The sequence below is a fragment of the Paenibacillus sp. J31R98 genome (assembly GCF_056269245.1).
Genome location: NZ_JBWDNO010000007.1, coordinates 115,343 through 172,855, shown reverse-complemented (window position 1 = coordinate 172,855; position 57,513 = coordinate 115,343). Strand labels below are relative to the sequence as shown.

The 57,513-nt window shown below is 52.1% G+C and carries 56 protein-coding genes (2 of these 56 only partly in view); 39 read left to right on the top strand and 17 right to left on the bottom strand.

The window, feature by feature from the left end; genetic code table 11:
• Positions 1 to 700 carry the 3' portion of an FAD-binding protein gene (locus tag AC0YNX_RS23365; protein WP_475818118.1) on the top strand. 554 nt of this gene lie to the left of the window's left edge, so 700 of the gene's 1,254 nt are visible here — the last part of the coding sequence; its start codon lies off the left edge, out of view; its stop codon occupies positions 698 to 700.
• An 86-nt stretch (positions 701 to 786) separates the two neighbouring features.
• Here AC0YNX_RS23365 and AC0YNX_RS23360 read toward each other — a convergent pair whose 3' ends face one another.
• Both AC0YNX_RS23360 and AC0YNX_RS23355 read right to left on the bottom strand, forming a co-directional pair.
• Positions 787 to 951: a hypothetical protein gene (locus tag AC0YNX_RS23360; protein ID WP_475818117.1), complete on the bottom strand. Its 165-nt coding sequence runs from the start codon at positions 949 to 951 to the stop codon at positions 787 to 789.
• Positions 952 to 1,195: 244 nt separating this feature from the next.
• Complete coding sequence (locus AC0YNX_RS23355) at positions 1,196 to 1,600, bottom strand: CBS domain-containing protein (protein WP_475818116.1); 405 nt, start codon at positions 1,598 to 1,600, stop codon at positions 1,196 to 1,198.
• 242 nt (positions 1,601 to 1,842) lie between these two features.
• Between AC0YNX_RS23355 and AC0YNX_RS23350 the strand changes: the two genes are divergently transcribed.
• Together AC0YNX_RS23350 and AC0YNX_RS23345 are read left to right on the top strand one after the other, a co-directional pair.
• Complete coding sequence (locus tag AC0YNX_RS23350) at positions 1,843 to 2,646, top strand: alpha/beta fold hydrolase (RefSeq protein ID WP_475818115.1); 804 nt, start codon at positions 1,843 to 1,845, stop codon at positions 2,644 to 2,646.
• A gap of 123 nt (positions 2,647 to 2,769) precedes the next feature.
• Positions 2,770 to 3,099: a YczF family membrane protein gene (locus AC0YNX_RS23345; protein ID WP_475818114.1), complete on the top strand. Its 330-nt coding sequence runs from the start codon at positions 2,770 to 2,772 to the stop codon at positions 3,097 to 3,099.
• Here the strand turns inward: AC0YNX_RS23345 and AC0YNX_RS23340 are convergent.
• The 3 genes from AC0YNX_RS23340 to AC0YNX_RS23330 are packed head-to-tail and all read right to left on the bottom strand — an operon-like array spanning position 3,037 to position 7,028.
• Positions 3,037 to 4,161 carry a GerAB/ArcD/ProY family transporter gene (locus tag AC0YNX_RS23340; RefSeq protein ID WP_475818113.1) on the bottom strand — a complete coding sequence of 375 codons (1,125 nt, stop codon included), beginning with the start codon at positions 4,159 to 4,161 and terminating at the stop codon, positions 3,037 to 3,039. The genes AC0YNX_RS23345 and AC0YNX_RS23340 overlap by 63 nt on opposite strands.
• Positions 4,162 to 4,182: 21 nt before the next feature.
• Complete coding sequence (locus tag AC0YNX_RS23335) at positions 4,183 to 5,400, bottom strand: Ger(x)C family spore germination protein (RefSeq protein WP_475818112.1); 1,218 nt, start codon at positions 5,398 to 5,400, stop codon at positions 4,183 to 4,185.
• A 35-nt stretch (positions 5,401 to 5,435) separates the two neighbouring features.
• Entirely contained in the window at positions 5,436 to 7,028 is a 1,593-nt protein-coding gene (locus tag AC0YNX_RS23330) for a spore germination protein (RefSeq protein ID WP_475818111.1), read from the bottom strand.
• Between the two features lie 1,007 nt (positions 7,029 to 8,035).
• On the opposite strand from AC0YNX_RS23330, the gene AC0YNX_RS23325 reads away from it, so the two are divergent.
• The 12 genes from AC0YNX_RS23325 to AC0YNX_RS23270 all read left to right on the top strand — a co-directional run bounded on the left by AC0YNX_RS23325 (position 8,036) and on the right by AC0YNX_RS23270 (position 20,334).
• Positions 8,036 to 9,025 carry an aldose epimerase family protein gene (locus tag AC0YNX_RS23325; RefSeq protein ID WP_475818110.1) on the top strand — a complete coding sequence of 330 codons (990 nt, stop codon included), beginning with the start codon at positions 8,036 to 8,038 and terminating at the stop codon, positions 9,023 to 9,025.
• Positions 9,026 to 9,052: 27 nt separating this feature from the next.
• Positions 9,053 to 10,192: a Gfo/Idh/MocA family protein gene (locus AC0YNX_RS23320; protein ID WP_475818109.1), complete on the top strand. Its 1,140-nt coding sequence runs from the start codon at positions 9,053 to 9,055 to the stop codon at positions 10,190 to 10,192.
• A gap of 115 nt (positions 10,193 to 10,307) precedes the next feature.
• Complete coding sequence (locus AC0YNX_RS23315; protein WP_475818108.1) at positions 10,308 to 11,210, top strand: sugar phosphate isomerase/epimerase family protein; 903 nt, start codon at positions 10,308 to 10,310, stop codon at positions 11,208 to 11,210.
• Between the two features lie 106 nt (positions 11,211 to 11,316).
• Positions 11,317 to 12,342 (top strand): LacI family DNA-binding transcriptional regulator, encoded by a 1,026-nt coding sequence (locus tag AC0YNX_RS23310; RefSeq protein ID WP_475818107.1) that lies wholly within the window; start codon positions 11,317 to 11,319, stop codon positions 12,340 to 12,342.
• Between the two features lie 73 nt (positions 12,343 to 12,415).
• Positions 12,416 to 13,513, top strand: coding sequence for a fatty acid desaturase family protein (locus AC0YNX_RS23305; RefSeq protein WP_475818106.1), 1,098 nt, complete (start codon positions 12,416 to 12,418; stop codon positions 13,511 to 13,513).
• Between the two features lies 1 nt (position 13,514).
• Positions 13,515 to 13,826 carry a MocE family 2Fe-2S type ferredoxin gene (locus AC0YNX_RS23300; protein ID WP_475818105.1) on the top strand — a complete coding sequence of 104 codons (312 nt, stop codon included), beginning with the start codon at positions 13,515 to 13,517 and terminating at the stop codon, positions 13,824 to 13,826.
• Between the two features lie 186 nt (positions 13,827 to 14,012).
• On the top strand, positions 14,013 to 14,204 hold the full coding sequence (locus tag AC0YNX_RS23295) for a Spo0E family sporulation regulatory protein-aspartic acid phosphatase (RefSeq protein ID WP_475818104.1): 192 nt from the start codon (positions 14,013 to 14,015) through the stop codon (positions 14,202 to 14,204).
• A 285-nt stretch (positions 14,205 to 14,489) separates the two neighbouring features.
• The gene (locus AC0YNX_RS23290) at positions 14,490 to 16,289 is read left to right on the top strand and encodes an ABC transporter substrate-binding protein (RefSeq protein WP_475818103.1); all 1,800 of its coding nucleotides are present in this window, start codon (positions 14,490 to 14,492) and stop codon (positions 16,287 to 16,289) included.
• An 88-nt stretch (positions 16,290 to 16,377) separates the two neighbouring features.
• Positions 16,378 to 17,349, top strand: a complete 972-nt coding sequence (locus AC0YNX_RS23285; protein WP_475818102.1) for an ABC transporter permease — start codon at positions 16,378 to 16,380, stop codon at positions 17,347 to 17,349.
• The gene (locus tag AC0YNX_RS23280; protein WP_475818101.1) at positions 17,346 to 18,320 is read left to right on the top strand and encodes an ABC transporter permease; all 975 of its coding nucleotides are present in this window, start codon (positions 17,346 to 17,348) and stop codon (positions 18,318 to 18,320) included. The genes AC0YNX_RS23285 and AC0YNX_RS23280 overlap by 4 nt, the downstream gene beginning before the upstream one ends.
• Complete coding sequence (locus AC0YNX_RS23275) at positions 18,287 to 19,354, top strand: ABC transporter ATP-binding protein (RefSeq protein ID WP_475818100.1); 1,068 nt, start codon at positions 18,287 to 18,289, stop codon at positions 19,352 to 19,354. Before AC0YNX_RS23280 ends, AC0YNX_RS23275 begins: the two co-directional genes overlap by 34 nt.
• On the top strand, positions 19,351 to 20,334 hold the full coding sequence (locus AC0YNX_RS23270) for an ABC transporter ATP-binding protein (RefSeq protein WP_475818099.1): 984 nt from the start codon (positions 19,351 to 19,353) through the stop codon (positions 20,332 to 20,334). Before AC0YNX_RS23275 ends, AC0YNX_RS23270 begins: the two co-directional genes overlap by 4 nt.
• A 747-nt stretch (positions 20,335 to 21,081) precedes the next feature.
• Here AC0YNX_RS23270 and AC0YNX_RS23265 read toward each other — a convergent pair.
• Positions 21,082 to 21,513 carry a hypothetical protein gene (locus tag AC0YNX_RS23265; protein WP_475818098.1) on the bottom strand — a complete coding sequence of 144 codons (432 nt, stop codon included), beginning with the start codon at positions 21,511 to 21,513 and terminating at the stop codon, positions 21,082 to 21,084.
• Positions 21,510 to 21,716 (bottom strand): helix-turn-helix transcriptional regulator, encoded by a 207-nt coding sequence (locus tag AC0YNX_RS23260; RefSeq protein WP_160396682.1) that lies wholly within the window; start codon positions 21,714 to 21,716, stop codon positions 21,510 to 21,512. Before AC0YNX_RS23260 ends, AC0YNX_RS23265 begins: the two co-directional genes overlap by 4 nt.
• A gap of 241 nt (positions 21,717 to 21,957) precedes the next feature.
• Between AC0YNX_RS23260 and AC0YNX_RS23255 the strand changes: the two genes are divergently transcribed.
• Both AC0YNX_RS23255 and AC0YNX_RS23250 read left to right on the top strand, forming a co-directional pair.
• Positions 21,958 to 23,010, top strand: coding sequence for a zinc-dependent alcohol dehydrogenase (locus tag AC0YNX_RS23255; RefSeq protein WP_475818097.1), 1,053 nt, complete (start codon positions 21,958 to 21,960; stop codon positions 23,008 to 23,010).
• Between the two features lie 38 nt (positions 23,011 to 23,048).
• A complete protein-coding gene (locus AC0YNX_RS23250; RefSeq protein ID WP_475818096.1) occupies positions 23,049 to 23,897 on the top strand; it encodes a helix-turn-helix domain-containing protein in 849 nt (282 codons plus the stop codon).
• A 203-nt stretch (positions 23,898 to 24,100) separates the two neighbouring features.
• On the opposite strand, the gene AC0YNX_RS23245 is transcribed toward AC0YNX_RS23250, so the two are convergent.
• The gene (locus AC0YNX_RS23245; RefSeq protein ID WP_475818250.1) at positions 24,101 to 25,114 is read right to left on the bottom strand and encodes a LacI family DNA-binding transcriptional regulator; all 1,014 of its coding nucleotides are present in this window, start codon (positions 25,112 to 25,114) and stop codon (positions 24,101 to 24,103) included.
• A 232-nt stretch (positions 25,115 to 25,346) separates the two neighbouring features.
• On the opposite strand from AC0YNX_RS23245, the gene rpiB reads away from it, so the two are divergent.
• Together rpiB and AC0YNX_RS23235 are read left to right on the top strand one after the other, a co-directional pair.
• Positions 25,347 to 25,811: a ribose 5-phosphate isomerase B gene (gene rpiB, locus AC0YNX_RS23240; RefSeq protein ID WP_475818095.1), complete on the top strand. Its 465-nt coding sequence runs from the start codon at positions 25,347 to 25,349 to the stop codon at positions 25,809 to 25,811.
• A 44-nt stretch (positions 25,812 to 25,855) separates the two neighbouring features.
• Complete coding sequence (locus AC0YNX_RS23235; protein WP_475818094.1) at positions 25,856 to 26,398, top strand: AraC family transcriptional regulator; 543 nt, start codon at positions 25,856 to 25,858, stop codon at positions 26,396 to 26,398.
• A gap of 30 nt (positions 26,399 to 26,428) precedes the next feature.
• Here the strand turns inward: AC0YNX_RS23235 and AC0YNX_RS23230 are convergent, their stop codons facing one another.
• Positions 26,429 to 27,367, bottom strand: a complete 939-nt coding sequence (locus tag AC0YNX_RS23230; RefSeq protein WP_475818093.1) for a nucleoside hydrolase — start codon at positions 27,365 to 27,367, stop codon at positions 26,429 to 26,431.
• Between the two features lie 167 nt (positions 27,368 to 27,534).
• On the opposite strand from AC0YNX_RS23230, the gene AC0YNX_RS23225 reads away from it, so the two are divergent.
• Together AC0YNX_RS23225 and AC0YNX_RS23220 are read left to right on the top strand one after the other, a co-directional pair.
• The gene (locus tag AC0YNX_RS23225) at positions 27,535 to 28,602 is read left to right on the top strand and encodes an ADP-ribosylglycohydrolase family protein (protein WP_475818092.1); all 1,068 of its coding nucleotides are present in this window, start codon (positions 27,535 to 27,537) and stop codon (positions 28,600 to 28,602) included.
• A 60-nt stretch (positions 28,603 to 28,662) separates the two neighbouring features.
• On the top strand, positions 28,663 to 29,766 hold the full coding sequence (locus AC0YNX_RS23220; RefSeq protein WP_475818091.1) for an ADP-ribosylglycohydrolase family protein: 1,104 nt from the start codon (positions 28,663 to 28,665) through the stop codon (positions 29,764 to 29,766).
• 59 nt (positions 29,767 to 29,825) lie between these two features.
• Here the strand turns inward: AC0YNX_RS23220 and AC0YNX_RS23215 are convergent, their stop codons facing one another.
• On the bottom strand, positions 29,826 to 30,317 hold the full coding sequence (locus AC0YNX_RS23215) for a GNAT family N-acetyltransferase (protein ID WP_475818090.1): 492 nt from the start codon (positions 30,315 to 30,317) through the stop codon (positions 29,826 to 29,828).
• 209 nt (positions 30,318 to 30,526) lie between these two features.
• Between AC0YNX_RS23215 and AC0YNX_RS23210 the strand changes: the two genes are divergently transcribed.
• Complete coding sequence (locus AC0YNX_RS23210) at positions 30,527 to 32,809, top strand: ATP-dependent helicase (RefSeq protein ID WP_475818089.1); 2,283 nt, start codon at positions 30,527 to 30,529, stop codon at positions 32,807 to 32,809.
• 76 nt (positions 32,810 to 32,885) lie between these two features.
• Positions 32,886 to 33,776, top strand: a complete 891-nt coding sequence (gene yunB, locus AC0YNX_RS23205) for a sporulation protein YunB (protein WP_475818088.1) — start codon at positions 32,886 to 32,888, stop codon at positions 33,774 to 33,776.
• A 71-nt stretch (positions 33,777 to 33,847) separates the two neighbouring features.
• Here the strand turns inward: yunB and AC0YNX_RS23200 are convergent, their stop codons facing one another.
• Positions 33,848 to 34,918 carry a M23 family metallopeptidase gene (locus AC0YNX_RS23200; RefSeq protein ID WP_475818087.1) on the bottom strand — a complete coding sequence of 357 codons (1,071 nt, stop codon included), beginning with the start codon at positions 34,916 to 34,918 and terminating at the stop codon, positions 33,848 to 33,850.
• A gap of 190 nt (positions 34,919 to 35,108) precedes the next feature.
• On the opposite strand from AC0YNX_RS23200, the gene lipA reads away from it, so the two are divergent.
• Both lipA and AC0YNX_RS23190 read left to right on the top strand, forming a co-directional pair.
• Positions 35,109 to 36,011: a lipoyl synthase gene (lipA, locus tag AC0YNX_RS23195; RefSeq protein WP_475818086.1), complete on the top strand. Its 903-nt coding sequence runs from the start codon at positions 35,109 to 35,111 to the stop codon at positions 36,009 to 36,011.
• A gap of 18 nt (positions 36,012 to 36,029) precedes the next feature.
• The gene (locus AC0YNX_RS23190) at positions 36,030 to 36,938 is read left to right on the top strand and encodes a YutD family protein (RefSeq protein ID WP_475818085.1); all 909 of its coding nucleotides are present in this window, start codon (positions 36,030 to 36,032) and stop codon (positions 36,936 to 36,938) included.
• A 749-nt stretch (positions 36,939 to 37,687) separates the two neighbouring features.
• Here AC0YNX_RS23190 and AC0YNX_RS23185 read toward each other — a convergent pair.
• From AC0YNX_RS23185 to ylbJ, 3 genes are all read right to left on the bottom strand, one after another.
• The gene (locus AC0YNX_RS23185) at positions 37,688 to 39,427 is read right to left on the bottom strand and encodes an ABC transporter ATP-binding protein (protein WP_475818084.1); all 1,740 of its coding nucleotides are present in this window, start codon (positions 39,425 to 39,427) and stop codon (positions 37,688 to 37,690) included.
• Positions 39,428 to 40,225 (bottom strand): NAD kinase, encoded by a 798-nt coding sequence (locus AC0YNX_RS23180; protein ID WP_475818083.1) that lies wholly within the window; start codon positions 40,223 to 40,225, stop codon positions 39,428 to 39,430. It lies immediately after the preceding gene.
• A gap of 122 nt (positions 40,226 to 40,347) precedes the next feature.
• Positions 40,348 to 41,421, bottom strand: coding sequence for a sporulation integral membrane protein YlbJ (gene ylbJ, locus AC0YNX_RS23175; RefSeq protein ID WP_475818249.1), 1,074 nt, complete (start codon positions 41,419 to 41,421; stop codon positions 40,348 to 40,350).
• Positions 41,422 to 42,011: 590 nt separating this feature from the next.
• On the opposite strand from ylbJ, the gene AC0YNX_RS23170 reads away from it, so the two are divergent.
• Both AC0YNX_RS23170 and AC0YNX_RS23165 read left to right on the top strand, forming a co-directional pair.
• The gene (locus tag AC0YNX_RS23170) at positions 42,012 to 42,389 is read left to right on the top strand and encodes a globin domain-containing protein (protein ID WP_475818082.1); all 378 of its coding nucleotides are present in this window, start codon (positions 42,012 to 42,014) and stop codon (positions 42,387 to 42,389) included.
• Between the two features lie 64 nt (positions 42,390 to 42,453).
• Entirely contained in the window at positions 42,454 to 43,152 is a 699-nt protein-coding gene (locus AC0YNX_RS23165) for a DUF2225 domain-containing protein (RefSeq protein WP_475818081.1), read from the top strand.
• Between the two features lie 59 nt (positions 43,153 to 43,211).
• Here AC0YNX_RS23165 and AC0YNX_RS23160 read toward each other — a convergent pair whose 3' ends face one another.
• Both AC0YNX_RS23160 and AC0YNX_RS23155 read right to left on the bottom strand, forming a co-directional pair.
• Entirely contained in the window at positions 43,212 to 43,448 is a 237-nt protein-coding gene (locus tag AC0YNX_RS23160) for a hypothetical protein (protein ID WP_475818080.1), read from the bottom strand.
• A complete protein-coding gene (locus AC0YNX_RS23155) occupies positions 43,445 to 43,618 on the bottom strand; it encodes a YycC family protein (protein WP_475818079.1) in 174 nt (57 codons plus the stop codon). Before AC0YNX_RS23155 ends, AC0YNX_RS23160 begins: the two co-directional genes overlap by 4 nt.
• Positions 43,619 to 43,789: 171 nt before the next feature.
• Between AC0YNX_RS23155 and AC0YNX_RS23150 the strand changes: the two genes are divergently transcribed.
• Positions 43,790 to 45,601: a M3 family oligoendopeptidase gene (locus AC0YNX_RS23150; protein WP_475818078.1), complete on the top strand. Its 1,812-nt coding sequence runs from the start codon at positions 43,790 to 43,792 to the stop codon at positions 45,599 to 45,601.
• A 127-nt stretch (positions 45,602 to 45,728) separates the two neighbouring features.
• Complete coding sequence (gene ndk / locus AC0YNX_RS23145) at positions 45,729 to 46,223, top strand: nucleoside-diphosphate kinase (RefSeq protein ID WP_475818077.1); 495 nt, start codon at positions 45,729 to 45,731, stop codon at positions 46,221 to 46,223.
• A gap of 94 nt (positions 46,224 to 46,317) precedes the next feature.
• Here ndk and AC0YNX_RS23140 read toward each other — a convergent pair whose 3' ends face one another.
• A complete protein-coding gene (locus AC0YNX_RS23140; protein WP_475818076.1) occupies positions 46,318 to 46,953 on the bottom strand; it encodes a nitroreductase family protein in 636 nt (211 codons plus the stop codon).
• 338 nt (positions 46,954 to 47,291) lie between these two features.
• On the opposite strand from AC0YNX_RS23140, the gene AC0YNX_RS23135 reads away from it, so the two are divergent.
• The 10 genes in view from AC0YNX_RS23135 to AC0YNX_RS23090 are tightly spaced (at most 53 nt apart) and all read left to right on the top strand, a layout consistent with a single transcriptional unit that may run on beyond the window.
• On the top strand, positions 47,292 to 48,440 hold the full coding sequence (locus tag AC0YNX_RS23135; protein ID WP_475818075.1) for a P-loop NTPase family protein: 1,149 nt from the start codon (positions 47,292 to 47,294) through the stop codon (positions 48,438 to 48,440).
• Positions 48,361 to 49,626 (top strand): CpaF family protein, encoded by a 1,266-nt coding sequence (locus AC0YNX_RS23130; protein ID WP_475818074.1) that lies wholly within the window; start codon positions 48,361 to 48,363, stop codon positions 49,624 to 49,626. The genes AC0YNX_RS23135 and AC0YNX_RS23130 overlap by 80 nt, the downstream gene beginning before the upstream one ends.
• Positions 49,623 to 50,480: a type II secretion system F family protein gene (locus tag AC0YNX_RS23125; protein WP_475818073.1), complete on the top strand. Its 858-nt coding sequence runs from the start codon at positions 49,623 to 49,625 to the stop codon at positions 50,478 to 50,480. Before AC0YNX_RS23130 ends, AC0YNX_RS23125 begins: the two co-directional genes overlap by 4 nt.
• Before the next feature lie 33 nt (positions 50,481 to 50,513).
• Positions 50,514 to 51,386 (top strand): type II secretion system F family protein, encoded by an 873-nt coding sequence (locus AC0YNX_RS23120; protein WP_475818072.1) that lies wholly within the window; start codon positions 50,514 to 50,516, stop codon positions 51,384 to 51,386.
• A gap of 28 nt (positions 51,387 to 51,414) precedes the next feature.
• Positions 51,415 to 51,600 carry a Flp1 family type IVb pilin gene (locus AC0YNX_RS23115; protein ID WP_475818071.1) on the top strand — a complete coding sequence of 62 codons (186 nt, stop codon included), beginning with the start codon at positions 51,415 to 51,417 and terminating at the stop codon, positions 51,598 to 51,600.
• A complete protein-coding gene (locus AC0YNX_RS23110; protein ID WP_475818070.1) occupies positions 51,584 to 52,294 on the top strand; it encodes a hypothetical protein in 711 nt (236 codons plus the stop codon). Before AC0YNX_RS23115 ends, AC0YNX_RS23110 begins: the two co-directional genes overlap by 17 nt.
• 53 nt (positions 52,295 to 52,347) lie before the next feature.
• A complete protein-coding gene (locus tag AC0YNX_RS23105; protein ID WP_475818069.1) occupies positions 52,348 to 54,549 on the top strand; it encodes a hypothetical protein in 2,202 nt (733 codons plus the stop codon).
• Positions 54,512 to 55,498, top strand: a complete 987-nt coding sequence (locus AC0YNX_RS23100; RefSeq protein WP_475818068.1) for a TadE/TadG family type IV pilus assembly protein — start codon at positions 54,512 to 54,514, stop codon at positions 55,496 to 55,498. The genes AC0YNX_RS23105 and AC0YNX_RS23100 overlap by 38 nt, the downstream gene beginning before the upstream one ends.
• 39 nt (positions 55,499 to 55,537) lie before the next feature.
• Positions 55,538 to 56,023 (top strand): A24 family peptidase, encoded by a 486-nt coding sequence (locus AC0YNX_RS23095; RefSeq protein ID WP_475818067.1) that lies wholly within the window; start codon positions 55,538 to 55,540, stop codon positions 56,021 to 56,023.
• Between the two features lie 21 nt (positions 56,024 to 56,044).
• Positions 56,045 to 57,513, top strand: partial view of a DUF6382 domain-containing protein gene (locus tag AC0YNX_RS23090; RefSeq protein WP_475818066.1) — the 5' portion only. The gene runs 169 nt beyond the window's last position; 1,469 of the gene's 1,638 nt are visible here — the first part of the coding sequence; its start codon is at positions 56,045 to 56,047; its stop codon lies beyond the right edge, outside the window.

The following is a 57,513-nucleotide window of genomic DNA, read 5'->3' as shown; positions in this document are numbered from 1 at the left end:
GAATCTGTCGTTATTCAAGCTGGAAAATAGCTTCGACGCCGTATACTCAAGCGCGTACAGCGTAAGCTTATTCACGGATTGGAGCAGCGATCGCTTCAATCAGGTGTGGTTGAAACATCTGGCTGGCGCGGAGGATATGCGCGGACCGGATGAATTCCACGGAGCGACGAGGGCGGAAGCCTCACTGCATCCCGTGTCGGGCATTTCCGCAGAGCCTTGCAGCGAGCAGCTAGGCAAGCGGGGACCTTGGCACGAGCGGCTGCCGCATTTCCGCATGGAGTTTACTCCAAGTGCGGGGGAGGAGCTGCAGAGCGAGTATTTTGTGCCGCGCAAGCATGCTTACGCTGCGTTAGAAGCGATTCATCGGCTGCGGGAGCATATCGCGCCGCTGCTGTATATATCCGAAGTGCGCTCAATCGCCGCCGATCAGCTATGGATGAGCCCGAGCTACGAACGGGATTCGATCGCGATCCATTTCACATGGAAGCCGCTCGGCGAGGCGGTTCAGCGCTTATTGCCGCTTATCGAAGCAGCGCTTGAGCCTTATGAAGCGCGCCCGCACTGGGGCAAGCTGTTCACGATGGTACCGGAGCGAGTGAAGTCGCTTTATGTGAAGCGGGAAGAGTTCCTAAACCTAGCAGCGAAGTGCGATCCGCAAGGGAAGTTCCGCAATACGTTCCTGAACCGTTACGTGTGGTAGTGAAGAAGAGGACATGCACCGTCATATAAGGCGCTGCATGTCCTTTGCATTGTATACGCTTACAATTTAACAGATAAGTCAGAGGCCTACGTCGCGATGTGTAGGACTTGACTATCCAGATACAGATCAATTTTGTTCAAGAGCTGACTAAGCTGGCTGTGGTTGAAGATCAAATTCGGCGCGACAGCATTGTATGAGTCCTCATGCTTGTAAATTTGAAAACCTCTGTAGTTTTCATAAATCATTCTCATGCATCTCTCTCCTTTGAACCGTAATAGCGAAGTGTATGTATAAAGGTAGCATGAAATCGCCGGCAGGAGTAGAGGTGTAAAAGGTAGTAAAATGTCTAGTTTTGATGAAGGGAAATTCATGCTGGTGGAGTGCTGGAGGACTATATGAAATGACAAGAGCAGCGGCCAATGGAGGCTGCTGCTCTTTGTTATGCGTGGGCTATGACACAACGCTTTACGATGAATACCGGGTAGCGTCGCTCTGTTAGTCCGTAATATTGCGTGTGTAATATTCGATAATATCTCTGCGACGGATGATGCCAAGGAATATACGGTTATCGTCGACGACAGGCACGAAATTCTGATCGGCTGCGAGCGTAAGCATATCCTCCATCTGGGCGTTAATGGCGACACATTCGTTGTAAATCCGTTTTTTGACGTCGGTGATCAACACCTCATGCATGTTATCGAAACTTAGGCCAGGCGTGCGCTTCAGCTTCCATAACAAATCCCCTTCGGACAACGTCCCGACATATTTGCCGTCCTCATCGATGACTGGAATCGCCGTGTATTGGCAAGCGTCGAGCTTGTCGACAGCCGCCTTCATTGATGCAGTTGTCATTAGGAATGACACTTCTTCTTTAGGTAGTAAGAACGATCTGATTTCCACTGTGAGCACTCCTTTTCGCTATATATTCGGGCACGCTATTTCAACTTTAAGATAAATTCGCGTTTTGGCACACAAATTACATTAAACGTCCTTGGCTGTTTTTGAATCGCCATCATTCGACAAGTTTTGCGATTGGGCTCAAATTGAAGCCGATGTTGAGGCCGAACCTTGCTGAACCTCGAAGACCTTCCTTTCATAGAATAGGCATATATCCGCGTCTAATTGGAGAGAGGAACGTTGTTATGTATAATGCAAATTTGTTTCATTCGGACTACTGGCCATCTTACTACCGTCATGGCAATATGGGAAAGTCGCTTACGTTCGTGCTCGTTCATGGATCATGGGCGGATTCGAGCTTCTGGAGAGGCGTTGGCGCAGAGCTCGCAGCAAGAGGGCATATTGTTTATGCGCCGGAGTATCCCGGTCACGGCGGTGATCCGAATACGAACGTGACGCATGGCATGCTATCGAAGGCAGTCGCTGATTTTATCATCGGCCACAACTTGAAGGATGTCATTCTGGTTGGCCACAGCTTTGGCGGTTCTGTCGTGCAGAAGGCCGCGGAACTCGTGCCGGACCGGCTGAAGCGCATGGTATTTATGGATGGATTCGTGGTAGGCGACGGTGAGTCGCTCGCCGATCAGTTCCCTCCTGCGGCGGTAAGTGGCTTCGAGCAGCTGCGCAAGGCATCCGGCGCTAACGACACCATTATGCTGCCATATCCGGTGTTTCGGGATACGTTCGTGAACTTGGCGGACGAAGCACTTGCACGCCAGCTTTACAGCGAGATCCTTCCCGAGCCGGCGAAGCCGTTGTTCGAGAAGCTGGATCTGAAGAAATTTTATGCCCTGCAGACGCCGCGAAGTTATTTATTTCTAACCGGGGACAACGTCTTACCGCAAGGTGAGGGCTACGGCTGGCACCCGCACATGTCGAGCAGACTCGGCCTATTCCGGCTTGTCATTGCGGACGGCGACCATATGACTTACTTCCGTACGCAGCCAGGCTATTATGCGACGAAGTTGATCGAAGCATCGCGGGATTAGTTCCGCCGTGGTATGGCCGCCAGCGAGAGCTGGCGGTCTTTGGCGTTTTTGCTTTATTGGCGGCATTTTGGGAATAATACGTGTTAGCCTGTTAGCCACAAAGAAACGGAGCGTGAGCCGGTTATGAAAAATGTGAAGCCCTACGCGGTATTCGCCCTGCTTCTGCCATGCCTCATTGCTGTCGATCTCAGTATGGACATGCTGCTCAAGCTGCCCCCGAGCCGAATGCTTCGCAATTTCACTTATCCATTCCTGATGCTGGACCCTATTGAGAAGCTTATTATGGTTGCGCTCGTCTTCATGTTCATCCGCAAGCCGCTATATGTGATTGTGCAGCGCTTGATGCCAGGCAAGCAGACGGACTCAAGCGGCGCCACGGACGGCGGCGAATCAGGAGGCGGCGGTGGAACGCCTGTCGCGAAAGGCGCGCCGGATCAGGCCGAGCAGCAATAAGCAGGCCGGAATCGCGAACTGCATAGGCAGATGCATATAGTACGGCACGATCTTGAGTCCTTCCTTCAGATGCTCCGTCAGATTGCCGGCAATCGTCAGCGACGTCAGCAGAACGATGACGCCGATCGGCATCACGAGCGTCTTGTAGTTGCTGATCTTGAACAGATCATGCGCGGCCAGGACGGAGGCGAACATGAACGTGCCGATCTTGAAGAAGCTCGTAATAATGAGCAGGAACAAGACAACGGAATCAAGCCTCTGTATTATTTCCGCAAGCCGCAGCCGGCTGAGCGATGTGAAGAGCGGGAACGTTGCCCTTGATGCGATCTCCACGCCAAGCACCGAGATGTTCACGAATGTAGCGACGCACAGCAGAATCGCGCTGAATGCCATGGCGCCGGCGGTGATTCGCAAGGCTTTGTATTTCCTGTTCAAGTAGGGCAGAAACATCGCCATGACGACCATCTCGCCGAAAGGGAACGTTAAACCTGTCGGAAGCAGCGCGCTCCAAACGGGCTTCCAGCCTTCGCCAAGAACAGGTTCGATGCGATGGAAGTCCGATAAATCCGACAAGAGGACCAGGACGATGATGAACATAAACACGAAGACACAGAGCATGAAGAAGATGAAGGCTGTCCGGCCATACACTTCAATCCCAAGGCTGATGATGTAGCCGACCGCGACGAGCATGAATGCGCCTAGGGCAAACATGGGCGTTGCATCATAAGCCGCTGCTGTAAGCAAGTCGATGAAATCGCGCATATTCCGGCTTGCAATGTACATGAAATAGAGCAAGTAGCCGAAGCCGATCAGCCAGCCCAGGAACGACCCTGCAATTCTGCGCGTATATCTCGTTAAAGTCATATCGGGATACAGCCTGTACAAACCGCCAAACACAATAGTGAAGAATGTAATGCCGATCAAACAGCCGGTGAGCGTGACAATCCAGGCATCCTGCTTCGCATCCATGCCGACGGGAATGACTACGGCCGTACCCAGCTCGAATAACGTTATCCATGCAAAAAGATGCAGAGGGCCAATATTCTCAATCGGTGTTTTCATGCTATCTGCCTCCTTGCGGGTTTAGGGTTTCTCAAGCAGCGATTTGCCTCTCATGCCTGTCCGCAAAATCTGCCCCTTGAACGTAATGCTAACTTCCGCATCGGTGAACTTATCCTCCCACTGATCTTGCACCTCCCGCCACTGCTTCGGATGCTTTCGCTGCAGCACTTCGCCAAAGCCGAATACATCGGCATGAAGCGACTGCGCACTCTTGATTGCTCCCATCATATCCGCGATCGCGGCATCTCCCCATTCCTTCTCCATCTTGCTCAGCACTTCAAGATCGCTCAGCGGAATGCCGCATTTGACCTCGGATACATTGCCTTCCGATAAGACATCGATCTTTACTTTGACATGGCCATTCTGCATGGAGACGTCCATCTTTGTCTTGCTCTTAATGACCTCGAGCGCAAGCCCATCCTTCACGTCCTGACAGCTGAGATTCATAATGGTGCTGCCCATTCGATTGATGATGAACATGTATCCCCGCGCTTTTTCATTCTCGAGCCAGCCGACGAGCTTCCCTTCGCGGAACATGGCGACTCCGGTTATTTCGAGATGATAGGGCGGACGCGTTTTTTCAAGATTGCTTTTGCTCGTCACATCCTGATCGTCTCCGAACAGCCTAAGGCCGCTGATCGATGGTTCGACCCCTGGATTAATGAGCTTGCGAATCGCATCATCAATGCCGATAGTTGGCGAATTCGACCAAATCTTGGTCGTGAATTCGGCTGATCCCATTAGTGCTTCAGCCTGAATAGGCGCGAGCGGAACAAGCGTGCTGACCAGCTTCTCCGGCGTAGCACCTCTTGCGACGAGCAGCATGGAGGTGAGACGAACCTCATGAGAGCGTTCGAAGAAATCGAAGATCTCTTCGATTCCGGACTTGGCGAGGCGCTCCCCCAGAATGAGGACCTGGATGTGGGAGAAGAACAGCTGCCTTGGGACTTGCTTCGACGCTTTGCGGATGCCCTCGAACAGCGTTTTCGACTTCACGGTGTAGACGGAGAAAGGAGCGCGACCGCTGCCGCCTTTAACCGAGCTGCTTAGCTCGCCGGGCATAACGACCTGGAACGCCAGCGTATATTCATCCTTATCGGTCTTATCGATGGCCATCGCTGACACGATAGCGAGCATATTCAGCTCCCGGCTGTTCCAGCAGCCGGTTGCGAGCAAGGTAGAAGCGGCAAGGACCGCTGCCGCCAGAATAAGCTTAATGCTACGTATTCCTGCTTTCATCCGTTCTTATCCCTCCTAGGGTTGCACGCTTTTTGTTACGTCTGAGGTTTCTGCCCCGGAGGCATTCGAGTTACATTGTCCGACGTGTCATCGGGTCGTTCCGTAAAGCTCCAGTGTGGCAGTCTGACGAAGAAGTCCTTCATCTGCTTGAATTTGAACGGAACGAGCGGCGACAGGAATGAGACGCCGAATGAGCGCAATGCATTCATATGGGCAACCAGCATAATGAAACCGAGAATAATGCCGTAGAAACCAAGCATCCCCGCCGCAATCATGAAGAGGAAACGCAGCAGCCGTGCAGTAATAGCTAAGTTATAAGCTGCGATGGAGAAGTTTGCGATCGCTGTAATTGCGACGACGATAACCATGATCGGCGAGACGATACCGGCTTGAACAGCGGCTTCGCCAAGTACGAGCGCACCGACGATAGATACTGCTTGTCCGACTGCCCGAGGCATGCGAACCCCGGCCTCCCGCAGAATCTCGAAGCTGAGCTCCATCGCGAACGCCTCAAGTAGCGCTGGGAATGGTACACCCTCCCTTGCACCGGAGAGGTTAATGAGCAGTGTCGTCGGCAGCATCTCCTGATGGAATGTCGTTAATGCAATGTAGACCGCTGGGCCGAACAACGAAATGACGAAGGCGGCATACCGCAGCAGACGGAGAAAAGTGCCGATATCGTACCGCTGGTAATAATCCTCGGCCGACGCGAAGAATTGAGGCAGAATCGTTGGCACAACCAAGGCGAACGGAGTGCCGTCGACGACAATCGCGATACGCCCCTCCAGCAGATTCGCCGCAATGACATCGGGCCGCTCTGTGTTATAGATCGTTGGAAAAGGAGAGCTCCAGTTGTCCTCGATGAACTCCTCGATATAGCCGGACTCCAGAATAGCGTCAGTGTCGATCTTCTCAAGCCGCTTGCGAACCTCTTGCTTGATCTCTTCCTTGACGATGCCTTCGATATAGAGCATGGCGACATTCGTCTGCGTCACTCGGCCAATCTTAATCGCTTCGAAGCCGAACTTCTCGCTCCGTATCCGCCTGCGGATCAGCGCGATGTTCGTCGGCACGGATTCCGTGAAGCTGTCCTTCGGACCGCGAATGACGACCTGGGTGCTCGCTTCCGATACCGCGCGCTTCTCGCCGCCAATGGTGCCGCAGCTGATGCACTGATCCCATCCGTCGACGAAGAGCAGCGTCTTGCCCGTTAACAGCTCAAGCAGCATCGTCGTCCAATTATCGAGCACTTCGATTTGCCCAACGGATAAGGCATTGTCACAGATATATTTGAATGCCTCTTCGGACGTCACGCCGCTCTCCTGCGGCGTTTCTGGCAGAAACGGTGACATCAAAGAACGCATGACGAATTCGTTGACCGATTCCTTGTCAGTAATCGTCTCCAAATAGACAGCCGCTACATGCTGGTGATGCCCGGTCCGCATCGTAAATCGGCGCACGATAAGGTCAGGACTTGCCGCCATGTCGGACTTGATTCGGTCGATGTTATCATTCAGATTCGTTTCGAGCTGGCCGCGAGGCACAGAGAGATTGCCGCTGTTCCGATCGCGTCCACTGTTTCCGTCGTCATTGCCGCCTTTGGAACGCGCTGATCGTCGTATCACCATCTAACTGAGCCTCCTTTGCTGCATGAGCCTGAATGGACTAGCTTCGCATCCGTTAGTATGCCTCGTTTTTCCTTTTTTACCGAAAAATAAAGAAATAACCGATGAATGGTCATCATCAGCATCCAAAAGGCGCCGGAAGTTGGCTGAGAGAACACGTATGTGCTCTCGGCGCCGAAGTTGAACAAACTAACACCTCCTCTCCGCCAACCAAAGCGGCGCTATTGGCTCAATAACGTCGATGGAGTTAGCGTTTGAAAGGGGTTACTCTTGAGCGAGTTGCTGGCAGCTGGCTGGCGGTAACGGCTTTGGTCTAGTCGAAGAGCCGATTCTAGCTGCAAACGAGTCGCGAGGGATCTTCAATCAAGACAGGGGCGGCAGCCTCCAAGCTTCTAACGGACTCAGGAAGCGTTATTCGGTCGAATTTGCCCCTTTTGAAATTCTAACGGACTCAGGAAGCGTTATTTGGCTCCAATACTGTACTTTACGCTTCATTTTGACCCGATAACGACGCTGGGTACCGTTAGAGCGAGAGTAGAGCTATTTTCGCGTGAATAAGGTTTATACGTTCCGTTAGCCGTGGATCGCAGAAGCGGCTGACGTTGCCGCCTATACTCAGGCAAGGGGCGCTCGCGCAATTCGTTCTGGTACACTCCTGCAAGCTCGAGCACCTCATGCTGGTACGCTCCCGCAAGGCGAATGTTACCGCCTGATTCACCAGATGCACCGGATCGCAGACGCGCAGGCGGAAGCGGAGATTCGCCCCTTACCGCGTTCTCTTCCGTTCACCTCAGCATCCCCTCCATGATCGCCAGTCGAGCACGAAGGAGAATTTTGCAGCCGAATGCAGAGCTTTGTACTCCAATTCTTAAATTTTTCTCGAGTGCATGAAATACTATTGAACGATTCAAAAGAGAGGTATATAATCAAATGTGCCCGGGCACAAAGCATGAGGTAACAGTGCGCCTACGCTCTGGCAATCATTTGTTTATAAGCCAGGAGGGGAAGAAATGGGCAGATATTCAGCTGAACTCCGTGTTCAAGACGGCTTTAATACGATCGTGCTCAAGGACTCAGACAGCGATAGCATCGCCAAGCTGATTCCCGATATCGGCAACAATCTATTCAGCTTTGAGCAAGGCGGACATGAAGTTATTAAGACGGCAGTATCCCTGCAGACGCTGCAGAATGAAACATTCGCGTGTTCCAAATACGGCACGCCGATTCTTTTTCCGCCGAATCGGGTTCGCGAAGGAACTTATACATTCAATGGACGCACATACCAACTGCCGATTAATGAACCACCGCATTTTCACCTACATGGAGAGCTGATTAGCAGAGGCTGGCATCTCGTCGAGTTTGGCGCCTTAGATGGCTTCGGCGCATGGGCGAAGAGCCGGTTCAGCTTTAGCGAGCATCCGGACATTATGGATTATTATCCGCATCCGTTATCTTTTACAATCACGTACCGGCTCGTTGACGGGAAGCTCCACATGGAGAGCTCCATCGTGAACGAAGGCACTGAAGATGCACCGTTCGCATATGGCTTGCATCCTTATTTCTCGGTACCGTATGAAAGCGGTAACAAGGCCGTGCTTCAAGTGCCTGCGAAGGACGAATGGCCGGTTACGAATCAGGCGTTTGTTACGGACTTGCCTTCTGTAACGGAATTTAGCCGCAACATTAGCGAAGAAGGCATTGACCTAGCGGACTATCCTGTTCTAGGCTGTTCCTTGCTGACGCTCGATCAAGCAGCAGACTCAATCTGCCGCATCGCGATTCCGCAGCGGGGCTACACCATTGCATACCAATTGGATGAAGCATTCCCTTATGTGCTGCTGTTCCGTCCGAATTGGGACGAAGCGTTCTCCATTGAGCCATATACCTATGTAACCGACGCGTTTAATTTACCCTATGCAAGCGAGCTGACGGGCGCTCAGGGGATTCGCCCTGGTGAAGAACGCCGACTGACGACGGCTCTGTGGACAGAGTCAAACTAATTCAAGAAGAAGAAGGAGCGCACAGTGATGGAGCTTAGCAATAGCATTAGCAACAACAGCAGTATCGCTGAGAAAATCGGCATCGATTTCGCAGCGGCTATCAAACCGGAGATGCCTCAGCGGAAAGATTACCGGATCGGCTGTATCGGCTCCGGATTTATTATGCGGGACTGCCATCTTGTCGCATATCGCGACGCAGGTTTTAACCCGGTGGCGATCGCATCGCGCACTTATGAGAACGCGAAGGCTGTCGCGGAAGTACGCGGCATTCCGAAGGTACACCGCACTTGGGAAGAGTTAGTACGCGATCCCGAAATCGAGATTCTTGATGTTGCATTCCCGCCGGACAAACAGCTTGAAGTTGTCCGCGAAGCGGTGAAGCAGCCGCATATTCGTGGCATTCTGTGCCAGAAGCCGCTAGCGATGAACTCGCGCGAAGCGCGTGAAATCGTCGAACTGTGCGAGGCTGCTGGCATTAAAGTTGCCGTTAACTCGAACATGCGTTATGACCAGTCGATTCGTGCGCTCAAGGCCATTCTTGACCGAGGCCTGCTCGGAGAACCGGTGCTGGCGACGATCGAGATGCGTGCGATTCCGCACTGGCAGGCGTTCCTGGAGCAGTACGATCAGATCGAGATTTTGAACATGGGCATCCATCATATTGATTCCTTCCGTTATCTGTTCGGAGATCCGGAGAAAATCACTGCGGTTACACGCAGAGATCCGCGCACGCAGTTCAAGCATATTGACGGTATCTCGCAGTACACGTTCCAATATGCGAACGAGATGATGGCAACGAGCCTCGACGATGTTTGGGCGTGGCCGGGTGAAGGCACGGAGAAAGACATTTATATCAAATGGCGCGTCGAAGGTCTGGATGGCATGGCGACCGGCACGATCGGCTGGCCGAAATATCCGGAGCATTCGCCGAGCACGATTGCTTTCACAACGCGGCAAGCACCGAATGAGTGGATTCGTCCGGAGTGGGATTCTGTCTGGTTCCCGGATGCATTCCAAGGAACAATGGCGCAGCTGCTTCGCGCAGTGGAATCGGACACGGAGCCGGAAATCGGCGGACGTGATAACTTGCGGACAATGGCAGCGGTTGATGCATGCTACAAGTCCATTGCCGAAGGCAGAACCGTACAATTCAACGAAGTATTGTAACTCATCGTATAAAGTGGGTTATCGTATTTTGCAACGTATCGCTCTCAGTAGGTTATCGTATCTGGTAACTTATCGCTTTCAGTAACTTATATAAATTATCGTAGGAGGCTACCACATGTTATCAGTCGGTATTTTTAACGCTTATTATCCTTACTCCCTGGAGGAGTCCATTGCTCGAATGAAGAGAGACGGCTTCTCCTGCGTCCAACTGGACCTTGCGTTCAAAGGCATGGATCTGTCGCCTGATGCCCTAACGAAAGAGAAGTGCCGCACGATCCGCGATGCGTTCCGTGACGCCAACCTTCCGATCGTCTGCGTTTCGGGTTACACGAATATTATCCATAGCGATCCGGTTAAGCGCCGCGAGAATATTCACGGTTTGAAGAAAACGATCCAGTTTGCGCGTGACCTTGGCAGCCCGTATGTCGTCAGCGAGACAGGCACATTCAACACGGAGAGCGACTGGGTGTGGGATCCGAAGAACGGCACTGAAGAGGCTTACGAAGAAGTATGCAAGCAGATCGAAGACCTCGCGAAGTTCGCGTATGACCACGGCGCAATGTTCCTCGTAGAGAACTATGTGAACAACGTAATTGGTTCCGTTGACCAAGTTGCTCGTCTCTTCTCGGATGTGAATCACCCTGGTCTTGGCCTCTTGATGGATCCGACGAACTATTACACAGATACGAACATTAACCATATTGACGAGACTCTGCACCGCATTTTCAATACGCTTGGCGACAAAATCAAAATCGCTCACGCCAAAGACTGCAAGCCTGCTGAAGATACAGGCGAGAAGCACGCGAATATCGACGCTTCCGAGTCGCATTCGTTCCGCGGCGCTGGCGCTGTTGAACTGCCGGCTCCAGGGCTTGGCAACCTGAACTATGATCTCTACCTGGAGCGCCTCGCGAAGCTTCATCCGAATGTGCCGATCATTATTGAGCATCTGGAAGAGGAAGACATTCCACGCGCGAAAAAATTCCTCGACGGCAAGCTGAAGCAAGTTGGGGTCTAAAGGGTAACGTCTCTTCTGCTGGCTCTTGTAGGAATGAACCATTTCGCACTATAATGATAATGCTTATGGCACAAGGAGCAACATGCAGCTTTCACAGGAGTGAACTATGACTGTTACGATAAGAGAAATTGCCAAGCATGCAGGAGTATCGAGAGGAACTGTCGACCGTGTGCTCAATGATCGCCCCGGCGTGAAGCCGGAAGTGCGTGACCGGATACTTGAAATTGTGAATGAACTCAACTACGTGCCGAACATTGCGGCCAAAGCGCTTGCTTACCAGAAGAAGCCCGTTACGCTTGGCATCGTCATGCCTCCCAAAGAGATCATATTCTTCGAATTGATTCGAAGCGGGATCAGCAGCGCGGCGGAAGAACTGAAGGATCTCGGCGTCAGGTTGGAATATCGGTATGTGGATAATAAGCGTCCCGAGGAAGGGGCGGCAGCGATCCGCGAGCTTGTAGAGATTGGCGTGAGCGGCATTATGTTCTCCGTCATGGACGATGAGCTAATCCGCGAGAGCATCAACTACTCGGCGCAGAAGAACGTGCCGGTCGTTACGTTCAATTCGGATGTAGAGGGCAGCAAGCGCGTCTGCTTCGTCGGTCAGGATCTACACAAGAGCGGCGTTGTAGCGGCGGGCCTGATGAACAGGGCGCTTCCCGTGGATGCGAAGGTTGTTGTCGTTACCGGTAACTTGAAGTTCCACGCCCACCGTTCAAGGGTGGAAGGGTTCAAGCAAGGACTGGTGGATGGCGGCAGCCGCATTCAAGTGGAGCGCGTCATCGAAGGGTTCGACCGTTATGAGGATACGTATGCGCAACTGAATCAGACGTTAAGCGAACACGCCGATATTGACGGCATCTATATGGCGACAGGCGATACCGACGCTTGCTTGGAAGTCATCAAGCTTCATCACTTGGCAGGGAAGATACGGGTTGTGAGCAACGACATGCTTCCCTCGGTGGAGCAAGGATTACGCGATAGAATTATAGATTTCACTATTGTTCAGAATCCAGAGAGACAAGGCTACTTATCCCTGCGACTGCTGTTCGATCTCGTATTTGCAGGCAAGCAGCCTGAGACGGAATACTATTTTACAGAAACCCATATTTATATCCCCGAGAGTCTATAGGGGTTTCTTTTTTACAATTTTTCGTGCCCGGGCACACAATTTACCATGCAAATGAGACGAGGAGGAGATTCGTATGGCCATCGTTGTACAACGAAGAGATTACAGCTTGAAAGGGCCGGAGAGCAAACGCGCCGATGAGAAAGGTTTGGCATCCGCGCAGTGGCATGCCACGCCAATCCCGCGTGCGAAGATGAAGGAGCTTATGAAGCGCAAGGATGGACCCGCAATCAGGGATACCCTGATCTGGTTCGCAGGTTTGATCGTGCTTGGGTACATTGCGTACCTGTCTTGGGGCACGTGGTGGGCGATACCGGCGTTCTTCCTTTACGGCACGCTTTATGCTTCGCCTGGAGATTCCAGATGGCATGAGTGCGGACACGGAACGGCGTTCAAGACGCCTTGGATGAACGATGTCGTCTATCATATCGCTTCGTTCTGCGTGCTTCGATCCGCAACGCCATGGCGCTGGAGCCATGCACGCCATCATACCGATACGATTATCGTCGGCCGAGATCCAGAGATTATCACGGCAAGACCTCCGATTTGGAAGATCCTCTATATGCAAATCTTCCACCTTTACGGGGGACCCATTGAGATAAAAAGATTCATTTTGCACACGTTTGGCAAGCTAGAAGAGCAAGAGAAGGAATATATCCCTGCTACGGAGCACTACAAGGTATTTCGCGAGGCGCGCATCTACATGCTGATCTTCCTGGCTGTTATTGCCGCATGTATCTGGGCGGGCAGCATTTTGCCGGCAATGTTTATTATTCTGCCTACGTTCTACGGTTTCTTGCTCGTGCTGACGTTCGGCGTTACGCAGCATCTTGGCCTGTATGAGGATGTGCTGGATCATAGGCTGAATACGCGGACAATCTATATGAACAGGATCTTCCGTTTCCTCTACTGGAACATGAACTATCACACAGAGCACCATATGTTCCCGATGGTTCCGTATCATGCGCTGCCGAAGCTGCATGAGGCGATGAAGCACGATTGCCCGGAAGCTCGCCCTAGCCTATGGGCTGCTCTTCGCGAAGTGATCGGCGCTCTGCGCAAACAGAAGGATGACCCGGCTTATGTGGTCGTAAAGCCGCTGCCAACAACAGCGCTGCCTTACCGCTATGGACCGGATGAAGATGAACTTGAACTAACAAGGAGTGAAGCATAATATGGCATGGGTTGAAGTATGTGAAGCAGGCGAAATCGAAGTGGAAGACGTGATCCGATTCGATCAAGAGGAGAACACTTACGCGGTATACCGTACCGACAAAGGCGACTATTACGCAACGGACGGCTTCTGCACGCACGGCAAATTCCATCTGGCGGACGGACTTGTAATGGGCAAATTAATTGAATGCCCGAAGCACAACGGCAGATTCGACATTACGAGCGGCGCTGCTGTACGCGTACCGGCTTGCAAAGATTTGCAGACGTACTCGGTGAAAGTAGAAGCGGGCAAGGTATTTATCGACATTGAGTAGTCAATTGATCGGATAAGCAGGTTTATAGCAGTCATTCGTATAAGCGGCATGTTCTTCGGCTTAAGTATTAGCCGTAGGCGGCCGCTTTTTTATATCCTTTCATGCAATTTTTAGCTGAAACTAATAGTCTCCTAATATTCTCCTAAAAGCTAGCAGTTATAATGAGAGCAAGCAAACAACCCTACGATGAACGGAGTGATTACGATGGAATCATTTCTTGCACAGCGAATTGAGTCAATAAGATATGAAATGATTGACAGAGCCTCTACGTACGGTAGTTTCACTCATGAACAAGTCGTTTCCATCAGCCAGCGGTTAGATCGTTACATCGTCGCGTATCAGAAGCTCAAACAGAAGAAGCTGCACCGATTAGGCTAGGAGATTATGGATAGAGTAGCAAGACCTGCTTGCTTGCCGGAAGTTCCGGTAGGACAAGCAGGTCTTTTCTTGTGCAGCCGAATAACGATCTCATGCATATCCGATAATGGGTGGCAAGTCTATAGGAACAAGCCAGAATGTCAAATAAAGTTTGGCTAAATAATTAACTGAATTGTTTAAAAATTCTAAAAAAGGCTTTGTGCAATTTCTATTTATCTGGTAAATTCTAAAAAGTAGAGATATTTAAACTTTTGAAGCTTATTGGACGAGGGAGGAACGAGAAAGATGAGCAAACGAATGAAATGGTTTGCCTGCTTATCAGTCATCGCGCTAGTCGGAGTTCTACTAGGTGGTTGCGGCAATTCCGACAACAACAGCAGTAACGGTAATAAGAGTAACAACAGCGCGAATTCAAACACCACGTCGAACTCTACGAACAAAGCAACGAACAACTCCACGACGACAGACGACTCCAAGGCGACGAATAACACAGCTACTCCTGATCCAAACACTCCAGTAGACGGCGGTACACTCACCATTGGCACCTTCTCCGACATCGTCTCCGTCAACCCCATTTACATCAACGATACTTCTTCCGGTGATATTGAGAACCTCATTAATGCTAGACTCTATGATGTTGATCGCAATGCAAATCTGGCAGTAGAGCCTTGGTCGATTGCAGCAGAGCTTCCGCAGATTAGCGCTGACGGCAAAACCTACACGGTGAAGCTGAAGAATACGGTGAAATGGAATGACGGTCAGCCGCTGAATGCCGATGACGTTCTGTTTACATACAACACCGTTCGCAATCCGGACGCCGGAGCGCCAGGCATCAGCGCCTTTGACAAGATCGATACGATTACGAAGATCGACGATTACACCGTGGAATTCAAGCTGAAGCAGGTGTACGCGCCGTTCCAATACTCGCTGTACAGCTCGCTCGTTCCGCAGCATGTTCTGAAGGATGTGCCAGTGAAGGAACTGAGCAAGAATGCATATGGCGTTGATCCAGCGAAGACGGTTACCAGCGGACCTTGGAAATTCTCCGAATGGAAGCAAGGGCAGTACATTACGCTGGAGACGAACCCGAACTACTGGGGCGAAGTGAAGCCGCATATCGCGAAGGTGATCTACAAGATCTATGCCGACCAGAATACAGAGGTTCAAGCGTTGATCAAAGGCGACATCCAAATGTCTGAAGCGATTCCGGTCACTTCGATGGATGCGATTAAAGGCAATGACAAGCTGAGCACGATTCTGGCGCCAGGTCCGCAATACGAATATGTACAGTTCAACTTCAAGGATGAGAACTTCCCGGATAAATATTCACCATTCAAAGGCCAGAAGACGCGTCAAGCCATCGCGAATGCACTGAACCGTCAAGGCATGGTGGATAACGTCCTGAAAGGCACTGGCAAGCTGATGAACTCGCCATTCCTGCCGGGCTCATGGGCAGATCCGGGCGATCAAGCGGTCAACTACGCATTCGATCCAGAGAAAGCGAAGAGCTTGCTCGCGGAAGACGGCTGGGTAGCTGGCAAAGACGGTATTCTCGTGAAGGACGGCCACCGCTTCTCCTTCGAGCTTCAGTACAACGCAGGCAACAGCCGCCGCGAACAGGTAGCTGCTGTCATTCAACAGAACCTGAAGGATGTCGGCATCGAAGTAACGCCGAAGGGCATTGACTTCGCAACCTGGATTGACCAGAACATTACACCGGGTAAATTCCCTGCCATTCTGCTTTCGTGGTCGCTGTCCAATCCGGATCCGGATGCAGAGAGCATCTTCTCCTCCAAGTACTACCCGCCTGCAGGCCAGAACGGCGGCTGGTATAAGAACGAAACAATCGACGCGCTCTGGACGAAGGGTCAGCTAACGACCGACCAAGCTGCGCGCGCAGACGTCTATCACCAAATCGGCAAAGAAATTTCGGTCGATCTCCCTTATGTATTCCTGTATCAGTATGGTCTTCCGCAAGTCATCGATCAATCGACGCTGCACTGGGCAGAGGAAGATAAGCCGGAATCGTCGCTTGGCTACGGGTATCTGTTCCACGCTATCAATTGGTGGTCAACAAAGCAATAATCAGTAGTTCATATCGCGCAGTCTAATCAGGAGAAGAGCCTAGGGGCTCTTCTCCTGTATTCAGGATTGAAGGGGGGGCTAGTTCCGAATGACCGAATATCTCATACGCCGTTTATTTCAATCTGTAGTCGTGCTATTCTTTATCTCCATCCTAACCTTTGCGATGATTCATGCGGCCCCCGGCGGTCCGACGCAAGTGTTTCTAGCACCGGGACTTTCACCGGAAGCAGCGAAGATTCAGGCACATAACCTCGGGCTGGATCGCCCGGTCATCGTACAATATTCGATCTGGCTCGGCAATCTGCTGACAGGCGACCTCGGCTACACGTTCAAGAATCATATCCCGGTTGGCGACATTCTATGGCCGACGGTGAAGAATACGATGGTGCTCATGGGCGTCGCATGGTTGTTCTCGCTCCTTATTGCAATTCCCTGGGGAATCTATAACAGTACGTCCCAGTACGGCTTCTCCGATCAGACCTCATCCTTTATTTCGTATATCGGGTTCGCGATGCCGACGTTCTGGTTCGGTATCATTCTTCAAGAATATTTCTCGCTGAAGCTCGATTGGCTGCCCTTATCCGATATGTACACCATGGGCAAGGAAGGGAACCTCGGCGATTTGTTCTTGCATCTCATCTTGCCAGTATCGGTGCTGACGCTCGGCTTTCTCGCTTCCTACACGAAGTATGCGAAGGCGAGCATGCTGGAGGTACTCGGCCAGGATTATATCCGTACAGCTCGGGCAAAAGGTCTTCGTGAAGGTCGGGTTGTCTTCCGGCATGCGCTTCGCAACGCACTCATTCCGATCATTACGATCCTTGGGCTGGACCTTCCAATCCTTGTTGGCGGCGCTGCGCTTACCGAGCGAGTGTTCAATTGGCCGGGAATGGGGAGGCTGTTCGTCGATATGGCCGTTGCCCGTGAATATTCCGTCCTGATGTCTATAACGCTAGTGGTTTCGGTCATTGTCGTAGTCGGGAACCTGATCGCGGACATTCTGTATGCCATCGTTGATCCCCGCGTGCAGCTTGGCGGCAAAGGGAGCGTGGCGCGATGAGCGAGCTGAAGCTGGAGCAAGCGACAGTGACGGTTTCATCGGTTGGTGTGAAACCGCCCGCCGACAAGCGACCGCCGGGACCATGGAGAACGGCATGGAAGAAGTTCGTGCAGAACCCGTTCGCCGTCGCTGGGCTTATCATTCTTTCCATCTTTATCATTGCAGCTGTATGTGCCCATTGGATCTCGCCATACGATCCGACGCGCATTGATATGATGTTACCGAATCTCCATGCTGGCGCAAGCGGGCATCCGCTCGGTACCGATGAGCTCGGCCGCGACATTCTATCCCGCCTTCTGTACAGCAGCCGCATCTCGCTGACCGTCGGCTTCGCTGTCGCCTTCGTCTCCGTTTTCATCGGGACGATTGTCGGCGCGTTCGCCGGATATTTCGGCGGCTGGGTCGATACGATTGCGATGCGCTTCGTCGATGTGATGAACTCGATTCCGTCTCTATTTCTGAACATTCTCATTCTAGCGATTTTTGGTTCCAAAATGTCTTATATGATTCTTGTGCTCGCCTTTACGAGCTGGATGGGCGTTGCACGGCTTGTTCGGGGAACGTATCTGCAGCTGCGGGAGATGCAGTATGTGGAAGCGGCGAAGGCGATTGGCGTCTCGCATCTTGGCATTATTTTTCGCCATCTGCTTCGCAATGCGACCGCTCCGATTATCGTAACGGCCACGCTGATGGTTGGCGGTGCAATCCTGAGTGAATCTGCTCTATCTTACTTAGGACTAGGCGTGCAGACGCCGGATACGAGCTGGGGACTGATGCTGAGCAACGCGCAGGAGTTCATGCTGACCGATCCTCTGCAGGCGCTCTACCCGGGTTTATGTATCCTTATCGTCGTGCTCGCTGTGAACTTTATCGGCGATGGCATTCGTGACGGACTCGATCCAAGGATGACGACAATTCCTCGAAGGAGGCTGGCACAATGGCGGAAAAAGTTCTCCAAATCCGGAATTTAACGGCTGGCTTCCTGACGGAAAAAGGGTTCGTCAAAGCAACGGACCGCGTCTCTCTTGAACTGGATCGCGGACAGACGCTGTGCGTCGTCGGTGAATCTGGTAGCGGCAAGAGCGTCACCGCAATGTCTGTGATGCGGCTCATTGATTATGCCGGCGGCTTTATTGAGGAAGGAGAGGTGCTGTTCAGCGGCAGCGATCTCGTGAAGAAGAAGCAGCAGGAGATGCTGAAGCTTCGCGGCAACCGCATTACGATGATCTTCCAGGATCCGATGTCGGCGCTGAATCCCGTCTTCACAGTAGGAGATCAGATTGCCGAAGCGCTGCGCGTACATAAGCGAATGAGCAAGCATCTCGCATGGGAGGCGAGCGTCGAGATGCTGCGCCGTGTCGGCATCCCGGACCCTGAGATGCGTGCGAAGCAATATCCGCACGAGATGTCAGGCGGGATGTGCCAGCGGGTCGTTATCGCAATGGCGCTTGCATGCAACCCCGAGCTGCTTATCGCGGATGAGCCGACGACTGCGCTCGACGTAACGGTACAGGCGCAAATCTTGGATTTGCTGCGGCAGCTAAAGCAGGAGTTCAGCATGTCGATGCTGCTCATCACGCATGATATGGGCGTCGCGGCAGAGGTAGCCGACCGCATCGCCGTGATGTACGCAGGCACGGTCGTGGAAGAAGGGACCGTGAAGGAGATCTTCGAGCAGCCGCGCCATCCGTATACGATTGGGCTGCTCAAGTCGATCCCGGGCTTGGAGGGCGAACGCGGCGGCGAGCTTTACACGATTAAGGGCGTTATACCGCCAATCAGCCAGCTGCCGACCGGCTGCCGGTTCCATCCGCGCTGCCCGTATGCGATGGAGGTATGCAAGCAGCAGGAACCAGCGCTCCTCTCGTCGCCGTCAGGGCACAAAGCGGCTTGCTGGCTCGACGAGTCGGAGCTGAAAGGAACGGCTGCGGCTGCGGCGGAAACGGCTGCAAGCAGCCATGCGCTAAAAGTGACGATCAGCGGCAAGACGGAGGTGACGCTATGAGCGGGAGCAGCAGCGGATATTTGGTGGAAGCCAATCATGTGAAGAAGTATTTTCCGATTAAGACAGGGCTGCTCAATCGGGTTGTGGGCCAAGTGAAAGCGGTCGATGACGTCTCCTTCGGCATTCGGGCAGGAGAGACGTTCGGTCTTGTCGGCGAATCCGGCTGCGGGAAGTCTACGCTCGCTCGTGTGCTGCTTAATTTAAAAAGCGCTACAGGCGGCGAGATCAAGTATGACGGTAAGAACATTCTGACTGCGGGAAGTCGGGAGCTTCGCCAGCTGCGCGAGGAGATGCAGATTATCTTCCAGGATCCTTTCGGCTCGCTCAATCCGCGATTCCTAGTGAAGGATCTGATAGCTGAGCCGCTGCGCATACATCGTCGAATGAGCGAGCGGGAGATGGATAATCGTGTTGTCGAATTGATGGAGATGGTCGGACTTGATGCCGGGCGACGCAATCGTTACCCGCATGAATTCTCGGGAGGACAGCGGCAGCGCATTGGTATTGCCCGGGCAATATCACTTAATCCGAAATTTATCGTAGCGGATGAGGCCGTGTCCGCGCTTGACGTTTCCGTGCAGTCGCAGGTACTGAACCTGATGATGAAGCTGCAGAAGGAGCTTGGCTTAACGTATTTGTTCATTGCGCATGGCCTGAACGTCGTTCGACATATTTCGGATCGCGTAGGAGTCATGTACTTGGGGAAAATGGTCGAAGTGGGCAAGACCGAGGAGCTGTTCGCGAAGCCGCTTCATCCCTATACATCTGTGCTGCTGTCCGCTATTCCGAAGCCGACGACGGAGCATCGGGAGGAGCGAATCATCCTGCAAGGTGACGTGCCTTCGCCAGCCAACCCGCCGTCCGGCTGCCGGTTCCACCCGCGCTGCCCGTTCGTGCAGGAGCGCTGCAAGTCGGAGGAGCCGCAGCTTCTCAGCGTGGCGGATGAGCGGCAGGTTGCGTGCCATTATCCGCTGCAGTAAGATAGCAAAAATCCCTCTCAAGTTGGATTGTTGAGAGGGGTTTTTGTTGTTTATTGGCGCTTTGCGGTTGGTGGCGGTGCTGCGCAAGGGGAGGTGCGCCATATGGAGCTGGCAGCCCGCGCTTTCACTTTTGCAAAGGTCGAGAACGGGGAAGAGCCACTCTCGATCCTCGAAAAAGTCCAAAGAGGTACCTGAGAGAGGAAAATTCCTCTCTCAGAGAGCGCGCGAGCATCAAACTCCCCGAAAATGCAGCTCGAGAGTGGGAAAAGCCTCTCTCAACCCTCGAAGAAGCCCTAACAGCCCTCTGAGAGCAGAAAATCCCTCTCTCACTAATTCCCCACGAGGTCATTGTTGTATCCGAGAGCACATATGTGTTCTCTCTGCACAGCAAACCAGCGCTTTCCCCATCTGAGAGCACGTATAGGTTCTCTCACTAGTCGCAGCACAGGAAATGGGCTAGTTTGCACTCCGAGAGCACATATGTGTTCTCTCAGCACAGCAAACCAGCGTTTTCCCTGGCTGAGAGCACTTATAGATTCTCTCAACTATTCGCATCACCAGAATTGGGCTAGTTTGCCCTCCGAGAGCACATATGTATTCTCTCAGCACAGCAAACCAGTGTTTTCCCCATCTGAGAGCACATATAGGTTCTCTCAACTAGTCGCAGCGCCTTTTTCGCACCGGCTTCACCAAGCCGTCGGCCCATCCGGCTGATCCGGGTCAAGCCTTGCCGCTCCATGCCGCTCATTACATCTCTTTATAATACTTAACCCGATAATAGGTGCCGTACCCAAGGATGAACAGATAGGCAGCAACGAAGAGAAATAGCGTCATTTTATCTATACGCATTAAGGAAAATCCTAAAATCAACGCTCCAAATAGAAAAACAATCATGTCATGGGCTTTCGCTTTTGCCCGATTCGCAATTGCCAAATTACGTTCATCATTCTTGTCAATCTCCAGCTGCTTGGCTGCGGCAGGATCATGCTTCATAGCGAGTCGAATGAGTATTTCTCCCATCCCGTGACCGAAAATACCACAGCCAAGCCCAAAGCTGATATAAGGCAACGCTCGCAGTATGCCTTGCGGATCTTCAATGGTTTTGATGAAGTACAGACCAGCTACCAGTAGGATTACGCCTACCAAGGTAAGAAAATAAGCCGAAGTCGATTTTTTCATGCGTGCTCATCCTCCTCATAAATAAAGATTTCTTCGATACTCATACCGAAAAAACGGGCAATCTTGAACGCTAAAAGAATCGAAGGATTATAGCGTCCGTTCTCCAGCGAACCAATCGTTTGCCTGGACACTTCAAGCGCCGCTGCTAATTCTTCTTGCTTAATTCCGCGTTGCTTGCGAATTTCTTCTAAACGGTTATTCAATGCGGTCACACTCCTTATGGAAAGCTGGCTTTCCATACTGAAAGCATATCCTGCAGCGCTCTCTCATGTCAAGCAAACTTTCCATTTTGAAATAACCAGGAGTAAAACTAATGACCTGTAAAACAGTTATATATCAATTTATTACCGCTATATACGGGTTCTGCAGATGTCATTATAATTAGGGCTAAGTCGTCGTAAGCGCTTACTACGAAAAACATAGCCAATCAAAAGGAGCATGATTATGACTCAGAAATTGATAGCGGTTTCTCCTAGAAAAGCAGAGTTGATCAAGTATGAGGATGATGTCGTTCAGGCGCATCAAGTGAAGGTTCAGATTCAGTACGCTTCACCGAAGCACGGCTCCGAGCTCGCCGATTTCCGTGGAGAAAGCCCTCATATGAACGATTACTATAATGAAGAGTGGCATGCTTTTATTCCGAGGGACGAGACGAATAAGTCCGACGTATTTGGCAAATGGAATTTGGGTAACCAATGGGTCGGCGTTATTGTGGAAGCAGGAGCGGACGTGACGGATTATAAGGTTGGGGACCGGGTATGCGGGTACGGAGGCATTCGTGAAACGCATATCGTAAACGCAATCGATAACTACTATTTGCTCAAAATGCCAGACACCATGCCTTGGAAGAATGCGCTGTGCTTTGATCCCACACAGTTCGCCCTCAGCGGAATTCGGGACAGCGGGATGAGAGTCGGCGACACAGTTGCCATATTCGGTCTCGGGGCACTTGGCGCTATCGCTTCTCAGTTGGCACGCCTCGGTGGAGCGAGCTACGTAGCAGTCATCGACCCGATCTCAAGGCGCCGGGAAGCTGCGCTTCGAGCAGGAGCTGATGCTGCATTCGATCCGCTCACGCAAGATGTCGGCCTTGAATTGAAGAAGGCAACAGGCAAGCTCGGCGTCGATGTCATCATCGAAACAAGCGCGAATGATCAGGCGCTCCAATCCTCACTTCGCGGTCTGGCCTATGGCGGCACCATCGCTTACGTCGGATGGGCTCGCGCCTTCAAGGGCGGACTTGATTTTGGCCGGGAAGCGCATTTCAATAACGCGAAGATCATCTTCTCCCGCGCGTGCAGCGAGCCGAACCCTGACCATCCAAGATGGAGCTGGAGAAGAGTCGAGAACGAATGCTGGAATATCCTTAAGAATGCTCAAATCAATTGCGAGGAAATCATTGATCCTGTTATTCCGTTCCTTGAATGTGCGGAAGGGTATGAGCAGTTCGTAGATCAGCATCCGGAAAGAAGCGTCAAGCTGGGTGTAAGATTTTAATAGATGAAGATGGAACTGACATAAGGGAGGGAAGAAACGTGAGCGAAAGCTTGAACTTGCTGCTCGAGCATGCGTCGCTGCATATTCATCAGTTCGACATTCATAGCCGAAGAGAGCTGAAGGAGCTCAGTCGCGTCCTTCCCTATTATGTAATGTCTTATCATAAGGAAGGCAAGGCGGCATTACGAATCGGCGATGTGATTTATCCGATAGATACAGGGCATGTTGTCCTTATTCCTCCCAATATCGAGCATGACCATTACAAGGATACGAATGAGGAATCCGTCTTTCTGTGGTGGCATTTTACGTTCCATATCGCTGGTTTAATTGATGTGTTCCGCCTGTTTCAACTTCCGCTTATCTTCAAGCTGGAGAATACGACCGAGTTCGAGCAGGCCTTTATCCAATTTCAGAACTCCGCGACTTCCCGTAATGCGGCGCCGGGTTTTCTGCCGACCCGTATTCTGGAGAAGGCCAAATCATTGGAGCTGCTGTATCATATCCTCGTATCGGCAATGAATGAGAATGCGGTTAATCGCCCAGATTCGCATTCGAACAGCTTTCTGGAAATATTATCCCAAATTATTCAACATCCGGAGCAGGATCTGTCTCTTGGTAAATTAGCCCAGAAAATGCAGATGCATCCGACGTATGTCAGCAATCGCTTCAAAGAATTGTTCGGAAAGTCTCCGATCCAGGTTCACCGCGAGATGAGAGTGCTCAAAGCCAAGACACTGCTCCAAACAAGCGACCTATCCATCGGCGAGATCGCGCTTGCGGCAGGCTTCAGCGGCATCCCGACATTCAGCCGATTATTCAAATCCTATGTGGGTGTTCCGCCGTCACAGTATCGGGAGCTTAATAAGCCATTCGGCTTCCATACGTGAAATGAACTAGAACAACAACTAGAGCTCTGGTCAGCAGCTGGCTATCATCGAAGAATGCCGCCGCCAGAATCCGCAAATATATGCTTCGCAAAGCTCAGAACCTGTACGGGGCTAGCGTGTGGTTTGATATGAAAAAGCACTCACCTGCGGTTCGCGGTGGGTGCTTTTTTGTTTTGAGAGAGTATCCCGGGAACGTCTCATTCCTAAATCCCCCTGCGAGAGGTGCTATCCCGGATAATCAGCTCCGGCTTTCTCGGCGGCTCAGGCAGCACAGGTACTCCTTCAATCCGCTGGAGCAGCATGTCGACAATTCGGCCGCTCGACCAAGCGATATCGAAGCTGACGCTCGTTAAATTCGGGCGCAGCCTGCGGTGAAATTCGACCGGACCGAACCCGATAACCGAAAGATCCTGCGGGACACGGTAGCCGTAATCATAGAAATAATTGAGTGCAGCGAGCGTTGTTGTTTCATTAGAGATCATAAACGCCGTGGGCTTCTGCGATTGCAGGAGCTGATGGATGGCAGCATAGCTCTCTTCCATCTGGCCCGGAACACGGACGATGCAATTTTCTTGGAACGGGATGCTGTACTCCGCGAATGCCTTCATCACGCCTATAATGCGATCGCTGTTGAATGAGATCACATTGCCGTTAATGCTGCCGACGATGAACCGGATGTCGGTATGGTTCAGATCGAGCAAATATTTCGCCGCGATATAACCGGCTTCTACATCATCGTGGGAAGCATAGTAGTGATCCTCGGGGTTATTCGAATACTTCATATTGAACACATAAGGAATGCTCGCTTCATCCAGCATCGAAGCAAGCGCCTCGCTCCCGGATGGGCTCAAAATAATAAATCCATCGGCGACCTGACTCTTGATAACATCGAAGAAGGAATCAGAATCTGCGCTGGCTGATGTAATGATTAGAAGGTTGTAGCCCTCGGCATGCGCTTTCTCAGTCAGCGCTTTGAAGAGCGATTGGAAGCCTGCATTATAAATAAGCTCACTAATATGCTGTGCGCTCACAACAAGTCCGAGGATGCCGCTCTTGCCAGACTTGAACATTCGCGCCTTTCGGCTCGGCAAATAGCCGAGGCTCTGAACCGCATCGAGCACCTGTTGCCTGGTCTTCGGTTTAACAAGGCTTGAGCCATTCATTACTCGCGATACGGTGGAGGGCGTCACTTTCGCTCGTTCAGCAACGTCATGTATAGTTGGTTTCTTAATTGCAATTTCCTCCTTGGTTGTCTTGGCTCATTCATGCGAACGATACCATCTATCAACAATCTTAATGAATCTCTGTGCAAAATGCTAGCAAAGGAGCGAGTGAATATCAGTTGGAACGGGTTGACAGCTTCAAGGGGCATACGCTATGATCGGCTTAAAATGGCAACGTTGCCATTTTTACTCGAAAGATTCATTTTCCTTGGGAGGGATGCGTGAGATGAAGATTTCTCTTGGCTGCGATCATGCCGGGTTTCAGCTGAAAGCTTCGGTGGCGGAGCACCTACGCTCGCTCGGCTGCGAGGTCATTGATTATGGCTGCTATAGTGCGGATGCCGTGGATTTTCCGGATATAGCCCGGCTAGTTTGCCAGGCAGTCCTGAAAGGCGACGCGGAGCGCGGTATTATGGTGTGTGGAACCGGCGTTGGCGCGAGCATTGCAGCTAACAAGATTCCCGGCATTCGCGCGGCAGTGTGCCACGACTATCATTCCGCACATCAGAGTGTAGAGCATGACGATGTGAACATCATGTGCATCGGCGCGCAGATTGTTGGCGCTTGGCTTGCCAAAGATCTGATTACATCGTTCGTGCAGGCTACATTCAGCACTGAAGAGCAGTTTCGCAGAAGAGTCGAGAAGCTTGCCGTGCTGGAGCGCGAAGCTGTGCAATATTTGAAGCCGTAACGCGCAACTGATTGCGATCTACTTGCGAGGAGGCACAATACGATATGCAGACTTTACCTAATCCTATAGCTCCGGCTGCCGCAAATCGGAAGGAGCTGGAGGCGCTGTGCAACTCAATCATGTATAGTGTCGTGGAGCGAATGCTTCATAAGCAAGAAGGATCGATTACGATGTTCTACCAATCTCTATTAGCAGCACTGGAGCAGCCGGCAGTGCCAGTTGACGATTTCGACAACAGGTACAGTAAGGACCGGAATCAGCGTATTGTCGATGAAGCGATTGCTTATATCGATGTGCATTTCGGGAAGGATTTTGGCTTGGCGCAAGTGACGGATGAGATGCACTGCTCGTCGACCTACCTGAACCGGCTGCTGAAGCAGCATACAGGCCATACCTTCTACAGCCTCTTGACACAGAAGCGGATCGAGCGTTCCAAGCAGCTGTTGAAGATGGACAGCCAGACGGTGCTTGCGATTAGCGGTGAGGTCGGTTACACCAATGTGCACAGCTTCATTCGCGCCTTCAAACGAAGCGTCGGCATTACGCCCGGCCAATACCGGGAGAGCAGCATGACCGCCTGCCGCTAGTCGCAAACCGCAGCCGAAAGCTGGCCGATACTAGTATGGCTTAGACAGCTTCTCGAACAGATCGATATAGACGAGACTGCGGTCAATATCGATCGCTTCTTTGTAGAAATGGCGTGTATCGTCTACGGAGTAAGTGAAGTTCGGATTAAGGATCGGCGTTCTCCGTACAACCGACGGTACCCATTCTTCATTCAGCAGCCAAGCAATTGCCGAGACATCCCACAGCACTTTGGACCAGCCGGGGCGATTGCGTCCGAACCGTTCAAATCTGCCGTGGAACAAATCGCTGAAGTAGGTGCCAAGCTTGTTGCGATCACGCAGGCAGGCATCAATCTCGTATGTTGACGTGAGCAGATGGGAGGCTACGCTGTGGCAAGGCAGGATGACGAGAGGAACGCCGCTATCATATATAATTCGCGATGCGTGATAATCCTGGGAGACATTGAATATATCCTGTGTCGGCCACCAGTAGGAGTTCGGTCCAAGCCAGACGACGACAATTTTCTGGATAATTTCCGGACACTTGGCGATAGCGGAAGCAACATTCGTAATTGCTCCGATTGCGACAACATAGAGCGGTTCCTCACTACCGCTTAACGCGAGTTCAATAATCCTGTCGACGGCCTCGCTTGGAACAGTCTCATCCGCATGATCCATAAATTGAGCCGATCCCCGGTACACCGGCGGCGTCTGGTCCAGATCCATCAGCTTGTAGATATTAAAGATCTCATTATAGCTTTTTTCCATTCCTTCGCCCGGGCTTGTTGAGTTCCAGTTGAAGAACGGTGCAGCTGTTATAGCCAGTAGATCAAGCTTCTCCGGCGACAACAAGGTATATGCCAGTGCAAACTGATCGTCCACTTCATTGAATGCATCCGTATCCAAAATCATTCTAACCCTGCCATTCGGATGGGCCAGCCGCTTCAACATCATTGCGTCATCCAGACGATACTTCGCATAATCGACCATCGTAACCGTTCCACCCTTTCATCTATCAATCCGTAGACTCGCATGCTATTCGTGATCATTATAGGCGAGTTGCGTACACCCCGAATATATTCAACTTTCAAAGCCGTTTGATTATTGCACCGCTATCGTTTCCAGCAGATTACCTATTAAGAGGAGAGATCAAGCTAATGAGCGAGCAAGTCGCCTTATTTGACAAATTTTATGGCTGTATAGCCGGGGTTCATATCGGCTCCGCCATGGGCGCGCCGGTAGAAGGCTGGGATTTCGAGCGGATTGACGCTGAATACGGCATTTTGGAAGAACTGCTGCCCTATGAGCATTTTCACAATGGGTGGGTACGCGAAGCAGGGACGACCGAGGATGGTGTCGAGCGCCAGAAGCTGATGATTTCCGCCATTATGGAGAAGCAGGACCGCGTTACAGCCGAGGATGTTCGGAAAATGTGGATTTCCGGCATTAAGCCTGAATCGGCTGGCATGATTTCCGAGCCGTTCGAAGCGGTGCTGCTGGCGATGGCGAAGAGCGGCATTCCCGCGAGGGACATCGGCAAATATTGCGATTATGCAGGGCTGAACAGCTTCTCCCGATCCTGCCATCCAATCGGGCTTATTAATGCCGGTGACATCTCGGGCGCCATCGACGATGTAAATGAAGTTGGGCAGCTGTATCAGACGATGAACGGACGCGGGCTCAAATGGGCTATGGTGACCGCTGTTGCCATCGCTTCCGGTACGAAGCCTGGCGCGACGCTCGATAGTGTGCTTGGCGCAATCTATGATCATTGCGATCCGGATGTTGTGGTTAGCGAGCTTGACCGCGAGCTGAAGCGGACAGCGCGTATCGCGGATTACCGCGAATTCAGAAGAGTTCTCTACGAATCGTATAACATTCGAGGTATTCCATATGAAGTCAGCTATGCGAACGAGGTTGTGACGAAGGCGGTCTGTATCTTCAATTGGACGAAGGGCAACGTCAAGGACGCGATGGTCGCTGCAGTCAATATGGGACGCGACACGGACTGCGTGACCGCGGTTGCCGCGGGTATATCCGGTGCGCTAACCGGGATATCGACTGTTCCGGAAGCTTGGATCAAACAGACCGACTATGCCACAACGCTGCATGTGGTGACGAATTCCCAGCGGACGATTAAGGAACATGCGGAGGGCTTGTATCACGCCTACACGAACAGACTGACTCGGTTGAAAGCTTATTCTAATTTAATGGGCGCTTTGTAAACAGCCGACGGACGCGAGCATGTGCGATAAATAGATCATATATAAAAGGAGCATGCGAGAATGAGTGGTAGAGTCAGCTTGAATGATAAATTCTACGGCTGTATTGCAGGCGCACAGGTCGGTGCAGCGATGGGGGCTCCCGTACAAGGCTGGAGCTGGCAGGAGATTGCGAGCCAGTACGGAGTGCTGAACAAGCTGTTACCTTACGAGCGTATCTGGTCTCGGCCGGCGGGGACGACGGAGAGCGGCATCGAACGCCAGAAGCTCTTAATTACGGCAATCTGCGAGAGGCAGGACCGCGTTACGGCAGAAGATGTGCGCGCGATATGGAATGCCGATCTTCGCAGAAGCAATGCAGAGAAGGTCATGGAGCCCTTCGACATCGGCTTGCTCGCGCTTGCGAGTAACGGCTTGCCTGCCCGAGATTTAGGCAAATATTGCGATTATGCGGGACTGAACAGCTTCGCGGGATATTGCCATCCGGTTGGCCTCATTAATGCCGGCGACGTGAAGAGTGCGGTACGCGATGCCTTCGAGCTTGGGCAGCTTTATCAAGCTTCGCGAAGCTACGGCGTGAAGTGGTCCGGGGTTACTGCGGCGGCCATTGCTGCTGCAACGAAGCCGCACGCGACAATTGACAGCGTCATTCACGATCTATATGAGCACTGCAATTACTCCGATGTCGGAATGCAGATCGATGGCTACAAATACGGTTATCTGCGGGACAATGTGCTCGAAGAGCTGGATAAAGGCTTGCGTCTGGTTGATGGCTGTACGGATTTACGGCAATTGCGGGAAGCGTTCGACCGTACGTATCATGGCTGCGGTGTACCGTATGGCAATAGCTTCGCGAATGAAGTGGTGACAAAAGCAATCTGCATCGTGAAGCTGGTCAATGGCAATGTCTACGATGCGCTCATCGCAGGGGTGAATATGGGCAGAGATACGGCGAGTGTAACAGCCCTCGCAGCCGGTATCGCCGGCGCATTGAGCGGAGGTTCGTCGTTGCCGGAGCAGCTTGTGGCGCAGGTGGATCAAGCGAATAGCGCCAACAAGTTCAGCTGCAGCAAGAAGACGATAGCTGGGCAAGTCGATGGCTTATATGAGGCGTTCCAGACGAGGCTACGGGGGATTAACGGCTTTGTGGCGGAGATGCTGGGTTAGCTGCTAGCGAGCGAGAATAAGGAAGGGCGGACGATGTGTCCGCTCTTTTTTTGTCGCTACTAGCCTCTATTACTGAACGATTGTATATACTTCATGCGATCTTCTCGAAATTCTTCAGCATACTGCCCCGTTGTATACTCATTCACAACATCACGCCAGAAGTGCAGCGCTGGTAGATTGTTACTCATCTGAGCCAAAATCCAGTTCGCTTTATAGAGATTGAAAGCTTGTACAGCCGCCGATTTGCCGATTCCTTTTCTCCGAAACTTGCTTAGAATCAGAAAGTCATAAATGACATGAGTCGGGTCTGGATCCGTATCGAGATTCTCAAAGAGAACAATTAAGAAGCCAGCAATCTTGCCATCGGAACAGATTAGATACGGATTCCACCTCGGATCTTCCCAATAATGATCCAGATTAATCGCATATCGTCCATCTAACCCCAGATCACGTCCGGTGTATGGGCTAAAGTCATATTCATAGAATTGATATAATTGGTACAGTACATCTTTCTGTGCTTCTTCAATTCGCTCAAGATTGACCTGCATCATCAATAATCCACTCCCTTATTGCAATCAGCGTAGCAGAACCGTTCCGGAAAACAAGGCAGAGAATTACTAAAAATAACTATTGCAGCAGGCGGTGCTCACAAGCGATACTAGTAACATCGTAATAAATGGGAACGTAGATTCCCTCTTTCGATCTAAGCAGGAGAGGAATCGCTATCGTTTAATGGAAGAAACGGAAGGGTTAGAACGTAATGGAGAAAGCGACGAATACGAATTTTTTTGAACGGAAGAAGGCCGAGCTTGGCGTCCAGCTGAATGAGGTTCAGCGGCAGGCGGTGCTGCATACGGAGGGCGCGCTGCTGCTGCTCGCCTCGCCCGGCTCAGGCAAGACGACAACGATCATTATGCGGATTGGCTACTTGATTGAGGTGAAGGGCGTTCATCCGAGCCGGATCAAAGCCGTCACGTTCAGCAAGGCGTCTGCGCAGGATATGAAGGAGCGGTTCAACCGTTTCTTCCCGGACCATCCTGCGGGCAGCGTAGATTTCTCGACGATACACAGTCTCGCATTCGAATTGATGAGGGAGTATTTGCGGCGGAACCGGATATCTTTTCAAATTATTGAAGGAGCAGTTGAGGCTGAAAGCGAAGGCGAAGGTTTCGATGAAGAGAATCCGCCCTTGCATAAGAAGCTCATTCTGCGCGATATCTACAGGCGAATACACAACGACAACATTACGGAAGAGCAGATGGAGGAATTGACGACCTACATCAGCTATATCAAGAACAAAATGATCCCGGAAGAGCAGTGGGCATCCATCAATTGCGATGTTAAGGAAGCTGCTCTCATTCTAAAGGAATATGAAGCGTTCAAACGTTCGCGCGGCGACAAGCTTCTGGTCGATTACGACGATATGCTCGTTATCGGCAACCGTGCGCTCGAAGAGAGCAATGAGCTGCTGTGGAAATATCAGAACAAGTACGACTACGTGTTGACGGATGAAAGCCAGGATACGTCGATGGTCCAGCATGCGATTATCGAGAAGCTCGTGCGGCGGCATGGCTGCCTGTGCGTCGTCGCGGATGATGATCAGAGCATCTATACATGGCGTGCGGCGGAACCGCAATATTTGCTCGATTTCAAGAACGTTTATCCGGATGCGGCGATCCTCAAGATGGAACAGAACTACCGGTCCTCGAAGAATATCGTTGCAATCGCGAACCAGTTCATCAAGCGCAACAAGAACCGCTACGACAAGAACATGTTCACCCGCAACAGCAGCAGCAGGCCGATTCGGATTAAGAGCCTTGCCGATTACAAACAGCAGGCGAAGTATGTAGCGGAGAAGGTTTCGCGGATTGAGGAGCTGCGCGAGGTAGCACTGCTGTACCGGAACAACTCGTCTTCAATTACGCTAATGAATGAGTTCGAGCGCCGCGGTATTCCTTTCTATATGAAGGACGGCGACAACCGTTTCTTCTCGCATTGGATATTGGAGGATATTCTCGGCTTCATGCGAATGGCGTATACGGACAAAAGGCCGGAGCTGCTGGAGAAAATCCATACGAAGATGAGCGGCTATATTTCCAAAACCCAGATGGCGGCACTGCTCCGCATTCAGAACAACGAGTCGGTCTTCGATAACCTGATCAATCATGTGCCATTGCAAGACTATCAGCCGAAGCAGCTGCTGGAGTGCAAGGAAACGTTCCAGACGCTGAAAGAAATGCCGCCTCGCAAGGCGATTCGGACCATTCGGAACAAGCTCGGTTATGAGCGGGCGCTGGACCGGATGTGCGAGCGGCTCGGATTCCGCAAGGAGAGCCTGATCGGGATACTGAACACGCTAGAGGATATCGCGGATGGTCTAGAGTCGCTGGAGGATTTTGCGAAGCGATTGAAGTACTTGGAAGCGGTCATGAAAGCGTCGAAGAAGAACAAGAATGCCAATGCCGTGACTTTCTCGACGCTGCATAGCGCGAAGGGGCTTGAATTCGAGCGGGTGTACATGATTGATCTCATCGAAGGCATCATTCCGTCGAGTGAAGATATGAAGAAGGTCGAAGGGGAAGTGTCCGAGCAGATGGAGGAGGCTGTGCGCCTCTTCTATGTCGGCATGACGCGGGCGAAGCAGCAGCTGGAGCTCATCGCATATGGAAAGCGGGACGGCGAGGACGTGAGAGAGTCCGAATTCGTTGCCGCCGTCCGATATATCCAGGACCCGAATGCCGAGCCGCCGGTTCAGCAGCATTCTTCGGGAGTTACAACGGTATCTTCGCGCAAGTCGGCTGGTTCAGCAGCTTCAGGCAGCGTGACCATTAGCAAGCCTGAGGCGGCGTTCATACCGCCGAATCCGAATGCGCTGGGGAGCTTCAAGGGAATAACGCCAGGCACGCAGCTGAAGCATCGCGTCTTCGGCAGCGGCGAGCTTATTGCAATTGATGCTGAATCGGTCGATATTCGTTTTACCACAGGTGTGCGTAAACTCGCGGTCAGCGCTTGCTTGCAGCTTGGGCTGATTGAGTTGAACTAGCTTTCTTCTTTTTTGCCGGGTATCCGCATAAGCTTGGAATGGGACAGCGGACAACTCGTGAGAAGGAGGCGCCCATATGCGCAGATGGGGAAGACGGGGATGGCGAAGCAGCGGACGCAGGCGACGATCAGGCGGCAGCGGCAAGAAGATGAGCCGCCGCAAGCTGGCTCTGATATTGCTGCTGATCTTCGGGCTGTTCTTCTTCCAGATGTTTATTTTCGTCGAACGCAATTTGCAAGGTCCGCTCATGGCGGTTGCCAAGGTGCGCGTCAAGCAGGTCGCAACGCAGGCAATCAATAAGGCGATTACAGAGCAGGTTGCTCATCAATCGTCTACCGATAAGCTCATTGAATGGAAGACGAATGCGAGCGGGAAAATATCGGGCTTCATGCTGAACTACTCCGAGCATATGCGCATTACGTCCGAAACGATTGATACGGTGCAGTCGACACTAGGCGAGATGGGTGATATTCCGGAGAGAATCCCGCTTGGCCAAGCGCTTAATAGTGCGATTATCGCTTCGTTCGGTCCTCGCATCCCGGTCAAATTCGAGCCAATTGGCGCTGTGAAGGTCGACCTCGATACGAAGCAAAAGGATGCCGGGATTAATATGATCTTGGTCGAGGTGTATATGCATATCGTTGCAGAGGTATCCATTATTATACCTTTCGATACGCAGCCGGAACTGGTGGATACGGAAATTCCGATCTCATATCTGCTCGTCGTTGGCGATGTGCCCATGTACTATTATGATAACAAAGGCAATCCGGTCGGGGATTCCGCGCCGAATGCGCCGAATATTTCGCTCCCGATGCAGAATGGCAAGAACGGCGTCACCACGACGACCCCTTCGGATGATGGCTCGCAAGGATCCGATGGATCGAATGGATCGGAGCCGGCATCAACTTCGAATACGGATTCGAATACGAATACGAATACGAATGCGAGTACAAATACCGGGGAATGACCGTCTACAGCAAAAAAATGAGCGCTCAGCTTAAAGCCTATATCAGGCCTTTAATGAGCGCTCTTTCTTAATTATTTGCGTCGGCGCAATTTGCGTCGTTCATCGTTCTCCCATTGTCTTAGCGACGGATACGGATCGAAGGACCATTCGACTAAACCTCGATCTCGGTAGATGCCATAATGCAGATGCGGCGGGAATTTGCCAGATGTTCCGGGACGTCCGTAGCCGGAGCTTCCGACCCAACCGACAACTTGGCCAGGCTTAACGGCGCTGCCCACGAATAGCGCCTTGTCATAGCCGGACAGATGCGCATAATAATGATAATAATTATTGAGATCTCGTATGCCCAGCCGCCAGCCTCCATAAGGATTCCAGCCTTTTATCTCAATAATGCCGTAGCAGGTGCTGCGTACAGGAACGCCATAGCCTGCAAAGATATCGGTTCCTTCATGAGTGCGTCGGCCACCCCAGCTGCGGCGCGTTCCCCATGTTCCTTTATAGGAATAGTTATCGCCGATTGGCAGCGGGAACGCATGCTCGAATAGATTAAGCGTCCCGAATGTTTCGTAGAGGCGGGCAAACTGGCGAATCCGCTGGACCGCTCTCGTATTGTGATAATACTGCCATAATCCGATTGAAAAGTCGTCCTCTTCCGTACCGAATCGCATCAAATGATTGGCAACGGAATACAGTAAGTCAGTGTCGTTCGTTCGCACCGCGAGCCCATCGCCGTCTCCATCCTCGCCAAGCCCGCTGAACCAGCGGATCGACATCGGGGATTGGTCATTCATGTCGGGGTTCAGCTCCCCTGCCCATTGGGATTCAGATACGAACACGCTGATGTATTGTCCCAGCTGCTGTCGTGTCTTGGGCCGTGCTTTCGTTATCGTCCGTTCGTACTGGTCGATCGCGGCAAGCCTGAACCAGGGAATGCGAGTGATGACGCTGATTTCGTCATAGAGGATGCGCCTTTTTAAGTAGGAGTCATCGCCCACATCGGATTTCTTGGCGCTCGTGCTCTGCGCTTGCGGTGCTTCAAGAGGATGAGGAGTTCCCGAAGCGGCGCCAGCGGTATGTTCCTGGACTTGGCCGAAGAACTGCAGGTTAATAACTAGAACGACCGTTATTAAGCGTAAACACAAGGATCTCAGAAGTATCGGCCTCCAAGTGCCAACCGGCATACGGCACGGTGATTGCCGCCGGTTGAATGATTAAATTGGGTGCAATTGGTTCGAGTGATGCTCTTCTGTTATGATCTGCAAATCATTGGTTTTTATCCGAAACGTGCTATAATAAGACGCAGAGATTACAGAAAGCAGGTTAACTCCCTTTATGAATAACGAGAAAGAACGAGTACCTAAGCCGGACTGGCTTCGCATACGATTAACGACTGACGGCAACTATGCCGAAATTAAAGAGATGATGCGCACCAAGACGTTGCACACTGTGTGCGAGGAAGCGCGTTGTCCGAATATTTATGAATGCTGGGCGAATCGAACGGCAACGTTCATGATCCTTGGCGATATTTGCACGCGAGCTTGCCGCTTCTGCGCGGTGAAGACCGGCTTGCCGACAGAGCTTGATCTGCAGGAGCCGGAACGCGTAGCTGAAGCTGCGGAACAGATGGGGCTGAGACACTGCGTCGTAACGTCGGTTGCTCGCGATGATCTGAAGGACGGCGGCGCGATGATCTTCGTTGAGACGATCAAAGCGATCCGGAAGCGGCTTCCGCTCTGCAGCGTTGAAGTGCTGATTCCTGACTTTATGGGCAATTGGGATGCGCTTCAAGCGGTAATGGATGCGAATCCGGACATTTTGAACCATAATATTGAGACTGTTGCCCGCTTATCGAATCGCGTTCGGGCAAAGGCGAAATATGCCCGTTCGATGGAGCTGCTGAAGCGCGCGAAAGAAATGAAACCGAACATTCCGACGAAGTCGAGCATTATGCTTGGCGTTGGCGAGGAATGGGATGAAATCCTGCAGGCGATGGATGATTTGCGCGCTGTAGACTGTAATATTTTGACGCTTGGCCAATATTTGCAGCCTTCGAAGAACCACTTGCCGATCGCACGCTATGTGCATCCGGATGAGTTCGCGAAGCTGAAAGAAGAGGGCCTGAAACGCGGCTTCAGCCACGTGGAATCGGCACCGCTCGTTCGCAGCTCGTATCATGCGCATGAGCAGGTTCAATCCGCGTCGGCAACGGAAGCCAAAATATCGGCTACCCTGTAAGAGGGAGGAGAAGCAGACTTGATCCATATCGGCGGCAGAACCTACGAATTAATTCATGAAAACAGAAACGGCTGGAACTTTGAAGCGTTTCGCGAACGATTCAGTGAAGTGCTGGAACGGTACGATTACGTAATCGGTGATTGGGGATATAATCAACTGCGGCTCAAAGGGTTCTTCCGTGACAACCATCCGAAGGTGACGCGCGAAAGCGCGATCTCCTCGATGGTCGATTATATTAATGAGTACTGCAATTTCGGTTGCGCTTACTTCGTTCTGGAGAAGCAACCGGGCGGCTCTAAGTCCGGTGAAGACGGCGAAATAAACGACGATCATGACGGCGAAGATTTCGAGCTGGCGGAAGGCGCGCTCGATGCGTATGTGTCCGCTTCCCGCGCGGTAGCAGCTGCCGCGCAACCGAGCGAAGCGCCTGCTAACGAACATCAGCAGGTGAAGTTCATGCCGCGTGCTGAGCGCGACCTGCGCCGTGAGCAGCAGCGCAACAGTCATCGCAAGGACACGGCGAAGGATGCCGAGAAGGAAGGCGGACGCGAGGGACGCAAACCGTTCGGCAAGGAACGTGGCGATCATGGCGGCCGTCCAGGGCGGAATCAGCAAGATCGTGGTGAGCACAAGGAACGCGGTGAGAAGCAAGATCGTGGTGAACGTCAAGATCGTGGCGAGCGTAATCAGGAGCGTGGCGAGCGCAATCAGCAGCAGCGCGGGGAACGCACGGAACACGGTGAGCGTGGCGATCGGAATGCTGAACGCAGCGGTAATCGTCCGGAACGAAACCGCAACAAGCGGCAGCATTTCAACAATAACAAAGCGCCGGTGGCCGCTGCTTCAGAGCAGTCGAACCACACGCCGCGCGAACGTGGCAATAAAGAGCACAAAGAGCATAAGGACCATGCTCCGAAGCAATCTTAAAATAGGAAACGCCGACTCATCTTCGGATGAGCGGCGTTTTTTTGTTGTTGCTGCGGGAATGCCGAAGAGGTCCAACAAACCAGCTACATTCACCGGAAGTAACTCAGATTAGTCGAAGAAGTCCAGCAAACCAGCTACATTCACGGAGAGTAACTCAGATTAGTCGAAGAGGTCCAACAAACCAGCTAGACACAGGCATTGAGAGAGGCAAAAGCCTCTCTCGACCGCCTCATCTACTCCAAAAGTAAACCGAGAGAGTGAAAATTCGCTCTCAGCACAAGAAACCATACAAATTATCGAGATTCGGCCAATGAGAGAGGCAAAAGCCGCTCTTAACCGCAGCAACCACTCCAAAAGTAAGCTGAGAGAGTGAAAACCCGCTCTCAGCTTGCTCTTCGCGTAATTCTGTTGCTGAGAGCACATATGTGTTCTCTCAGCCCCCAGAAAGGGCCATGTTACTGGGTTTGCGGAGCTGAGAGCACGTATGTGTGCTCTCAGCTGGTTATTCGCGTAATTCTGTTGCTGAGAGCACATATGTGTTCTCTCAGCCCCCAGAAAAGCCATGTTACTGGGTTTACGGAGCTGAGAGCACATATTTGTGCACTCAGCTGGTTATTCGCGGAATTCTGTTGCTGAGAGCACGTATGTGTTCTCTCAGCCTCTTCCCGCCTCTCGACTCGCCAACCCCCAACCCCCAACCCCCCCAACCCAATAAAAAAACTGAGAGCGCCATCTTGCGCTCTCAGTCCCTATAAGTACTGTACGTTATAAAGCCGGGCGTACGATCCGTTCTTCGCCATGAGCTCATCATGCTTGCCTTGCTCCACGATAACGCCATGCTCCACGACGACGATGAGGTCGGCATGGGTGATGGTGGAGAGGCGGTGCGCGACGATAAGCGTCGTGCGGTTCTGTGCCAGCTCAGCAAGCGACTCTTGAATCGCATGCTCCGATTCGAGATCGAGCGCTGAGGTCGCCTCATCAAGCACGAGTATCGCCGGATCCTTCAGGAATACGCGGGAGATGGCGATCCGCTGCTTTTGGCCGCCGGATAGCTTGACGCCGCGTTCACCGATCTCGGTGTCATAGCCGCTCGGCAGCGACATGATGAACTCATGCGCGTTCGCTTTCTTCGCTGCCGCAACAATTTGCTCGCTAGAAGCCTCCGGATTGCCGAGCATAATATTCTCGCGAACCGATCCGCTGAATAGAATATTGTCCTGCAGCACCATCCCGATGTGAGAGCGCAGACTCTCCTGCGTCACATCTCGAATGGATTTGCCATCAATCGTGATCTCGCCCTCCTGCGTATCGTAGAAGCGGGCGAGCAAGCTGACAAGCGATGACTTGCCGCCGCCGCTCATACCGACAAGCGCTACGGTATGACCTCGCGGAATATCCAGGTTAATGCCTAGCAGCACCCATTCGCCGTCATGTCCGTACCGGAATGACACATTGCGGAAGCGAATATCTCCTTTGACATTCGCCAGTGTGGCTGCTTTTGGCGAATCACTAATCTCCGGCTGCTCCCCTAGCAGCTCCATCACGCGTTCTAGCGAAGCGGACGCTTGCGTCAGCTCCGTCGAAGAGTTGACGAGCCGGCGCAGCGGCGCATAGAGCCGGTCCAGGTAGCCGTAGAACGCGACGAATTCGCCAAGCGTCAGCGACTTCTGCACGACCAAGTAACCGCCGCAGGCAAGCACGAGCAGTGGGGCAATCTCCGTCAGCGTATTAATAATCGACTGCGTGAGCGCATTCCAGCGCGTCAGTGCAAAAGCGCGCTCCAGAAACGTCTGGTTCCGCTTGCCGAACTGCTGCTGCTCGTAACGCTCCAGCGTGAAGCTTTTGACAACGGGTATGCCATTCACGTGTTCGTTCAGATAACCCTGCATCTCAGCCATCGCTTGCGAGCGTGAACGGGAATAGCCGCGCAGCCGCTTGTACAGCTTCTTGACCGCATAGCCGTAGAAAGGCAGAATAGCGATCGAGACGAGGGTCAGCAGCACATTCATGTTAAACATAATAATAAGTGCCAGCACCAGCGTAAACATATCAAGCCAGACGTTCATAAGTCCGGTTTCGACGAGCGACTTGGTCTGATCGGCGTCATTCATCATGCGGGAGATGATCTCGCCGGATTTGCGGTTCTGGTAGAAGCGGATCGACAGGCGCTGAAGATGTTCGTACAGTTTGTTCCGCAAGTCAAAAAGCACGCGGCTCGTCGTCAGCTGCGCGAAATATTGACGGTAATATTCGACAGGATAGCGAACGACGACGAAGAGCACAAAGGCAAGCCCGATCGCCTTCATCAGCTTGGATGTCTTCTCATCGACAGACAAGTTCGACAGAAGGATGTCATCGACGACATGTTTAATAAAGAGCGGCAGTGTCAGCGGAATAGCGAATTTGACGACGCCGATGATCACTGCCACCAGAATGAGCCATTTATACGGAGCGACAATCCGTAAATAAGCGCGATAATGATTCATCTACTTCACATCGTAGCCAAGAAACGCTTCGCGCACCCGATTCCAGAACGTGAACGGCCGATAGCGGGCAAAGCTCACTTTGCGCGTCGCGACGCTGCACCGGATGGAACGAATATCGTTTCGGGTAATAGAGAGCTGATCAATCGTCAGCTGCAAGCGCTGGTCTTTGCGCGGGATAATATCGCAGTGATGATGCTGCGGCAGCACAAGCGACGAGCCGAGTGTCCGGTAGATACGATTGTTAATCGAAGCGATCTCAGCGATCTGAAGCGATTCAATCGAAGGATGGATAATGGCTCCGCCTAAGCTTTTGTTATAACCCGTACTGCCTGCTGGCGTGGAAACGACAATGCCGTCACCTCGGAACATCTCGAACAGCTCGTCATTCACGTCGATCTGTGCGACAAGCATATTGTTGATGCCCTTGAGCGTAAATTCATTCAGACAGGTGTAGGCCGAAATTCCCTCGTCGGTCTCAAGCTCGATCTGCGCCAGCGGATAGCGGACAATACGCGGCTCGCATTCCGCCATCATGCGGACAAGATCCTCGATTTCATCGGCCTTCCAATCGGCGAAGAAGCCGAGATGGCCGGTATGGATACCAATAAAGGCGACGTCATGTATCCGATCTTCATACGTGTGAAAAGCTTTCAGAAGCGTTCCGTCGCCCCCGATGGAGATGATGGTGTCCGGCATTTCATCGTTGCGCGCAAGTCCACGTGCAGCTGCAAGCTCATGGAAACGTTCGACAAGCTCCTTCGACAGTTTATCGCCTCTGTCAATGATGACATAGTTCAAACAAACAAGCCCCTTCCGCACGGGTAGTATTTTCACCGAGATTCATGTAGCTTTCTCCGCCCGAAGACGAATATAGCCATTTACACTTTGAATCATAGCGGAAAATGTTGCCGAATACAACGTTAGGCGGCAGGCCCGAGCCAGTCCCAAAGCACATAGATGAGCCCGGTGGCGATGCAGCCATGCAGGAGTCTAGCGATGAAAAAAGGTTTGTAGCGCAGGTCTGTGCGGCTAAGCAAGCTCGCGATCTGAGCATGTACGGATAGGCCGGCCCACGATAGCACAAAGGCGGCAATCGCTGCTTGATGCAGCAGTCCGCTGCTCGTTGCCGCGCCTGCGGAGCGAGAGCCGAGTGTTACCTCGAATAGGCCGTTGACAACAGCATCGGACAGTTCAGGCGGCACGCTGATCAGGCTAAGCAGACCTCGTACGCCTGAGGCGAGCATCTCGATTCCGCCAGCTTGACGGAGCAGCTCCATAATGACGGAGAAGACAACGACGAGTCCGCCGACGACAATCATTAGCCGCAGCGCAGCTTGTACCGCATCCTGCAGCAATGTACCCAGCGCTCGCCCGTCCATCATGCGAGCGGTATGCATCGCTCTTATCGCTTCAGCAAGGCGGCTCTTGCGCCTGCCGCTGCGCTCTTCCGGCTTGGCCTGCGGCGTTAAGGGAGCCTTCCGGTCGTGAAACCGCATCAGCAGACCGATGATAAGGCCGCCTCCGTAATGCGCTGCCGCCAGTACCGGAGCGAGAGCGACGTTATGGAAGAAGCCGACCGAGACGGCGCCAATCAGGAAGATCGGATCCGACGTCGTTGTGAAAGCAACGAGACGTTCGCCTTCCGCGCGATTGATGAGCTTCTGCTCCCAGAGCTGCGCTGTAAGCCTTGCCCCTACCGGATAGCCTGAAGCATAACCCATCGTGACGACGAAGCCGCCGATGCCGGGAATGCGAAATAGCGGACGCATAAGCGGGTCGAGCATTTTGCCGAAGAAATGGACAATGCCAAGCCCAAGGAGCAGCTCCGAGATGACGAAGAAGGGGAAGAGGGCGGGGAAAAGCACCTCCCACCAGATAGAAAGCCCGCGAATGGACGCCCCAAGCGCTTCGCCGGGAAAGCCGATCATGAGCAGCGTTAGGATGGCAGCTGACCATGCCGGTATGACGGCAGGCCGCAATAAATAACGAACGATATGCAAACGAAAAGTCCCTCCCCGTGAGCGAACAATTAGCTCTATTACTGCTATATGTGGGAGGTTGGACAATCATCACTCGAACACATCTAAAGGCACGGAAATCGCCATATATTGCCCTTATATTACAGCAGTGTTACATTTCGAAAACGCTTGCAGAATTGATGTTATTTTGTCCAACCGTATGCTACAATTGTCTCACGTCAATAGAACTTGGAGTGATGACAATGAGTATTATTGCAGGCATTCTTGTGTGTGCATTCGTTTATGTCATCCGCGAGTCACTGGTGGCTCCTGGTGAAGAGGATTACGAAAGCTAAAGCAACTTGCCGCCATCTATTCGAACCACTACTTACACCACAATGCCCTCTTTCATGAAGAGGGCATTTTTTTGTTCTCAATAAATAGGATAAAAGTCCCGGATTATTGTGAGATGACTATTGTGGAGTGACACAAGCTACCCATCTTCAAAGGGTTTGCAGCCCCTTTTTCTCGTTCCGAAGGCACGGTTTCAATCCGTCACGCATTCATGCTAAAATATCTACAAAACACCACTACAAAAGACCTAAAAAATAAGGCGGTATATGACGATGAATAACTATAGCACTATATATGAGGCAATTGGAGGGGCTAAAGGCATTGAAGGTATCGTACAGGCCTTTTATCCTAAAGTGCAGCGGCATCCGCTGTTGGCACCTCTTTTTCCGGAAGATATTATACCCGTAATGGAGAAGCAAACGAAGTTTCTGACACAGTTCTTCGGAGGGCCTTCCTTGTACTCCGATGAATATGGGCATCCGATGATGCGGGGGAGACATCTGCCTTTCCCAATCACCCTAGAGCGGGCGGAGGCATGGCTTGGCTGTATGCGAGAAGCGCTTAGCGAGACGGACTTGCCGGAGGCACTGCAAGAGCTCGTGCTCGACCGGCTATCGGGACCTGCGCATCACTTTATTAATCAATCCTAGATGTAGGCGTGATGGAGTCGCGAAAAAGGTTAGCTATACACAAATTTGAGGGAGACGTGAGTATATGGAACCGCTCTACTTAACATCGATTACATGCATCTGCTGTGAGACGACCTATAAGACATCTCGCGTGCGCCCAAGTTTTAAGAAACCGTCGAATCGGGATACGGATTTCTGCTCGCATTACAAGACGGATTGTAATCCGGACTATTATGTCGTTCGAGTCTGTCCTCGCTGCGGCTTCGCTTCTACAGAGAATGGCGCGGAGCGTATGACGGATGCGCAGAAGAAGGAATATTACGATACTTTCGGTAACCGCTGGATCCATCGTGATTATGGCGGTGACCGTACGAAGGAGCAGGCACTGGAGTGCTACAAGCTGGCGCTCCTCTGCTGCGGAATCATTAAGGAGAAGGATCGGGTCGTAGCCGGCCTCCTGCATCATATCGCATGGTTATATCGGTTCGAGGGAATGCAGGAGCAGGAACAGCGTTTTCTGCGGTTTGCACTTGATGCTTACATCACTGTCTTCGAAACAGAGGGCGGATCGCTCAACAACGCAAAGCTAATGTATCTGATCGGGGAGCTGCACCGCCGTGTTGGGGAACCTCGCAAAGCTGTTCAATGGTTCTCGCGAGTCGTGAATGACAAGCGGATTACGGATGCGTCCATGATCCGGGCGAGCCGTGACCAATGGCAAATGCTGCGAGAGAATTATAACAGTGATCTGCTTGATGATGAACCGGCTGCAATGAATGCTTAAACGATAAAATACATAAACGACGAAAGCCGCTCAGGCTAATGCCTGGGCGGCTTTACTTGTTACGCTTGGCGCAGCGTTGTGTCGGTTAGCAGGTAATCCTGATCTGCATCAACAACCGTAACGCGGCTGTGGCAGCATGGGAAGACAAGCAGCTTCTTTGTGCCGGAACGAATGAGGTCAAGCTCCTTCGGTCGCATCGGAAGCAGGACGTTATCCTTGTGACAGAACGGGCAGGAGGAGACGTAGACGTCTTTCATAATGATATCATAAGGCCATGCGCGCTCGAACGGGATCACTTGTCAGTATCTCCTTTGGACTCACTTTCCGGCGAGTTCTTGGCCGCAAGCTCGGCAATCTTTTGCAGCAAAATATGTTTCGGCATATGCATTAGATGCTCCAGCGGCACGCCAAGCTCTTTGGAAAGCTTGATCGCTGTCTCTGGAGACAGCTGTAGGGGTTGCGTCATCGTGGTTACACTCCTTTATCGGTCGTATTGGTTGGCGCTGCTTGCATAAGCAGGGCTTCATTCTTCATAGTATGGGTAATGTATGAGTAGAGGACAAACCTCACAAGTTATACTTTCAGTTATACACTGACACTGCCAATTTCGCAAATAGCGAGAACGAGGGGGAAAAGCGTGAAAACAGCATATCCGCAAGCATGGGATTTAGAAGTGTTGTATGCAGGAGGCTCGCATTCAGGGGCGTTCTTGCAAGAATTAAGCGGTATGGAGGCTGATATCGAGGCTTTAACGCTTCAGCTGGCGGAGGCGAAGTCGGAAGGCGCGAGCGCTCCTGCTGTGGAACAGTTGAATAGATGGACTGCAGCCGTTCAATCGATTCTGCTGCGAATTCGCCAATCGGATTCCTTCGTAGGCTGCTTGCAGGCGCAGCAAATGAAGGATGCAGCTGCGAATGGGCTTAATGATCGCGTGAAGACGCTGTCGGCGAAATTCAATGGCGCACTGACGGCTTTTGACGAGCAGCTGCTCAATGTGGATGATTCTGCTTGGACGAGCTGGCTTCAAACCTCGGAGACAGCAGCCCAGGTTGCTTTCGTGCTGAATGAGCGTCGAGAAGCGGCGAAGGAGAAGCTGCCTCCAAGCCAGGAGGCGCTTGCTGCTGAGCTTGCCGTCGACGGTTACCACGGCTGGGGAGATTTCTATAATACAATCGTATCGCGAATCCGATTCGAAGTGACGGAGGACGATGGCGCGGGCAACGAAGTGAAGAAGCAGCTATCTGCCGGCCAGATGAGCAATCGCCTCACGAACAGCAAACGCGCGGTGCGTGAAGCTGCGTTCGAGGAGTGGGAGCGCGAATGGAATGAGCAAGGCGACCTGTGCGCGGATACGATTAATCGTATCGCAGGCTTCCGTCTGAAGCTATATGAGAAGCGGGGCTGGGGCTCTGTGCTGAAAGAGCCGCTCGCGATTAACCGGATGAGCGAAGCGACGCTCAGCGCAATGTGGGCAGCAGTGACCGAAGGCAAGCCGAAGCTGGTCAAATACTTGGAGCGCAAGGCGGAGCTGCTTGGATTAAAGCAGCTTGATTGGCATGATGTTGGTGCGCCGCTCGGTGCTTCGCATAAGGTTGTGCCTTATGATGACGCAGCGCAGATTATATTGGAGCAATTCCGCGCGTTCAGCCCTGATCTGGCGGATTTCTCCGAGAAGGCATTCCGCGAAGGTTGGATAGAAGCGGAAGATCGTCCTGGCAAACGTCCAGGCGGCTTCTGTACAGCGTTCCCGAAGAGCGGGCAGACTCGCATCTTCATGACTTATTCGGGCACGGCTTCCAATGTCTCGACGTTGGCGCATGAGCTGGGCCATGCGTATCACCAGCATGTCATGAATGACCTGCCGCCGCTGGCGCAGGAATATGCAATGAACGTGGCGGAGACGGCTTCTACATTCGCGGAGATGATCGTGTCTGATTCAGCGCTTAAGGCTGCAACTGAGCGGAGCGAGAAGCTGGCGCTGCTGGACGATAAAATTCATAGCGCAGTTTCCTTCTTCATGGATATCCACTGCAGATTCTTGTTCGAGACAAGGTTCTACGAGCGCCGGGGTCAAGGGATGGTCACGCATGAAGAACTCAGCAAGCTGATGGAGGAAGCGCAGGAAGAAGCGTTCAGCGGCGTGCTCGGCAAGAAGCATCCGCATTTCTGGGCGTCGAAGCTGCATTTTTATCTCACGGATGTGCCGCTCTACAACTTTCCATATACGTTCGGGTACTTGTTCAGCTGTGGCATCTACGCGGTCGCGAAGAAAGAAGGTCGTTCGTTCGCGGACCGTTACGTGGCGCTGCTGCGTGATACGGGACTGATGACTGTAGAAGAGCTGGCGCAGAAACATCTAGGCGTAAGGCTGGATGAGCCGGGCTTCTGGCGCGAAGCTGTTGAGCTGGCTTTGGAGGACGTCGATACGTTCCTCGAGCTGACGCGTTAAAACAGGGAATAGAATCCTCTGCAATGTGGAATACTGGGATATAGAAGGAACGGTGCGGCCTGTTTATGCAGGTGACTGCGCCGTTTTTCTGTCAGCAGGCCTTGAAGCAGAAAGGGGATTACAGAACATGCAAGTGGAACAGACATTTGTGATGGTGAAGCCAGACGGTGTGAAGCGAGGGTTGATCGGGCCAATCATTACGCGGTTTGAGCAAAAAGGATTTACGCTTGCAGCGATTCAGCTGCGGTCGATTGACCGGGCACTTGCAGAGCGCCACTACGGTGAACTGAAGGAGAAACCGTTCTTCGGCGAATTGGTCGATTATTTAACATCCGGTCCTGTCTGCGCGATGATATGGCTTGGGGAGCATGCGGTTGAGAATGCGCGTTCCATCATTGGCAAGACGAACCCGGTCGAAGCGTCTCCGGGCACGATTCGCGGTGATTTTGCCCTCGATATTGCCGGCAATATTGTTCATGGCTCGGATTCTCAGGCAAGCGCGGAGCGGGAGATCTCATTATTCTTCGGTGACGCCGGCACTGCGCTGGCATCGGCCGTTCTGGCTCCGATACATCTGGTTACTGGGACGGACCATACGGATGGCGATCGAGCGATTCATTGATAGCATGCCCCAAAAAGTTGAAAGCCCTCGCGATTCTCATGTTGAGAACGGAGGGCTTTCGTTATTTGGGGTAATGAAGAGAAAAAGGGCTGAATTAGAACGTTTCGTTGATTACGAGCTTGTCGAGCGGAAGACGTGCAGATGTACGTCCTGGTGCTGCCGCTTCGCCGATTGGAATCATCATAACTGGGATGAAGCGCTCAGGGATGTTCAGAGCTTCTACGAGCTTCGCTTTGTCAAAGCCGCCCATTGGTACTGTATCGTAGCCTTTAGCTTTGGCAGCAAGCATCAATTGCATAGCAGCAAGGCCTGCGTTCTTGTTCGCTTCATCACGTGCTACTTGCTCAAAGGAGTACGCGCCTTCGATTTGGTTGATCATGTTGTCGTGGATATCCTGCGAAATGTGGCCAGCAGCATGAGCGCCTCCGAAGATTTCGCGGCCAGTGATGTTAGCTTGCAGGTCGCCCAGAACGACAACGACTACGGAAGCGTCAGATACTTGTTGTTGTCCGTATGCGATTGGAAGGATTAGATCCTTCTGAGCTTGCTCTTGAACAACGAGGAAACGCCATTGTTGCAGGTTCCAAGACGATGGTGCAGCAGCAGCCAGCTCCAAAATCTCGTTCAATGTTTCTTGCGGGATAACAACATCTCTCTTGTATTGACGAACCGAGTGGCGCTCGCGCATTACTGTTTCAGCTGAAACCGCTGTGTTTGTTGTTTGTGTCATTGTATATCTCTCCTTGGTCTTGGTTTAATTGTAAATATAAGTAACTTACTTGTTGGTTGCTTACTTACCTTAGTATAGTTCACTTACAAAAGATAAGCAACTAATTTATTAGTGAGTTATTTTGGTAGTGCTGGCAGCTACGTGAGAAGAGTGGGCGGTTGCGCAGGTTTTCAAAAAAGGTTGACGATCGATTCATTATTGTGGTAAATTATGGTCAATTATTAAATAGGACAGCTTACGGAAGCACCGTAACTGCGCAGATCATCTGCGCCGTTATGGTGCTTTTTTGCGTCCATTTCATCTTTGCTGAAAGCCAAAGGAGTGTGGAATTGATCACGATGAGTAAGAAAAACCTCATTCTTGCTGCTCTGGATGCGGATTATACCGAGCGGCTCGCGGACTATATTCGCCATTCGCCATTCGGGGAGAGTTGGCAGTTAACTGTATTTACGAATCCGGCAGCTTTGCTTCGATTTATCCGCGGAGGCTACGCTGTTGATTTGCTTGTTGCTGATGTGGAGCTGTTAGGCGAGCTTGGCAGCTTGCCGACAGGATTGCCGGTTGCTGCGCTTGTGGATGGAGGCGGTGGGGGGGTGACTGGTTACGTGCATGAAATCGCGAGGATTCAGCCGCTGCCGCAGTTGTTGCAAGCTTTAGCCGCTGCATTCGCAGCATACGGCGGCACTGTTGTTCAGCATCGGAGCATGGCCTCGGAGGGAGAGGACGCGGCTGTCGTTACGGTTTATTCGGCTTCCGGCGGTATCGGGAAGACGACGCTTGCTCTGCAGCTTTGCAAGCAGGCTGCTATCTCAGGAGCGCGAGTCTTCTATTTGAACCTGGAGCAGTGGAACTCCTGGGTGCTGGGAGAGGAAGTGGATGGCAGCGAGGATATGGCGCAGCTGCTCTATTTGGTTCAAACCGAGCCAGAGCGAGCTGCCACGCAGCTTATTGCGCTGCGCAAACGCCATGTGGCGTTAGGTGTTGATTACATCGCGCCATGTGGAAACGCAGATGAACGGTTGTCGCTGACAGCCGAGCATGTTAAGAAACTGCTCGAAGCTATTAAGGCGACCGGCGATTATGACGTGATTGTCGCTGATTTGGATAGTCGGATGGACTCCATGCATATTGGCGTATTTGAAGCTAGCCAGCATGTGTTGTGGCTTGTCTCGCGGCAACCAGTCAGCATTCGGAAAATGGAGGTGGCTAAGTCGTATGGCGAGCAGAAGTACGGAGATGCATTTCGCCAACTGCGACATAATGTTCACTTCGTGCAGGTTGGGAGCAGAGGAGAGCTCCCTTACGTGCCGGAGCTGGCCGATAGTGATGGCGGTGGCGCGGATTGGTTTGAATTAGGAGCTGGAACCTCGGCCTATCGAGGAGCGGTTGAAGCATTGGCTTGCCGGCTTGGGATATCAGGAGGAGGCGAGCGTCCTGGACGAAGCAACAATTCTGCTACTCAAGGAGCAAATACGCGGCCAGCTTGAGCTTGGCAGCGCGATGTCGGATGAGGCGCTCAGGAGTCGTATTGAACGGACGGTGTTCCAGTGGTGCCGGGATCATCCAATGACGGCAGCGGAGAAAGCAGTAGTCGTCCACCGATTATTTCATGCTTTTCGTGGATTGGATTTGCTTCAACCGTTGATGGATGACCCATCAATCTCAGAAATCATGATTAATGGCCATGAGGAACTATTCGTGGAACGCGCCGGGCAACTTAGTCGGTTGCCCACGGCTTTCGAGAGCAAGGAGCGGCTGGAGGATCTCATTCAAACGGTAGTCGCAGCGGTGAACCGAGTGGTGAATGAATCTTCACCAATCGTTGATGCGCGGCTGAAGGACGGCTCGCGGGTGCATATCGTGTTGCCGCCTATTGCGCTGAAAGGACCGACGATGACCATTCGGAAGTTTCCCGAGAAGCCGCTGTTGATGAGTGATCTGATTGCACGAGAAGCACTTTCAGAAGAAGCAGCTAATCTGCTCGAGAAGCTGGTCAAGGCGAAGTACAACATATTTATTAGCGGCGGAACCGGCTCAGGCAAGACGACTTTTCTTAACGCATTGTCGCAGTTCATCCCTGCGGATGAACGAATTGTAACGATTGAGGATGCGGCAGAGCTGCAAATACGGTCGGTTCCGAATCTCGTTTCTTTAGAGACACGAAACGCCAACACGGAAGGGAAAGGAGCAATCTCGATGAGGGAGCTCATTCGAGCGTCTCTTCGAATGCGGCCGAACCGAATAATCGTAGGTGAGGTACGGGGAGGGGAGTGCATGGATATGCTGCAAGCGATGAACACCGGACATGACGGTTCACTATCCACTGGTCATAGTAACAGCGCACGGGATATGACGGCGCGACTTGAGACGATGGCTTTGAGCGGCGCGGACCTGCCAATCGGAGTCATTCGGCAGCAGATTAGTTCGGCTATTGATATTATTGTCCATCTCGCGCGGCTCCGTGACCGTTCCCGGAGAGTAACTGAAATATGCGAAGTGACCGGTGTATCTGGCGGTGAAGTCATGATTGAGCCAATCTATCAGTTCATTGAAGAGGAAGAATCTGAAGGACGAATCATTGGCGAGCTGAGACGAACGGCTCATCGGCTGCAGAGGATCTGGAAGCTTCGGATGGCAGGGATGGGTGCGGTAGCGGAGCGTGAGGGTGCTTGAAGAGAGCGGCACATGTACAGAACAGGTGGGATGGTTGGCTGTGTTGGTTAGGCTATCCAGCAAGCTCAGAGGACGATGAGCATCGTTCGAGTGTTGCTGGAGGAACAGATCATCTGCCCCGTTACGATCAATATCGTTTAACGAGACGTGAATTTCATATCGCGGCAGGTGCCGGTTACTTGATTGTATTTGCATCAACGTATCTGTTCTACCACTCATTGATTGCAGCAGCTGTGCTTGGTGTTGTTGGCATTATTGCTCCGCGTTTTCACAGGCAATCACTTCTCTCGCGGCGAAGGCTGCGGCTGTCGGTACAGTTTAAAGAAGCTCTGTATGCTATCGCTGCTTCACTTGCAGCCGGCAGATCTGTAGAGAACGCATTTGTCACGGCACATGCGGACCTGCGGCTGCTTTACCCAAACCCGCGAACCGACATTCTCGTCGAATTCGAAATTATTGAAGCTCGGATGGCAGTCGGCGAATCACTTGAGCAAGCGCTGCTTGATTTCAGCAGTCGTGCTTGCGTGGACGATATTGCACAATTCGCTGATGTCTTTGCGACCTGCAAACGGTCCGGCGGAGACCTGGTTGAAGTGATACGCCGAACTTCGCAGACGATTGGGGAGAAGCTGGACATTCAGCAGGATATTGCTGTGATGATCGCGCAGAAGCGATTCGAATCTCGTATTATGATGGCTGTTCCGTTCGTGTTTCTTGCTTTCATGAGCTTTGCCGCTCCGGATTATATGGCTCCGCTCTATGGCGGAATTGGTTATGTTCTTCTAACTGCGGCACTTCTGCTGCTTGGTCTGTGCTACGCACTCATGATCAGGATAATGAATATTCGCATGTAATAACTAAGCATGGAGCGAAGGAGGTTGGTTCTGTTGGTTCTATCCATTGCTCTCGGCAGTGTGCTCTCTGTAGTGTGGCTTGCGGCTGTACTGTACTGTGAACGGCAAGGTCGTGTCGGAGAATATGGATATGGCCGCTCCAAAGAACCGATCGACCGTTTGGTTAGAGTGCCTTTCCTATTTATGCTGCAACGATCGGGTATTCTGGACCGAATTGGAACGTTCACAGCAAGTTTGCACAGTAAGCTAATCATCCTTCACGGCGGTAGCTGGTCGGTTCATTCAACGAATGACTATATCGCGGTAGTGGCTGCTGCCGGATACGGCTCCGTTTGCGGAGCGGCTTGGCTGAGCGCTCTAAGTGGTGAGCAAGCGCTGCTGTATATCGGGCTGCTGCTCGGGATCGTTATACCCGCGGCAAAGTGGAGGGATGCCTCAGGAAAGGTCGAGAAGCGCAGACAGGATATGCTGCTACTGCTGCCTGAGGTGATGAATAAGCTCATGCTGCTTATTGGAGCGGGTGAGAACATTCAGCGGGCACTGCTTCGCTGTGCGCAACGGGCAGATGAGAAGACGAATCAACCGCTGCTCATTGAACTGCGCAAGATGAATGAAGCGGTGCGCAACGGAGAATCGTTCGCAGCAGCTTTGGAGCTGTTCAGCAGGCGATGTGCGGTGCAGGAGGTGTCGCTCTTTACAACGACACTGCTGCTCAATTACAGGCGCGGAGGGGATAAGCTCGCGCTCTCTTTGAAAGAGCTCTCGTATTCGATTTGGGAGAAACGCAAAGCAGTGGCGCGGGCGCGCGGCGAAGAAGCATCGTCGAAGCTGGTGTTCCCGCTGGTCGGTATTTTCTTTATTCTAATGGCGCTCGTCGCATCGCCGGCGATTCTATTAATAAGGTAATTCATCTATGAGAAGGAGTGTATGCACGATGAACCAAGTAGGACAAGCCATACAACGATTTTGGAAGGAAGAAGAAGGGATAGGCACGTTAGAGATCGTGCTCATTATTGCGGTCATAATTATTTTGGCGCTGCTGTTTAAGGATTGGATTATTGAGCTAATGAAGAACTTGATGGGCGACGCGGATGACAAAGCGAATGAGATCTTCAACTAAATGGTGTGCTTGGCGGCGGGAAATGCTGGAACGGGAAGATGGCTTCTTTGCGCTGGAGGCGAGTATGGTCTTTCCTTCGATATTTATTGCGCTCCTAGCGTTGCTGCTGCTCAGCATGTATACCTACCAGCATGTCCTCCTCTATAAGAATGCTTCGCTTGCCGCAGAACGGACAGCTTTTCGCTATGATAACAGCTACCGAGATGCAGTAAGCGGGATGGGGGCGACAGGGCAATATGACAGATTGTACTGGCGGATGGCGGACAACGGCGCATTGCATTCACTATTTAATAGTGGTGGAGCTCAGGCAAGTGAAGGCGAGCATATGACTGTGCAGATCGAGCCGTCCAAGCAGCCACCACGAATTGAGGATGGTTCAATTCAGCTCACAGAACGCAAGCTCATGGTTGGAGCAGGATTCGTAAGGGTGCCGCTTGCCGGCGAAATCTCGGTAACCGGGATGCTGGAGAAAGAAGTTGTGGTGAAGCTGCGTCATCCTATGTCCATTCCCATATTGGATCTGTTAGTAGGGAGTTCGGAGCCTCAAACAGCGAGTAGTGCGGTTGTTGTGGATCCGGTGGAGCTAATCAGAAATGTCGATTTGGTGCGTTATTATGCTAATCGATTTAGTGGGTCAGAGCATGAAAGCGAGAAAGAACAGGCGCGAAAGATACTGGATGAGCGCGGTCGGTAGAGGGTAGTCGGTAAAGAAGAAGTAGAACGAATCATAAAGGAGGACGGTGGGCGGTGGCAGCATGGAGCGATTATATGGTTGTGCGTTTCTGGAGGCGGGAAGATGGCTCGGTTAGCTTGTATTTGATTGTCTCGACTGCGGCGATGCTGCTGCTCACTTCCTTGCTAATTGATTTTGCGAGAATCGCTGCTTTTGAGAGGCAGGCTGAGCTTGCCGGACAATCCGGCATTCGTTCGGCATTGTCCGCATATGATGCTGGATTGTATGAGCAATATGGCTTGTTTGGTACCGGCGGAACTGATCGGGAGGAGTTGTTCAATCATGCAGCAGAGCATAATTGGACGGCGGAGGCAGCTGATAGCTTCAGATTGCTGGATATGAAGACAGAAGCCTCTCATGTGGATAGCTATGAAGTGCTTGGCAATCATGCGGTATTTAAGCGGCAGGTGTTGGAGGAGATGAAGTATAAGGCGCCAATCGACTTTACGCTTGAGATCGCATCGAAGTTTGCGCCAATAGCCGGCGCAATGAAAGAAGCATCGAACTCCGTAGAGTTGCTGGGGCAAGTACGGCAGTTATATGAGGAGCGGGAGAAGCGGCTTGATGAAGTGCTGACTCTGCAGAATCAATCCGCAGCCGCAGCTTCGATGCGGCTGCCAACTCTGATCTCATCTACGGGGTCATCCATTGTTAACGGCTACGGGAATTATGTTCGTTGGAGGAACGAGGATGCATCCTTGGAGGAGGGTGAAGAGCCGGTACACCAGGCAGAGATCGCCGCGTATGTGAACAAGGCTTCGACGGGCTCGACCTCTATTGCTACGAGCAGCAGTCAGGTGCTTAGCCTTCATCGCGAGTATGAGCAGCGAGCGCAGGCTGCTTTGCTAGATGCGAAGCAGTATAACGCTTCGATTCAAGCGACGGCTGACAGGTTCAACGCATCCCAAGAAGGTGGAGGCTACGACCGTATAAACCAGATAGAACTGGCAGGTCATGAGCCGGTTTCAATAACTTCGGCTGATCTGAATGATCTTCAGCAGACAAGAGGTGCTGTCTCGGAGTTGGTGCTAGACGAAGGGTGGTTCGAATCTTATGAGGAGGAACTGCAGGAGCAAACAACGGCTATTCAGCGTGTGAGCAATCAGGCTGCAGCATTCAAAGCATCGGTTGGCTCAGCGCTAGCAAGGCAAGGGTCAGCTTCATCCTCTTCGATGAAGCTCGCGCTTCAAAGCATGCAGAGTTCTTATAAAGAGTACGAGCAGCACTACGGTGCGAGTGGCTCGATCATCCAGTCAAGAGAGTCGGAGCGCTTGAAGCGCCAAGCGAGCGACGGGGAGCGAAAGGCGAATGAGGCGGCTGCAAACAGCAAGCTTGGTGATGCCAAGCGTCTCTTAGATCAAATGAGATCTGCTCCGGACCAAGAAGAGAACCGCAAAGAGTTTCAACAAGTGAAGCAGCGGATGGAGGCCAACTTAAAATTTAATCTAGCTGCGCAGCCAGAAGTTCCTGGAAATGAGCCGCTTGGAGGGGAAACCGGTGAGACGGTACGGCAGTCGATGAGCAAGGTGGAGAAGATCTATAGCGGCATGGCGGATCTGCTTGAAGATGTACGCGATCCGCTCTATATCAACGAGTATGTGGCGCATCGATTCCAAGCTTTTGATCCTAAGCAGTTCACGCTTAGCGGTGGTCAGCAAGGAGGGGAGACATTCTCCCAAGCGCTATCTCTTCGGAATCAAGAAGTGGAGTATATACTTTATGGATTTCATGAGCCGGCATCGAATGTAGCGGCTGCTTACGGCGAGCTGTTTGCACTAAGGCTTGCCGTGCGGACGATGGAAGGCTTCATCGCATGCCGTGCACTTGGGCATCCGCTGCTAGTGCTCTCCGCTGCGGTTCTATACGGCACCCAGAAAGCGCTGGGTGATATGGCAGCTCTTAGCCAGAAGGGAAGCATCCCGTTATCCAAATACGCGCCAGCGGAGCTTAGCTATTTGGAATATTTGCGGCTATTTCTCATTATGCACGGCGTCAGCGAGTCTCGAATCGCAAGAATCATCGCAGTTATTGAGCAGAACACAAATACCGATCTGTCCCTAGTCTCTACTGGATTGACAGGCGAGCTGACGGCATCTGTGAATCTCTGGTTTCTGCCGGGGCTCATGAGAAGCTTCACAGCGAGCGGCATTCTGAATGGAAAGGTGAAGGGGAATCGGTATGAAACGACCCGCACCATCGGTTGGTCCTATGGTTAAGCGGCGGCGAGGCGAAGACGGGAGCATAAGTCTGGAAGCTTCGCTCATTATGCCGATTGTGCTCATGGTGTTCATTTTCCTGATCTGTTTCATACGGCTCGGTATGGTACAGATGGCGCTGCATGGCGCCGTATCGCAAACGGTGAGAGAAGCTGCGGCGAACATTCATCCTGTGGAGCTTGCTATGGAGAAGTTTACTTCGAGCGATGATACCGGCGGAGAATCAGAAGTAGAAGAAGAGAACTCGCATTCTACTAAAGCTTTGGCGGAGCTGCCTGGAGTAGGTATTGTTGCTGATAAGCTGGAGAGCTGGCTTCCGCCGCCATCCGGAGCGCTTCTTGCGGCTGTGCTGCGTGGAGATTGGAAGCCCGTCCAGGACGCAGCTGCAACAGAGATTGGCCGCTCCGTAGTCGAGCCGCTATTGAAACGAGCTGCGGATTCATCGGTGCTCGAACCGGAGCAGCTTCAGCTAAGCAAGCTGTCGCTGCCGGATTTGAAGAGCAAGCAAGACGCTTACTTACTGGTCGAAGCTTCTTATAGCTTCAAGTTGGGATTCCCTTTCACGAAGAAGGCAATTGTGCTCAAGGAACAAGCGGAGGAGCGGGTATGGGTCAGCGATCCCGTTCCGTCTCTATCAGGCACTTCGAATACCGCAGGACTTACGGACCCGATTCAAATCTTACTTGTAGAGCCTACTCCCGCTCGACCAGGCAATAAAGCAAGAGTAGTCGTGCAGACGACACCGGGTAGAAGCCTATCCATTGAAGTGCTCTATAAGAGTGGCAGAAGCGTTGCGAAGCATCTCGGCAATACGAACGCAGGTGATGATGGTATGGCGGAGTGGACTTGGCTTGTTTCGGGAAACACGACACCGGGTATATGGGAAATCGTTGTTACCTCCAGTAATGGGGGCAAAGCGGCGAGACATTTTGTCGTAGAGAAGAAGTGAAGCGGACTCATAATTGATGAAAGAACAGAGGGATTACGTATGGGAGGCATATTTGTAAGCTCGATGGTTGTGCTGCTCGTTACCGCTGCATTCGTCAGCGATATAAGGACGATGCGCATTCCAAATGGACTGACCGTTTCGTTCTTTGGAGCAGGCGTGCTGTATCACTTGATTGCAGAAGGGGGCGCTGGAGCGGGTTATGCATTGCTAGGCGGTCTAGCGGGATTGCTGCCACTGCTTGTTTTATATGCGCTGCGCGGCATCGGCGCAGGTGACGTGAAGTTTTTTGCAGCTTTGGGAGCAGTAATTGGTGCGGTGGATGTGCTCTATGTCTTGATGAATTCGATCCTGTACGCCGGGTTGTTCGGCGTGATGGTGCTTGCTTTCAACCGAACAATAGGGAGAAAAGTGATAGTAGGCATCGTATCCGTGCTCGTAACGAGCAAGACGGAAGGAACGCGGTTTCCCTTTATGATCGCGGTCGTGCCTGGCGTAATAACGGCATGGTATTTCATACCTGCCTAGCTAAGAGAGGAGGGACTAGCAATGCTAATGGATGAGCTAAAGACTGATTTTGCCATAAAACGCGGCAATGAATTGATTGTCGATTTGGAATCCGGAATAACGAGAGATCGGCTAGACCAACTGGAAATTCAGATGCTGCAGAGCCAGCGCATTCCGATGCTGCTTCCTGTGGAATGGATAGATATGGATGGCCAAATCACATTCAGATATCTATTCACGGGTAAGAAAATCTTGATGCACCGGCTTCAGATGCAGCAGCTAACGATGCAGGAATTTTACACGGTAATGCTCGCGATTGTTGAAGCGCTCGACGACTGCAGACATTACATGCTGAGAGCGGACAATTTCCTGTTGCATGAGCAATATATCTTCATAGGCGACAGCTGGGAGGATATTTCGCTCGTGTATGTGCCGCTGCGGGGCGAGCGAATGGTTACGTCAGCGGGAGAAGCAGTGCTTGCGATGGCGGTTCGTTTCGTCAGCGTCATTGATCAGCCTGATGGAGCGGGACTTCAACGAGTGTTCCAGCATTTGCGGGATGAGTATGTTTCGTGGACAGGCCTTCGGCAGACGCTCTTATCGCTGCTTGGCGACGATTATCGGGCTATGCGTTCCGGACAATTGGAGGTAGCTGCTGCATATGATTCAGTTCGTGCGCAGAAGCGTCAGACTGTTAAAGAAGCGGAACGGAGCGAACCCTTCCATAGCGTTCAGACGACGGTTAATCAAGTATGGGCTGTGCGAGCCCATTTGCCTGAAGAGCTTGGGAACGAGCTGCCGTTGCCGATGGCAGATCAACTCCCGGAATCCGAGCAAACAGGAACATCCGCAAACCGAACAAAGTGGATCGTAGGAGCCATCTTCGTGCTCGTGAATGGCTTGATCTGGCGCTATCTTTATATGGCGGCGCCATCCCGCACAAGCTTGCTCATGAGCAGCGGATTGACTGTGCTCGCGATTGCCGTACTGCTCGTCTTTCGTCAGAAGAAAAGCAACCATGTTAATGAGAATGAGTCAGGATGGTCCCAGAAGAGCGAATGGATGGAGGAAGACAGCTTCACGCCTGACTCTCGACTTCTTGGCAAGCTGACATATAAGTCGTCGACAGTACAGAAACAATTAACGCCAACACAGCAGCACTTGGCTAATATGGAGGTTGCTGGATCAGGCATCGAAACTCCACTCGTATCGGAGCGATTGTCTTTCACTAAACAGTCGCATGAGTTGGAGAATAACGCTGCGAATCAACCGATCTACCAGCAGCCTGCATCTCGTGACGCGACGGTGTTGCTGGGTGGCGGGCAAAGAGAAAGTGTCGACGGAGGAGTTGAAGCTGATGATGGTGCTTCCTCCTGGCTCGAACGCCAATCGGATGCTGGGGCGGAGAGGATAAAGCTTACGCAGCTGCATTTTATTATCGGGAGGCTGGCGGAAGGCGTCCAATATGCTGACTCCTCGTATGGGATTTCGAGAGCTCATCTTGAGCTTAT

Coding starts and splice junctions, on each gene's coding strand:
- AC0YNX_RS23360 (WP_475818117.1), bottom strand. CDS start 951: ATGAGAATGATTTATGAAAACTACAGAGGTTTTCAAATTTACAAGCAT.
- AC0YNX_RS23350 (WP_475818115.1), top strand. CDS start 1,843: ATGTATAATGCAAATTTGTTTCATTCGGACTACTGGCCATCTTACTAC.
- AC0YNX_RS23345 (WP_475818114.1), top strand. CDS start 2,770: ATGAAAAATGTGAAGCCCTACGCGGTATTCGCCCTGCTTCTGCCATGC.
- AC0YNX_RS23340 (WP_475818113.1), bottom strand. CDS start 4,161: ATGAAAACACCGATTGAGAATATTGGCCCTCTGCATCTTTTTGCATGG.
- AC0YNX_RS23335 (WP_475818112.1), bottom strand. CDS start 5,400: ATGAAAGCAGGAATACGTAGCATTAAGCTTATTCTGGCGGCAGCGGTC.
- AC0YNX_RS23330 (WP_475818111.1), bottom strand. CDS start 7,028: ATGGTGATACGACGATCAGCGCGTTCCAAAGGCGGCAATGACGACGGA.
- AC0YNX_RS23325 (WP_475818110.1), top strand. CDS start 8,036: ATGGGCAGATATTCAGCTGAACTCCGTGTTCAAGACGGCTTTAATACG.
- AC0YNX_RS23320 (WP_475818109.1), top strand. CDS start 9,053: ATGGAGCTTAGCAATAGCATTAGCAACAACAGCAGTATCGCTGAGAAA.
- AC0YNX_RS23315 (WP_475818108.1), top strand. CDS start 10,308: ATGTTATCAGTCGGTATTTTTAACGCTTATTATCCTTACTCCCTGGAG.
- AC0YNX_RS23310 (WP_475818107.1), top strand. CDS start 11,317: ATGACTGTTACGATAAGAGAAATTGCCAAGCATGCAGGAGTATCGAGA.
- AC0YNX_RS23305 (WP_475818106.1), top strand. CDS start 12,416: ATGGCCATCGTTGTACAACGAAGAGATTACAGCTTGAAAGGGCCGGAG.
- AC0YNX_RS23300 (WP_475818105.1), top strand. CDS start 13,515: ATGGCATGGGTTGAAGTATGTGAAGCAGGCGAAATCGAAGTGGAAGAC.
- AC0YNX_RS23295 (WP_475818104.1), top strand. CDS start 14,013: ATGAACGGAGTGATTACGATGGAATCATTTCTTGCACAGCGAATTGAG.
- AC0YNX_RS23290 (WP_475818103.1), top strand. CDS start 14,490: ATGAGCAAACGAATGAAATGGTTTGCCTGCTTATCAGTCATCGCGCTA.
- AC0YNX_RS23285 (WP_475818102.1), top strand. CDS start 16,378: ATGACCGAATATCTCATACGCCGTTTATTTCAATCTGTAGTCGTGCTA.
- AC0YNX_RS23280 (WP_475818101.1), top strand. CDS start 17,346: ATGAGCGAGCTGAAGCTGGAGCAAGCGACAGTGACGGTTTCATCGGTT.
- AC0YNX_RS23275 (WP_475818100.1), top strand. CDS start 18,287: ATGGCGGAAAAAGTTCTCCAAATCCGGAATTTAACGGCTGGCTTCCTG.
- AC0YNX_RS23270 (WP_475818099.1), top strand. CDS start 19,351: ATGAGCGGGAGCAGCAGCGGATATTTGGTGGAAGCCAATCATGTGAAG.
- AC0YNX_RS23265 (WP_475818098.1), bottom strand. CDS start 21,513: ATGAAAAAATCGACTTCGGCTTATTTTCTTACCTTGGTAGGCGTAATC.
- AC0YNX_RS23255 (WP_475818097.1), top strand. CDS start 21,958: ATGACTCAGAAATTGATAGCGGTTTCTCCTAGAAAAGCAGAGTTGATC.
- rpiB (WP_475818095.1), top strand. CDS start 25,347: ATGAAGATTTCTCTTGGCTGCGATCATGCCGGGTTTCAGCTGAAAGCT.
- AC0YNX_RS23235 (WP_475818094.1), top strand. CDS start 25,856: ATGCAGACTTTACCTAATCCTATAGCTCCGGCTGCCGCAAATCGGAAG.
- AC0YNX_RS23230 (WP_475818093.1), bottom strand. CDS start 27,367: ATGGTCGATTATGCGAAGTATCGTCTGGATGACGCAATGATGTTGAAG.
- AC0YNX_RS23225 (WP_475818092.1), top strand. CDS start 27,535: ATGAGCGAGCAAGTCGCCTTATTTGACAAATTTTATGGCTGTATAGCC.
- AC0YNX_RS23220 (WP_475818091.1), top strand. CDS start 28,663: ATGAGTGGTAGAGTCAGCTTGAATGATAAATTCTACGGCTGTATTGCA.
- AC0YNX_RS23215 (WP_475818090.1), bottom strand. CDS start 30,317: ATGATGCAGGTCAATCTTGAGCGAATTGAAGAAGCACAGAAAGATGTA.
- AC0YNX_RS23210 (WP_475818089.1), top strand. CDS start 30,527: ATGGAGAAAGCGACGAATACGAATTTTTTTGAACGGAAGAAGGCCGAG.
- yunB (WP_475818088.1), top strand. CDS start 32,886: ATGCGCAGATGGGGAAGACGGGGATGGCGAAGCAGCGGACGCAGGCGA.
- lipA (WP_475818086.1), top strand. CDS start 35,109: ATGAATAACGAGAAAGAACGAGTACCTAAGCCGGACTGGCTTCGCATA.
- AC0YNX_RS23185 (WP_475818084.1), bottom strand. CDS start 39,427: ATGAATCATTATCGCGCTTATTTACGGATTGTCGCTCCGTATAAATGG.
- AC0YNX_RS23170 (WP_475818082.1), top strand. CDS start 42,012: ATGAATAACTATAGCACTATATATGAGGCAATTGGAGGGGCTAAAGGC.
- AC0YNX_RS23165 (WP_475818081.1), top strand. CDS start 42,454: ATGGAACCGCTCTACTTAACATCGATTACATGCATCTGCTGTGAGACG.
- AC0YNX_RS23155 (WP_475818079.1), bottom strand. CDS start 43,618: ATGACGCAACCCCTACAGCTGTCTCCAGAGACAGCGATCAAGCTTTCC.
- ndk (WP_475818077.1), top strand. CDS start 45,729: ATGCAAGTGGAACAGACATTTGTGATGGTGAAGCCAGACGGTGTGAAG.
- AC0YNX_RS23140 (WP_475818076.1), bottom strand. CDS start 46,953: ATGACACAAACAACAAACACAGCGGTTTCAGCTGAAACAGTAATGCGC.
- AC0YNX_RS23135 (WP_475818075.1), top strand. CDS start 47,292: ATGAGTAAGAAAAACCTCATTCTTGCTGCTCTGGATGCGGATTATACC.
- AC0YNX_RS23115 (WP_475818071.1), top strand. CDS start 51,415: ATGAACCAAGTAGGACAAGCCATACAACGATTTTGGAAGGAAGAAGAA.
- AC0YNX_RS23110 (WP_475818070.1), top strand. CDS start 51,584: ATGAGATCTTCAACTAAATGGTGTGCTTGGCGGCGGGAAATGCTGGAA.
- AC0YNX_RS23100 (WP_475818068.1), top strand. CDS start 54,512: ATGAAACGACCCGCACCATCGGTTGGTCCTATGGTTAAGCGGCGGCGA.
- AC0YNX_RS23095 (WP_475818067.1), top strand. CDS start 55,538: ATGGGAGGCATATTTGTAAGCTCGATGGTTGTGCTGCTCGTTACCGCT.